Origin of the sequence: Blautia sp. NSJ-175 (genome assembly GCF_022867815.1) — a bacterium.
GTDB classification, from domain to species: Bacteria; Bacillota; Clostridia; order Lachnospirales; family Lachnospiraceae; genus Blautia; species Blautia celeris.
The window spans coordinates 1-56,184 of the sequence record NZ_JALIFQ010000003.1; the positions used below are offsets into that span (position 1 = coordinate 1).

Annotated in this window: 66 protein-coding genes (1 of these 66 only partly in view); 9 read left to right on the plus strand and 57 right to left on the minus strand. The window is 43.4% G+C overall.

Features of this window, described 5'->3' with window-relative positions:
- Positions 1-203: 203 nt before the first annotated feature.
- The 5 genes from MUB35_RS05500 to MUB35_RS05520 all read right to left on the minus strand — a co-directional run bounded on the left by MUB35_RS05500 (position 204) and on the right by MUB35_RS05520 (position 3,459).
- Positions 204-794, minus strand: coding sequence for a hypothetical protein (locus MUB35_RS05500; RefSeq protein WP_244805825.1), 591 nt, complete (start codon positions 792-794; stop codon positions 204-206).
- A 52-nt stretch (positions 795-846) separates the two neighbouring features.
- Positions 847-1,428, minus strand: a complete 582-nt coding sequence (locus tag MUB35_RS05505; protein WP_244805826.1) for a hypothetical protein — start codon at positions 1,426-1,428, stop codon at positions 847-849.
- Positions 1,429-2,495: 1,067 nt separating this feature from the next.
- Positions 2,496-2,987, minus strand: a complete 492-nt coding sequence (locus MUB35_RS05510; RefSeq protein ID WP_244805827.1) for a hypothetical protein — start codon at positions 2,985-2,987, stop codon at positions 2,496-2,498.
- 27 nt (positions 2,988-3,014) lie between these two features.
- Positions 3,015-3,233: a BOW99_gp33 family protein gene (locus MUB35_RS05515; RefSeq protein ID WP_244805828.1), complete on the minus strand. Its 219-nt coding sequence runs from the start codon at positions 3,231-3,233 to the stop codon at positions 3,015-3,017.
- 49 nt (positions 3,234-3,282) lie between these two features.
- Complete coding sequence (locus MUB35_RS05520; RefSeq protein ID WP_187370586.1) at positions 3,283-3,459, minus strand: hypothetical protein; 177 nt, start codon at positions 3,457-3,459, stop codon at positions 3,283-3,285.
- A 125-nt stretch (positions 3,460-3,584) separates the two neighbouring features.
- Between MUB35_RS05520 and MUB35_RS05525 the strand changes: the two genes are divergently transcribed.
- The gene (locus MUB35_RS05525; RefSeq protein ID WP_244805829.1) at positions 3,585-3,965 is read left to right on the plus strand and encodes a helix-turn-helix domain-containing protein; all 381 of its coding nucleotides are present in this window, start codon (positions 3,585-3,587) and stop codon (positions 3,963-3,965) included.
- Positions 3,966-4,472: 507 nt separating this feature from the next.
- Positions 4,473-5,927, plus strand: a complete 1,455-nt coding sequence (locus MUB35_RS05530; protein WP_244805830.1) for a recombinase family protein — start codon at positions 4,473-4,475, stop codon at positions 5,925-5,927.
- 78 nt (positions 5,928-6,005) lie between these two features.
- Here the strand turns inward: MUB35_RS05530 and MUB35_RS05535 are convergent, their stop codons facing one another.
- Together MUB35_RS05535 and MUB35_RS05540 are read right to left on the minus strand one after the other, a co-directional pair.
- Positions 6,006-7,682, minus strand: a complete 1,677-nt coding sequence (locus MUB35_RS05535; protein ID WP_244805831.1) for a recombinase family protein — start codon at positions 7,680-7,682, stop codon at positions 6,006-6,008.
- Positions 7,683-7,820: 138 nt separating this feature from the next.
- Positions 7,821-7,985, minus strand: coding sequence for a hypothetical protein (locus tag MUB35_RS05540; protein WP_008689701.1), 165 nt, complete (start codon positions 7,983-7,985; stop codon positions 7,821-7,823).
- A 200-nt stretch (positions 7,986-8,185) separates the two neighbouring features.
- On the opposite strand from MUB35_RS05540, the gene MUB35_RS05545 reads away from it, so the two are divergent.
- A complete protein-coding gene (locus MUB35_RS05545; RefSeq protein ID WP_008689703.1) occupies positions 8,186-10,507 on the plus strand; it encodes an ATP-binding protein in 2,322 nt (773 codons plus the stop codon).
- Between the two features lie 59 nt (positions 10,508-10,566).
- On the opposite strand, the gene MUB35_RS05550 is transcribed toward MUB35_RS05545, so the two are convergent.
- The 6 genes from MUB35_RS05550 to MUB35_RS05575 form a co-directional block, all read right to left on the minus strand.
- The gene (locus MUB35_RS05550; RefSeq protein ID WP_008689705.1) at positions 10,567-12,648 is read right to left on the minus strand and encodes a heavy metal translocating P-type ATPase; all 2,082 of its coding nucleotides are present in this window, start codon (positions 12,646-12,648) and stop codon (positions 10,567-10,569) included.
- A 7-nt stretch (positions 12,649-12,655) separates the two neighbouring features.
- Positions 12,656-12,958: a DUF6110 family protein gene (locus MUB35_RS05555; RefSeq protein ID WP_008689707.1), complete on the minus strand. Its 303-nt coding sequence runs from the start codon at positions 12,956-12,958 to the stop codon at positions 12,656-12,658.
- A 209-nt stretch (positions 12,959-13,167) separates the two neighbouring features.
- Positions 13,168-13,401: a transcriptional repressor gene (locus MUB35_RS05560; protein ID WP_008689709.1), complete on the minus strand. Its 234-nt coding sequence runs from the start codon at positions 13,399-13,401 to the stop codon at positions 13,168-13,170.
- Between the two features lie 31 nt (positions 13,402-13,432).
- Positions 13,433-13,810 carry a heavy-metal-associated domain-containing protein gene (locus MUB35_RS05565; RefSeq protein ID WP_008689711.1) on the minus strand — a complete coding sequence of 126 codons (378 nt, stop codon included), beginning with the start codon at positions 13,808-13,810 and terminating at the stop codon, positions 13,433-13,435.
- 82 nt (positions 13,811-13,892) lie between these two features.
- Positions 13,893-15,899, minus strand: coding sequence for a ferrous iron transporter B (gene feoB / locus MUB35_RS05570; RefSeq protein ID WP_008689712.1), 2,007 nt, complete (start codon positions 15,897-15,899; stop codon positions 13,893-13,895).
- Between the two features lie 101 nt (positions 15,900-16,000).
- Positions 16,001-16,213 carry a FeoA family protein gene (locus tag MUB35_RS05575; RefSeq protein ID WP_008689714.1) on the minus strand — a complete coding sequence of 71 codons (213 nt, stop codon included), beginning with the start codon at positions 16,211-16,213 and terminating at the stop codon, positions 16,001-16,003.
- Positions 16,214-16,450: 237 nt separating this feature from the next.
- On the opposite strand from MUB35_RS05575, the gene MUB35_RS05580 reads away from it, so the two are divergent.
- A complete protein-coding gene (locus MUB35_RS05580; protein ID WP_008689715.1) occupies positions 16,451-16,810 on the plus strand; it encodes a metal-dependent transcriptional regulator in 360 nt (119 codons plus the stop codon).
- 97 nt (positions 16,811-16,907) lie between these two features.
- Here the strand turns inward: MUB35_RS05580 and MUB35_RS05585 are convergent, their stop codons facing one another.
- The 5 genes from MUB35_RS05585 to MUB35_RS05605 form a co-directional block, all read right to left on the minus strand.
- Positions 16,908-17,102: a hypothetical protein gene (locus tag MUB35_RS05585; protein WP_008978798.1), complete on the minus strand. Its 195-nt coding sequence runs from the start codon at positions 17,100-17,102 to the stop codon at positions 16,908-16,910.
- The gene (locus tag MUB35_RS05590; RefSeq protein WP_008689717.1) at positions 17,099-17,710 is read right to left on the minus strand and encodes a class I SAM-dependent methyltransferase; all 612 of its coding nucleotides are present in this window, start codon (positions 17,708-17,710) and stop codon (positions 17,099-17,101) included. Before MUB35_RS05590 ends, MUB35_RS05585 begins: the two co-directional genes overlap by 4 nt.
- A gap of 61 nt (positions 17,711-17,771) precedes the next feature.
- Complete coding sequence (locus MUB35_RS05595) at positions 17,772-18,053, minus strand: DUF2325 domain-containing protein (protein ID WP_008689718.1); 282 nt, start codon at positions 18,051-18,053, stop codon at positions 17,772-17,774.
- A 157-nt stretch (positions 18,054-18,210) separates the two neighbouring features.
- Entirely contained in the window at positions 18,211-18,633 is a 423-nt protein-coding gene (locus MUB35_RS05600; RefSeq protein ID WP_008689719.1) for a flavodoxin, read from the minus strand.
- Positions 18,634-18,663: 30 nt separating this feature from the next.
- On the minus strand, positions 18,664-19,215 hold the full coding sequence (locus tag MUB35_RS05605; protein ID WP_008689720.1) for a DUF3793 family protein: 552 nt from the start codon (positions 19,213-19,215) through the stop codon (positions 18,664-18,666).
- A gap of 531 nt (positions 19,216-19,746) precedes the next feature.
- Here MUB35_RS05605 and MUB35_RS05610 point away from each other — a divergent pair.
- The 4 genes from MUB35_RS05610 (at position 19,747) to mobQ (ending at position 23,197) form a co-directional block, all read left to right on the plus strand.
- Complete coding sequence (locus MUB35_RS05610) at positions 19,747-20,250, plus strand: replication initiator protein A (protein WP_008689721.1); 504 nt, start codon at positions 19,747-19,749, stop codon at positions 20,248-20,250.
- A complete protein-coding gene (locus tag MUB35_RS05615) occupies positions 20,247-21,077 on the plus strand; it encodes an ATP-binding protein (protein WP_008689722.1) in 831 nt (276 codons plus the stop codon). Before MUB35_RS05610 ends, MUB35_RS05615 begins: the two co-directional genes overlap by 4 nt.
- Positions 21,078-21,117: 40 nt before the next feature.
- On the plus strand, positions 21,118-21,339 hold the full coding sequence (locus MUB35_RS05620; protein WP_008689723.1) for a hypothetical protein: 222 nt from the start codon (positions 21,118-21,120) through the stop codon (positions 21,337-21,339).
- Positions 21,340-21,487: 148 nt separating this feature from the next.
- Positions 21,488-23,197, plus strand: coding sequence for a MobQ family relaxase (gene mobQ / locus MUB35_RS05625; protein WP_009243499.1), 1,710 nt, complete (start codon positions 21,488-21,490; stop codon positions 23,195-23,197).
- 77 nt (positions 23,198-23,274) lie between these two features.
- Here the strand turns inward: mobQ and MUB35_RS05630 are convergent, their stop codons facing one another.
- The 8 genes from MUB35_RS05630 to MUB35_RS05675 form a co-directional block, all read right to left on the minus strand.
- Entirely contained in the window at positions 23,275-23,646 is a 372-nt protein-coding gene (locus MUB35_RS05630; protein WP_008689726.1) for a TnpV protein, read from the minus strand.
- 31 nt (positions 23,647-23,677) lie between these two features.
- On the minus strand, positions 23,678-25,345 hold the full coding sequence (gene rlmD, locus MUB35_RS05635) for a 23S rRNA (uracil(1939)-C(5))-methyltransferase RlmD (RefSeq protein ID WP_244805832.1): 1,668 nt from the start codon (positions 25,343-25,345) through the stop codon (positions 23,678-23,680).
- Between the two features lie 69 nt (positions 25,346-25,414).
- Positions 25,415-25,645: a DUF4366 domain-containing protein gene (locus tag MUB35_RS05640; RefSeq protein ID WP_018594181.1), complete on the minus strand. Its 231-nt coding sequence runs from the start codon at positions 25,643-25,645 to the stop codon at positions 25,415-25,417.
- Positions 25,646-26,076: 431 nt separating this feature from the next.
- Complete coding sequence (gene pcrA / locus MUB35_RS05645) at positions 26,077-28,290, minus strand: DNA helicase PcrA (protein WP_244805833.1); 2,214 nt, start codon at positions 28,288-28,290, stop codon at positions 26,077-26,079.
- Positions 28,291-28,799: 509 nt separating this feature from the next.
- Entirely contained in the window at positions 28,800-29,837 is a 1,038-nt protein-coding gene (locus tag MUB35_RS05660; protein ID WP_255785590.1) for an N-acetylmuramoyl-L-alanine amidase, read from the minus strand.
- Between the two features lie 54 nt (positions 29,838-29,891).
- On the minus strand, positions 29,892-30,113 hold the full coding sequence (locus tag MUB35_RS05665) for a holin (protein WP_244805834.1): 222 nt from the start codon (positions 30,111-30,113) through the stop codon (positions 29,892-29,894).
- Positions 30,114-30,115: 2 nt separating this feature from the next.
- Positions 30,116-30,373: a hypothetical protein gene (locus MUB35_RS05670; protein WP_178598929.1), complete on the minus strand. Its 258-nt coding sequence runs from the start codon at positions 30,371-30,373 to the stop codon at positions 30,116-30,118.
- A gap of 169 nt (positions 30,374-30,542) precedes the next feature.
- Positions 30,543-30,944, minus strand: a complete 402-nt coding sequence (locus MUB35_RS05675; RefSeq protein ID WP_244805835.1) for a hypothetical protein — start codon at positions 30,942-30,944, stop codon at positions 30,543-30,545.
- Positions 30,945-31,125: 181 nt separating this feature from the next.
- On the opposite strand from MUB35_RS05675, the gene MUB35_RS05680 reads away from it, so the two are divergent.
- Positions 31,126-31,374, plus strand: a complete 249-nt coding sequence (locus tag MUB35_RS05680) for a gp53-like domain-containing protein (protein WP_018595234.1) — start codon at positions 31,126-31,128, stop codon at positions 31,372-31,374.
- Between the two features lie 6 nt (positions 31,375-31,380).
- Here the strand turns inward: MUB35_RS05680 and MUB35_RS05685 are convergent, their stop codons facing one another.
- From MUB35_RS05685 to MUB35_RS05835, 31 genes are all read right to left on the minus strand, one after another.
- The gene (locus MUB35_RS05685) at positions 31,381-32,277 is read right to left on the minus strand and encodes a collagen-like protein (RefSeq protein WP_244805836.1); all 897 of its coding nucleotides are present in this window, start codon (positions 32,275-32,277) and stop codon (positions 31,381-31,383) included.
- 12 nt (positions 32,278-32,289) lie between these two features.
- A complete protein-coding gene (locus MUB35_RS05690) occupies positions 32,290-33,189 on the minus strand; it encodes a collagen-like protein (RefSeq protein ID WP_244805837.1) in 900 nt (299 codons plus the stop codon).
- 14 nt (positions 33,190-33,203) lie between these two features.
- Entirely contained in the window at positions 33,204-33,845 is a 642-nt protein-coding gene (locus MUB35_RS05695) for a hypothetical protein (RefSeq protein WP_244805838.1), read from the minus strand.
- On the minus strand, positions 33,842-34,249 hold the full coding sequence (locus MUB35_RS30600) for a hypothetical protein (protein ID WP_304657668.1): 408 nt from the start codon (positions 34,247-34,249) through the stop codon (positions 33,842-33,844). Before MUB35_RS30600 ends, MUB35_RS05695 begins: the two co-directional genes overlap by 4 nt.
- Positions 34,242-34,472 carry a hypothetical protein gene (locus tag MUB35_RS05705; protein ID WP_244805839.1) on the minus strand — a complete coding sequence of 77 codons (231 nt, stop codon included), beginning with the start codon at positions 34,470-34,472 and terminating at the stop codon, positions 34,242-34,244. Before MUB35_RS05705 ends, MUB35_RS30600 begins: the two co-directional genes overlap by 8 nt.
- Positions 34,417-34,557 (minus strand): hypothetical protein, encoded by a 141-nt coding sequence (locus tag MUB35_RS05710; RefSeq protein ID WP_244805840.1) that lies wholly within the window; start codon positions 34,555-34,557, stop codon positions 34,417-34,419. Before MUB35_RS05710 ends, MUB35_RS05705 begins: the two co-directional genes overlap by 56 nt.
- A gap of 13 nt (positions 34,558-34,570) precedes the next feature.
- Positions 34,571-37,171 (minus strand): phage tail protein, encoded by a 2,601-nt coding sequence (locus tag MUB35_RS05715; protein WP_244805841.1) that lies wholly within the window; start codon positions 37,169-37,171, stop codon positions 34,571-34,573.
- A complete protein-coding gene (locus tag MUB35_RS05720; protein WP_244805842.1) occupies positions 37,171-37,824 on the minus strand; it encodes a phage tail family protein in 654 nt (217 codons plus the stop codon). The genes MUB35_RS05715 and MUB35_RS05720 overlap by 1 nt, the downstream gene beginning before the upstream one ends.
- A gap of 56 nt (positions 37,825-37,880) precedes the next feature.
- A complete protein-coding gene (locus MUB35_RS05725; protein WP_244805843.1) occupies positions 37,881-40,298 on the minus strand; it encodes a phage tail tape measure protein in 2,418 nt (805 codons plus the stop codon).
- A 201-nt stretch (positions 40,299-40,499) separates the two neighbouring features.
- A complete protein-coding gene (locus MUB35_RS05730) occupies positions 40,500-41,099 on the minus strand; it encodes a Gp15 family bacteriophage protein (protein WP_244805844.1) in 600 nt (199 codons plus the stop codon).
- Positions 41,096-41,548 (minus strand): hypothetical protein, encoded by a 453-nt coding sequence (locus MUB35_RS05735; RefSeq protein WP_244805845.1) that lies wholly within the window; start codon positions 41,546-41,548, stop codon positions 41,096-41,098. Before MUB35_RS05735 ends, MUB35_RS05730 begins: the two co-directional genes overlap by 4 nt.
- Before the next feature lie 40 nt (positions 41,549-41,588).
- Positions 41,589-42,056 (minus strand): phage tail tube protein, encoded by a 468-nt coding sequence (locus tag MUB35_RS05740; protein WP_244805846.1) that lies wholly within the window; start codon positions 42,054-42,056, stop codon positions 41,589-41,591.
- Positions 42,057-42,074: 18 nt separating this feature from the next.
- A complete protein-coding gene (locus MUB35_RS05745; RefSeq protein ID WP_244805847.1) occupies positions 42,075-42,464 on the minus strand; it encodes a hypothetical protein in 390 nt (129 codons plus the stop codon).
- Entirely contained in the window at positions 42,461-42,868 is a 408-nt protein-coding gene (locus MUB35_RS05750) for a minor capsid protein (protein WP_244805848.1), read from the minus strand. Before MUB35_RS05750 ends, MUB35_RS05745 begins: the two co-directional genes overlap by 4 nt.
- Positions 42,861-43,211 carry a putative minor capsid protein gene (locus MUB35_RS05755; RefSeq protein ID WP_244805849.1) on the minus strand — a complete coding sequence of 117 codons (351 nt, stop codon included), beginning with the start codon at positions 43,209-43,211 and terminating at the stop codon, positions 42,861-42,863. Before MUB35_RS05755 ends, MUB35_RS05750 begins: the two co-directional genes overlap by 8 nt.
- A complete protein-coding gene (locus MUB35_RS05760) occupies positions 43,198-43,587 on the minus strand; it encodes a hypothetical protein (RefSeq protein WP_244805850.1) in 390 nt (129 codons plus the stop codon). Before MUB35_RS05760 ends, MUB35_RS05755 begins: the two co-directional genes overlap by 14 nt.
- A gap of 15 nt (positions 43,588-43,602) precedes the next feature.
- Positions 43,603-44,796 (minus strand): phage major capsid protein, encoded by a 1,194-nt coding sequence (locus MUB35_RS05765; RefSeq protein WP_244805851.1) that lies wholly within the window; start codon positions 44,794-44,796, stop codon positions 43,603-43,605.
- Positions 44,797-44,802: 6 nt separating this feature from the next.
- The gene (locus MUB35_RS05770) at positions 44,803-45,336 is read right to left on the minus strand and encodes a phage scaffolding protein (RefSeq protein ID WP_244805852.1); all 534 of its coding nucleotides are present in this window, start codon (positions 45,334-45,336) and stop codon (positions 44,803-44,805) included.
- 231 nt (positions 45,337-45,567) lie between these two features.
- Positions 45,568-45,783, minus strand: coding sequence for a hypothetical protein (locus MUB35_RS05775; RefSeq protein ID WP_244805853.1), 216 nt, complete (start codon positions 45,781-45,783; stop codon positions 45,568-45,570).
- Positions 45,780-47,471 carry a phage minor capsid protein gene (locus MUB35_RS05780; protein WP_244805854.1) on the minus strand — a complete coding sequence of 564 codons (1,692 nt, stop codon included), beginning with the start codon at positions 47,469-47,471 and terminating at the stop codon, positions 45,780-45,782. Before MUB35_RS05780 ends, MUB35_RS05775 begins: the two co-directional genes overlap by 4 nt.
- A gap of 9 nt (positions 47,472-47,480) precedes the next feature.
- Positions 47,481-48,998: a phage portal protein gene (locus MUB35_RS05785; RefSeq protein WP_244805855.1), complete on the minus strand. Its 1,518-nt coding sequence runs from the start codon at positions 48,996-48,998 to the stop codon at positions 47,481-47,483.
- A 9-nt stretch (positions 48,999-49,007) separates the two neighbouring features.
- A complete protein-coding gene (locus MUB35_RS05790) occupies positions 49,008-50,366 on the minus strand; it encodes a terminase large subunit domain-containing protein (protein ID WP_244805856.1) in 1,359 nt (452 codons plus the stop codon).
- Positions 50,326-51,117 carry a phage terminase small subunit gene (gene terS / locus MUB35_RS05795; protein WP_244805857.1) on the minus strand — a complete coding sequence of 264 codons (792 nt, stop codon included), beginning with the start codon at positions 51,115-51,117 and terminating at the stop codon, positions 50,326-50,328. Before terS ends, MUB35_RS05790 begins: the two co-directional genes overlap by 41 nt.
- A gap of 739 nt (positions 51,118-51,856) precedes the next feature.
- Positions 51,857-52,273: a sigma factor-like helix-turn-helix DNA-binding protein gene (locus tag MUB35_RS05800; RefSeq protein ID WP_244805858.1), complete on the minus strand. Its 417-nt coding sequence runs from the start codon at positions 52,271-52,273 to the stop codon at positions 51,857-51,859.
- A 6-nt stretch (positions 52,274-52,279) separates the two neighbouring features.
- The gene (locus tag MUB35_RS05805; protein WP_244805859.1) at positions 52,280-52,567 is read right to left on the minus strand and encodes a hypothetical protein; all 288 of its coding nucleotides are present in this window, start codon (positions 52,565-52,567) and stop codon (positions 52,280-52,282) included.
- On the minus strand, positions 52,561-52,755 hold the full coding sequence (locus MUB35_RS05810; RefSeq protein WP_244805860.1) for an NrdR family transcriptional regulator: 195 nt from the start codon (positions 52,753-52,755) through the stop codon (positions 52,561-52,563). The genes MUB35_RS05805 and MUB35_RS05810 overlap by 7 nt, the downstream gene beginning before the upstream one ends.
- Positions 52,752-52,913 carry a hypothetical protein gene (locus MUB35_RS05815; protein ID WP_244805861.1) on the minus strand — a complete coding sequence of 54 codons (162 nt, stop codon included), beginning with the start codon at positions 52,911-52,913 and terminating at the stop codon, positions 52,752-52,754. The genes MUB35_RS05810 and MUB35_RS05815 overlap by 4 nt, the downstream gene beginning before the upstream one ends.
- Positions 52,914-52,951: 38 nt before the next feature.
- On the minus strand, positions 52,952-53,857 hold the full coding sequence (locus MUB35_RS05820; protein WP_244805862.1) for a radical SAM protein: 906 nt from the start codon (positions 53,855-53,857) through the stop codon (positions 52,952-52,954).
- Positions 53,854-54,990 (minus strand): phosphoadenosine phosphosulfate reductase domain-containing protein, encoded by a 1,137-nt coding sequence (locus tag MUB35_RS05825; protein ID WP_244805863.1) that lies wholly within the window; start codon positions 54,988-54,990, stop codon positions 53,854-53,856. The genes MUB35_RS05820 and MUB35_RS05825 overlap by 4 nt, the downstream gene beginning before the upstream one ends.
- Positions 54,991-55,047: 57 nt before the next feature.
- The gene (locus tag MUB35_RS05830; protein ID WP_244805864.1) at positions 55,048-55,389 is read right to left on the minus strand and encodes a hypothetical protein; all 342 of its coding nucleotides are present in this window, start codon (positions 55,387-55,389) and stop codon (positions 55,048-55,050) included.
- Positions 55,386-56,184, minus strand: the 3' portion of a protein-coding gene (locus MUB35_RS05835; RefSeq protein WP_244805865.1) for a DEAD/DEAH box helicase. The gene runs 587 nt beyond the window's last position; the window shows 799 of its 1,386 coding nt (coding positions 588-1,386); its start codon lies beyond the right edge, outside the window; it ends in the stop codon at positions 55,386-55,388. Before MUB35_RS05835 ends, MUB35_RS05830 begins: the two co-directional genes overlap by 4 nt.

Below are 56,184 nucleotides of genomic sequence, written 5' to 3' on the forward strand. Positions count from 1 at the left end.
TCAATCTCTCACTACAGGCAGCCAATACTGTGACTGCTTTATAGTGATGCTTTCATAATTGTTGAAAACATTTGTTGTCAAGGTTCAGTTTTTTGCTACGTGTTTTATTTTCGTAGCAATGTGCGACTAACAATTGACATGGGCTCGGTCCCATATCGTATTTAAATATCATGTCTGTCTCTATTTCATAATGGTCCAGAACACTATGTTTTTTTTACGCCCAGATCCCATATGGAAATCTGCTGTTGCTTTCCCTCATCCATCCTGCGTTCTAGCTCTGGCTGCCGGTACATCATGATCTGCATATCCGTAAACTCACTGTCATACAGCTGCCTGATATTCTGGATCGCAGAGAAACGGTTATTGCTTAACGTGGAATGTGACATACGGAGTTCCGCCCTCACTACCTTCCAGGGCTTGTGTTCCACATATAAGGCTTTCAGCACCGCCCTCTGCCGATAGGGAAGTCCCTGGTAACAGATCCAGACCCGTTTCAGGGCTTCCTCCTCCTGCATGAGCTGGTATATATACATTTTAAGGAACTCTGCATACCGCTCCTCATTCTCTTCATACCGCTCAAGAAGATCCCCTAAATCCTTCTTCCTGCCTCCTCCAGATGTACCTGCAGTACCATAATTTTTCTTCATCTGCAGGCTCTCCAGAACGTCATCCGTCGTTGCCATGTTGCTGTGCAGGAAGCGGATCCGGTCGCGGACATCCTCCAGTAATGTCTCATAACCAGACAGGCAGCGTACAATATAATTCTCATCTATTTCCATTCGTTCCATCGTCATCACCTAACCTCCCGAAGCGGCACTGTTCCACAGGCGGGGAATATCCCCAGAATCAGCGGATGGAATGCCGCTTCTTTTTTTTCGCTGTTTCCCGGTGCTCCTCCTGCTTCTGTTCCGTTTTGATCGCATCCTCCGGTTCAAACTTATATTCAGCGATCGTTTTGGGGAATCTGTCCCTCGTAAAGACTGATATGTAAGTATCCTGATCTGGTAGTATCCGTGCCTGATAGACCATTTCATCATCCATATATTGCTCTATATCCCAGGATCCGTTATTACCACTTCGTATTTCCTTATCAGGAAATCCATATATCTCTGATAATATGTAATGGCAATTTCTTGATTTTTTATTATCCATATCTATCTTTTTGTCCTCTAACTTCAATTCCTGTTTCTTTTTTTTGCTTTGAGGTTCAGCTTTTTCAATTATGTATTTTATTTTTTTATTCACATTCTTCTGGTGGGCAATAAAATCTTCTGCTAATTCCTGGCTGGCAAAAGCACATTTTAATTCATACTTATCTGTACCACCCAATTTCATCTCATAGTCTCTGTATACTCTGAATGGCAATATGCCATTAATAACCTCTATCCCATCGTTTAATCCATTAGTATAAGCGTCTACTTTATCCATATTTATTTCTCCCTTCAAAAATATAGGTATATGGTTTTTCCCATTCTGTGCATTGTTTATTTGTCATCATTAAATATATTTTCCATTTTTCTTAAAATGTTGAATCACATATCCAATAATTATGATAAAAAATTTTATACACAATATAAGGACAGGCATGTATTAAATCCTTCATAGCTTCGCTTTTAATCACCTGATAATACTTGTGACTATTTTTCTGGTTTACTGCACCCGCAAATGTTTCTGCCTCTCCTATGTCTATAAAGATTGCAAGGTAACAAGATGTCCATTCCGGGGTATCTGTTACGATATATTTGAAAATCATGCTATTCTCATGCCCCTCCCTCAATACAGCAGATTATAGTAGTCCTTAAAATAATTTGAACAAAAGAAAGGCCAGTTGTATCACAATAATCAAGCAAATTATTAACACGATTGTCAGAGGTATCAATTCCTGTTTTTCTTTCGCTTGGAAGTAATCACAGGTATCCGCTCCCCAGTCAAACCGACATATATCTTTTTTTTGAACCTTGTACATTTTCCTTTTTTAAAGAATTTGCACCTTCCCATACTTTCTCCTTTCACGTGTTCTATTGCTACATGTACAAAATGACACAGATAAAGAACGAAAACACAAAAAACACCCCTCCCAACACTATAAGGCGGACCACGGATGGTTTGATATTTCCTTGATGCAATTTGGTATTTTTGCCCTTTTTTACTTTTCTATAACTACAATATGTATCGCCGCATTTCAATCGGCAGATGCACGATTTCTTGAAACGTTTGCATTTTCCATTTTTGTAATATCTGCAATTCAAAATATTCTCCTTCCTGCGTATCCAGCCATACGCTCTTTCAGTAAATTATGAATTAATGTCCGTTATTCATGATTCCTCTGGTTTGAAACCGTATATCCTTGACAATACACATTCTTTTTTATCTTTTTCCATCGGTACTCTCCTCATAAATATTCGATAAAATGACGATAATCCTTGACCAAACGCCTGCCATCATTTAAAATGATGTTGTCTATGCATGGGCCTGGCAGTGTTTATCTGTCGGGTTCATTTTATTTCTGCCTTTTCCGCTTCGATATACTGCATGAGCTGTTCCTGATCCTCTTTCTTCTCCTGCAGGAGCTCCTGGTTGACCCTCAGCACCCCATCCCAGCTCTCCGGCTCCACCCCGCCCCATTTACATTCTTCACAGTAATGCTCGTATGCCTTTTTCAGTCTGTCCGGTTCTTCTGTGAGCAGCTCTATATCGTGGTCATAGTTATAAACGTAGTATCTCCACGGCATCAGGAAATCTGTGGTGATACAGTAAGCCCTGTCATACCAGGTGTTGGCAAACCGCACTTCATCGCTGCCGTTCCTCTGCCAGCCGGTCAGATCTGCGACAAAAGACTGTATCAGCTCTCTTGCATTATGCAGGCCGGCACGCAGTGCCATACGTGTCAGACTGCTGTACTGCTTGTCTGTCAATTCCGGAATAATATCTTTTCTGGCACTCTTTGTAGCTAAATCCTGAATCATTTCATTAGCCTTTCTTTTCATGTTATGCCTCCTATTCTTGTTCTCACTTTAGGAAACCCTCTCAGCAGGTTCATTAACATTTTTTCCAGCCTGTTCCTGCTTTGTCAAAATACCATTTCGATACGCCTTACAAATGACATTGTACACAGGATGATATTTGGGAATCATAACTCCTTCGATACTATCTCTTACAGTGCCATCACTCATTACATGGGTAATTTTCGGTTTAATAGTCTTTTTTTCTGATTTAAGATTCTTTTTATTCACAAAATCGCCTCCTGACTGTAAATATCATGTCTATTTACTATGTGATACACTAGCCTGCTTTATCTCTCGTTTCTGGCGTCAATACAACAGAATCCATAGTTTTAAGAATGCCAAACATCATTCCGTATACCTGATTTTGACTTTCCTTATCCAAATATGGAGCCATGATTCTGATGTTTTCTAGCGTGTCATTTGTAAGTTTGATTTCCGGCTTCTGTAATCTCATATTGTCACCTCCTATGTTTTCTTTGTCTCTATTATAGTTGGCTTTTAAAACATTGTCAAGAACTTTTTGTTGACTTTGAAAACACTTTCTTATATAATGCATTGTAGAGGAGGTGAAGAATAATTATGGAAATTGGCGATAGATTAAATTATTTAAGAGAGAATCATTTAAAAATAAGCCAAGAGGAATTCGGTAAAAAGATTGGTGTAAGCAGATTTTCTATATCAAATTATGAATCTGGTAAAAGAAAACTTACAGAGCGTGTCATTACTGATATTTGTAGAGAATTTGATGTAAATGAAATTTGGCTCAGAACCGGAGAAGGTGGCGACGAGAACATTTTTAATAAGCTAAATGATGAGGACAGATTCTCAATCAACCTCGGCAAACTCAGTATAACCGAAAATGAATTTGCTAAAAGTATGCTTAACGCAATTGCAGAATCCTCACCAGAAAAGCTAAAATCTATAGAAGAATTTATGAAAAGTTGTCTAGGCATAAAATAGCTGGGGCCAGCCTAGTGGCTAGCCCCAGTTATTATTATGATTATCAAATAAATTCTCCTTAATGTCTTTTCTTCATCCACCTGATTTATCATTTCTTTTATAAGTTTTTAATCTCTTTTTTTTCCATATGTATGCCCCCTTGATACAAGCTACATTTTTAACTGCTTTCGATGAATCGGTTAAATTTACATTGATCCGGTACAGAACTGTTGTTCTACTTAATAGTATACTACAAATATATTACGCATTCAAGAACATATGTTCTTTTTAAGAATTTTGTAATGTCCGTAAATGTTTCAAATTTCTTGTTAATATCTGACACTTATAAAGTTTATTGATTTTATTCTCCTTTTGCATCTGATTATATTGAGAATTTTGTTACATAGTACTATACTAAAAATAACATTATGTCTATGCAAGATTATACATCCAAAAACAATTAGGTATGAATTCGTTAAAATAAAAATTGATAATGACAAAAATACTCACACGAAAAGGAATCTATTTATGAATCAAAAGAAAACAGTACCTATATCTGCTAAATTATTGGAATCCGCTGCAGATATATATATCCGTGTTTCCACCACTGAACAAGCACAGGAGGGTTATTCTGTTGAAGAACAGGAAAAAAGGCTCCAGCAATATTGTAAAGCTATGGATATTAAAGTACATAAAATCTATGTTGACGCTGCATATTCCGGTTCTACATTGGAACGTCCCGGAATACAAGAAGTTATCAGGGATGTTCGTGCTCATAAAGTCAAAAAAGTCATAGTCTGGAAGTTGGATCGGCTCTCTAGATCACAAAAAGATACGCTTATAATGCTAGAAGATGTCTTCCTGGAAAATAATTGTGATTTCGTATCAATGTTGGAATCCTTTGACACATCCACTCCATTCGGGCGAGCAATAGTTGGAATATTGGCCGCTTTCGCACAGTTAGAACGAGAAAACATTAAAGAGCGTACAAGCATGGGAAGGATTGCCCGAATCGCCAAAGGACATTACTCTGCTTCTCACCCTCCACTGGGTTACCATTTTATTCCTGGTAGTAATGATCTGGCAATCGAAGAATATGAATCAAATATTGTTCAAGAGATTTATACAAGATTTCTTTCTGGCGAAAGTTTAAATGGAATTGCAGAAAGCATGAAAAATAAGTATGGAGAAAGTCTCCGGACATGGAATAATACTTTTATCCGACGCATTCTTGAAAATCCTGTTTATATGGGTAAAGTACGACAGAACGACAAATTATATGATGGAATCCATGAACCCATAATATCAGAAACAGAATATTACATGGTTGCAGCTCTCCTTGAACATAATAGACAGATAAATAAGCAGAGCCGCAGATCAGAAAGCCTGTTGACCGGTCTTCTATATTGTGGTGACTGTGGCGCTAGAATGCAGCCCCGCAGGGTTGCCTCAGGATATAAATTGCATAGATATATCTGTTACTCTGTCAGTAGAACAAACAAAGCTATGATTCGTTCTAATAATTGTACCAATCGCTTACACCCTTTTACTTTGGAACAGTTAGATAATATGATTATCGAGGAAGTTCTGAGACTTGCTGTTGATAAAGAATATCTTCAATCTATACTTGAAAAAGATACTGCTCCAAAGGTGGATGAAACCGAACTGTTTCGTGAACGTCTGGTAGAGGTAAAAAAACAAATGGATAAACTCCTAAATTTATATCAAATTGGAGCCGTCGATATCTCAGATATTGCAGATCGGTTAGAATCATTAAAAGAAGAAAAGGAAGCCCTGCAGCATAATATAGATCGCAGTGCAGCTGAAACACCTTTACCTATCGAAAAAATCCAATCATATGTCCAACTATTTAAAGAAGCATTAGAATCCGGTGATAATGATACCGCAAGACAGATAATCAGGATGTTAATTGATAAAATTGTAGTCTTGAATGAAGACATTGAAATACACTGGAGTTTTTAGAGATTATGTCAGTGGAGAGCAGAAGGCCCTCCACTGATACAAGATTTGATAGTGTAATTATTGGACGCGAATCGAAACTTAATTTGGAAGCTCTAAAAGGCAGACAGTTTCAACTGTTGTTTCGTTGTCCCAACTAAGTTCCTGAATTTCTTCACCGTCAAAAAATACCGGAAACTTAAATTTTATATGCTTCAAAAATCTTCCGTTCGGCTGTTCATCCTCGTAAATATCAACTCTTTCAACAAAACTGTTCATAAATTCTTTTTTCTCCATATCGGTGAATTTATCATACAGTTTGTCAAAGTACAAAAGATATTGATACACTCCATCCTCAGAAATTTTCTGCTGACGGATATACTCTTTTCTGGATACTATATCATCGATCAGACTTTCCAGTCGTTCAATCTCATCATACAAACCATTTAACCGATCCTGCATATCCTGATACTTCCTGTCATACATTTTATCAGAAATATCCAGATTGTCCATCTGTTGTCCTAACCTATTTTTAGCTCCCAATACTTGCCGCAGCTGTTTTTTCAAGTTCTCATGCTCTGTTTCCAATTCTCCGGTATCTATCTTAGAATTGATTTTTGCACGTATAGCGGCTTCAAATTTCGGATTATTCACCAGCTTTTTAATAACTTCTGCTACCGCATCATTTACTTTTTCTTCGTTCCACTGCTTCCGGTAATCACATTTATGACCATTCACATAATACCTATGCTTGCAGGCATAATAAAAATAATCCTTATAAAATGTTCCGTCTTTTTTCTTCTTACGGTTTACATTTCCATACATTCCCTTTCCACAAATTGGACATTTAAGAATTCCGGACAAAATATGTTCATGCTCCAAACTATGGATTTTCTCATGCTTTACTCCATTTATATTTCGTTTCTGTTTTGCCAAGTTCCAATCATCTTCGGAAATAATGGCTTCGTGAATACCATCACTTAATATATAAGAATCCTGCTTTACAATACGGAATTCATTTCTCTTGCCTGGCACTCTTTCAGTTTTCCTTCTTCCAAATGCCAATTTACCACAATAAATAGGATTATCAAGGACACCCTTTATAAAAGAAGTAGCAAACGCATCCAACGTATTATTCTGTCTCTTTTTCTTCTTGTAGCCATGCTCATTCAGATAGGCTGCAATGCCATTTACTCCCATATTGGTATGAATATATTTATCAAAAATAATACGAATGATTTCTGCCTCATCTTCTGCAATTTCCAGTTCTCCATTTAACAGCTTATATCCGTACGGAGCAAATCCGCCGTTCCATTTGCCATCTCTCGCCTTTTGTCTGCGCCCCTCCATTGTCTGTACCAGAATATTTTCACGTTCAATTTCTGCTACCGCAGACAGAACAGAAATCATCAGCTTACCGCTGTCTTTAGAACTGTCTATACCATCTTCAACACAGATCAAATTTACTCCAAAATCCTGCATTCTCTGCAAAGAATTAAGTACATCTGCAGCATTTCTTCCAAAACGGGATAACTTATATACCAAGACAAACTCTACACGATCTTTACCTTCTTCAATATCCCGAAGCATTTGCATAAATTCCTGCCGTCCTTCAATACTTTTTCCTGACTTTCCCTCATCCGAATACTCTCCGACAATCACCATTTCCTGAAAATCTGCATATTTTCTCAATCTTTCTTTTTGTGCTTCCAAGCTGTATCCTTCTACCTGCATAGACGTAGATACCCTTGTGTATATATAACATCTTCGCTTTTTCATTTATATTCTCCATACCAAATTACAGTTTACTTTTTATTTGTCCCAACTATATTTTACCGTAGCTGCACATACTCGTCAATATAGGTAAAATGCACAAATATCACGCAAGAAAAAAGAGAGCCAACATCTATGCTCTCCCTAATCATTTCCCAATGTATTCTGTTGCTGCTCTTGCTGGCAGTTATCTTCTGCTTTGTCCTCCTTCGGTAATCCATTCAGTTCCTGAAGGAGCTCACTGCCATATTTTTCTATCATTCTGGCAAGAAAATCAACACATCGTTCAAATTCAACTGTGTGTGCCATAGCTCCTCCTTCCAAACCGATATTTCTTGTCACCACGCATTTTTCGGCGGTACTCTTTAGCTGATCTGGAATTTGTGCTATAATTTCTATTAGACCAACTCCGTTCAGCCTGATGTCAGTTTAATGGAATTTCATAAGAAACTCATTGAGCATAGATTGAGCGGAAATTGAGTATTTTACAGAACAGGAGGGGATTCTATTTGGAAAGATGTGATTTTGGTTCGATTATGACGATCATTCGCCGTTATATCAGCGAAGATAAAGGAATGAATCAAATAGATTTTACCTATCTGTTATTTGACACGTTTATGTGCAGCGATGAAGCCATAGACTTTGATTTTGACAATGGACAGGTCTGCCGTTGGATGACAGGACAGGCAAAAGTAAGTCCCCGGATCGTAACCTACTTTTTAGATAAAGAACATCAATTAGAATTGGCAGGAAACATTCAGCGACATATTATTCCTCTGATGTATGATTCTGCTATGGCAGCAAAAGAATTATATGAGTTAGTATTACAGGATACATCTATTTCAGAGCCAAAAAAACAGGAACTAATCTGTTCTTATTCTCCCGCTGATATAGACACCATACATATTTTCATAACAAGGGTTCTGTGTTTCGGAATGGAACGGAATTTTGTGAAACGTGACACACGAACCAAGAAATTATTAGCCGCCGGAAATCTTTCTCCTGTCTTAACAGATTTTGTAATGGGAAATGACGTTCCCCGTCCATGCAGGCATTTTTGTGGACGTTCTGAAGAAATCGAAGTGCTGCATTCTCTGTTGGAAAAAGAGCGTAAAGTATTTTTATCTGGAATTGCCGGAATCGGGAAAAGTGAACTGGCAAAGGCTTATGCCCTGCAGTATAAGAAAGAATATACCAATATCCTGTATCTCACCTACAGCGGTGATTTAAAACAGGATATTACAGACATGGATTTTGCGGATGATCTTCCGCAGGATTCTGATGAAGAACGCTTCCGAAAACACAACCGTTTTCTGCGTTCTCTCAAAGAAGATACTTTGATGATTGTAGATAATTTCAACGCCACTTCCATACAGGACAGTTTTCTTTCGGTCATACTCAAATACCGCTGTCAGATATTATTTACTACCAGAAGCCGTCTGGACGGACATTCCTGTATGCTGTTGGAAGAAATTTCCGATAAAACAACGCTTCTGCAACTTGCAGGAAAATTTTTCTCCGACACAGAAGAAAAATCTGATGTCATAGAACAGATCATAGAAGCTGTCCATGCCCATACGCTCGCTGTAGAACTGGCATCACGCTTACTGGAAACCGGAATATTGGAACCAGAAATGCTCTTAAAAAAATTGTTGGAAGAAAATGTCGCTCTTGATGCAACTGATAAAATCAATATTATAAAAGACGGGCAAAGCAGCAAAGAAACCTACTATGGACACATACATACTTTATTCTCTCTATATCAGCTTTCTGAAACTCAACAAGATGTAATGAGATGTCTGTGCCTGATTCCTTTAACCGGTATTCCGGCACGAAGATTTGCTGCATGGCTGAATTTACCGGATTTGAATGCCGTAAATGATTTAATTGAAATGGGATTTATTCAGCCAAAAACCGGAAGAACCATTGTACTGCATCCCATGATACAGGAAATCGCTGTTGCAGATATGCAGCCGTCTGTAAAAACCTGTTTCCCTTTACTGGAAAGTCTGCAAAACATCTGCCTTTTACACGGCAATGATATTTCCTACTACAGACTTGTTTTCCAAACCGTTGAAAACATTATTACAAAAACAACTAAAGATGATATTTCTGGTTATTTATTATTCTTAGAAGATGTTTTCCCATATATGGAAAAATACCACGAAGAAAATGGTATGCAAAGAATCCTGCGTGAACTATCTTCTTTGCTGGAAGACACTTCTATCGGAACCGTGTCTGACCGGGCATTATTACTGGACTATAAAGCTACCCTTGAAAGAAATATTGGAAAAGCCGTAAAGCTGGAAAAAGAAGCGATGTCTTTGCTTTCTCCTGTTACACCTGAAAACGCCCACCTCGTCGCAAATCTATATGGAAATCTGGGTGGACTATATCACCAGCAGGGAAATACCGAACTGGCAAAACAGGCTATGGAGCAGGGAATCAGCTTATTAGAACAATACCAGCTTCTCTATATGAATGACAGTATTGTTCAAATCTGCAACTATGCAGCTCTCCTTACAGATACCGGTGAAGCGTCTCGTGGATTATCCTCCTTACGCAAATGTGCCCGGCTGGTAAAAGAATACAATTCCGATCAGTGTCTGGACTATGCCATTATTCAGGAAGCTATGGGAACTGCCTATCTGGTACAGGCTGATATAGAACAGGCTACCTCCCATCTCAAAAAAGCTATGGCAATCTATGAAATAGTATGGGAATCTGAACCGGAAGCTATCGATAATAAATACCAACAAATACAAGAATTGTATATCAATGCTGGAATACAAATTGGACAACAATTATTGAGCTCTACTAAAAATGTCTGAATAGTCTACAAATCAAACTATTCAGACATTAAAACTTATAACAATATGAATATTTTATATTAATTAGTCGGCAATAAATTTCCCATACTCTTCAAACTGATAGCTAAAGTAGAAGTATTATGTAGTAACGCAGAGGTCGTTGGTTGAATAATTCCTGCCACTCCTAGTGCAATCAGCATTGCATTAATACCGACAATCCCCCTGTAATTCCCCTGAATACGGTGCATCATCGCATTAGACAAACGTTTCAGTACTACGATTTCCCGCAGATCCTCAGCAGCAATCGTAATGTCTGCGATCTCTCGCGCAAGTTCTGCTCCATCACTGATTGCAATTCCCGCATCTGCTGCTGAAAGCGCTGGCGAATCATTGATTCCGTCACCGATCATCACTACTTTTCTTCCTGCCGCTTTCTCTCTTTCAATGAATCCTGCCTTATCTTCCGGAAGTACTTCGGAATAATATTCATCCACTCCCACTCGTTTCGCAATAGATGCTGCAGTACGTTCACTGTCTCCCGTCATCATGACGATCTTGGAAACACCTTCTTCTTTCAAAAATCTTACCATCTCCCCGGCTTCTTCCCTGAGAGGATCTTCAATACAGATTACAGCAACTAATTCTCCGTCAATGGCAAGGAACAAATGAGAGTATTCTTCAGGAAGCGTATCAAATCGTTCCTGATATTCCGGACGTATCCGGCACTTTTCATCCTCAAACACAAAATGACTGCTCCCTATTATGGTCTTCTTTCCTTCTATATAGGAGGAAATACCATGGGCTACAATATACTCCACTTTTGAATGCATTTCTTCATGATACAGACTTCTTCTCTTTGCAGCATCCACGACAGCTTTTGCCATGGAATGTGGAAAGTGTTCTTCCAGACAGGCAGCAATCCGCAGAGCTTCCGGTTCAGGATAATCGCCAAACACAATGACTTCTTTTACAGTTGGTTTCGCCTTTGTCAGCGTACCGGTCTTATCAAATACGATGGTATCTGCCTCTGCCACAGCCTCCAGATACTTCCCACCCTTTACGGTAATTCCATTCTGTCCGGCTTCCCGTATTGCAGAAAGGACAGAAATCGGCATAGCCAGCTTCAATGCGCAGGAAAAATCCACCATAAGAACAGAAAGAGCTTTTGTCATATTGCGTGTGACAGCCCAGACAAGCCCTGTCCCCAGAAGCGTATATGGTACCAGACGGTCCGCCAGATGCTCTGCCTTGCTTTCCAGATTGGATTTCAACTTTTCTGAGTCTTCAATCATAGTCACAATCTTTTCAAACCGGGTAGCACCTGATACGGCCCTGACTATGATTTCCAACTCTCCTTCCTCCAAAACGGTTCCTGCATATACGGACTGACCCTCAGTTCTTCGTACCGGAAGAGATTCTCCGGTCAAAGATGCCTGGTTCACCATTCCTTCTCCGCAAGACACCTCTCCATCAAATGGGATTACATTGCCCATGTGTACGATCACTCTGTCACCCGGCAAAATATCGGATGCCGGAACAAGAATTTCCTGCTCCTCTCTTTTCAGCCATACTTTCTTTATGTTTAAAGACATGCTGCGTGCCAGATCTCCTACAGACTTTTTATGTGTCCATTCCTCCAGCAATTCTCCAATTCCCAGCAGAAACATGACAGAACCGGCAGTATTAAAGTCTCCTCGCAGCACGGACACGCCAATCGCTGTAGCATCTAATACCGGCACCTCTATCTTCCGTCTGGCCAGACATCGAATCCCTTTTCCGATATATTGGACCACTTTAAAAGTAAGCCATATTTTTCTCACCGAATTTGGCAAGAGCAATTTCCCTCCATAATGGAGCAATGTTTTTGCTATCAGCTTTTCCCTGTATGCGGAATTTAAAGCACGCCCTGAACTTGATAATACATTATCCGGAACATCTGCTTTCTCAAAATGAAACTTTTTTAATTTATGGATCAGTTCTTCTCTGTCCCCTGTATAATAGATCACAGCATCTGCGGTGCGCTCATATACTTTGACCTTTATAACACTTTTCTGTTTTTCAAGAGCCCAGCAAAGAACATCCGCCTCCGTACATGTCATTCGGTTTCGGATAACGTGGATACGGAGACGGCCCTGTACTTCATGCTTGATAAGAAATCTCATCTTTTACCTATTCGTTTTCTTCCTGTTCAGACGCACCATCCTCCTGAACATCATCTTCCTGCACCTGCATTGCCTCTTCCTGTGCACGCTTTTCATTGATCTGTTGTGCTTCTGCAAGGATATCCTCTGCGTTCTCCTGCACTGTTGTAGCAGTCTTCATAACACAGTCTTTTGCCCGCAGTACAGCCGCAGTGCAGTTTGTATATACTTTTTTTGCGTCCTTACTGGAAAGGAGCTTTACACCCGCAGTCCCAAATACGACTCCTCCTACAAAACATCCGATTTTTTTCAAAGTAGAATCACTAAACATCCTATGTACCTCCTGATTATTTGTGTTTATAGCCTGTATAGAATACCATCAAAAAGCAAAAGACGGACGCCCACGCCCAAAACCTATGTTGTTTCACAACCACATCACTTCCTTTTCTATAAGACTCTGTTTATTTTTTCATAGTAACAACTTTCATTTAAGATAGTCAATTCTAACAGTCCTTATTGATAAATTTTGTCATTTGCAGGCTACTTATATACGATTTCTCTGCTAAGCACCCCGATATTCTCCAATTCCTTTACCAGACGGTAAACGGTTGCCATCCCAATGCTCTGGTCAAGTTTCACCACCCGGGCATAAATTTCCTTGCAGCTGGAACACCTGTCTTCCAGGATAATATCTAAAATCATTTTACGCTGCTTTGTAATTCTGCAGCCATTTTCTTTCAGTTTTATAATAATACTTTCTTTTTCACCGTTCATACCCGCTTTCTCCCATATGAAATACCACGGTCTAGCTTTGAATAGACTCAACTAAAAACCCTGCTTTTTCTACTGCGCAGATCAGGATATCTTCCCCTATTTCACGATCAAGGGATATCTCAGCACAACTTTTATTAAGATCTACTCTGGCGGAGACTCCATCAATCCGATTCAAGCTATCTGTCACACTTTGTACACAATGTTCACAATGCATTCCTGTAATAAACATGGTTTTCTTTGCGATGACCGGACCCGTCAATTTCTTTTTTTTCTTTTTATTTTTGCTGCTGCAATTTCCTCCCGCTGGACATCCAACACATTTCACTCCGCTTCTTTTTGCCTTAATAAGATATGCAGCTGCACTCCCTACTAAGATTACAATAACAAGAACTGCTATCATATTTTCCATAGAGCATTTCACATCCTTTTCTAATAAAAATGGTGGACAAAGTACTTCTTCTCTGTCCACCGTCTGCTATAACTTTTATCCTTTATGATTTTACAGAATGCAGGCTGTATTCTGAAGCAAACTCTTTATCTGACTTACGGATTCTCCAGAGAATAATCAAAGCAAATACAATAACCGCGATAAGTCCCGGAATAAATGCGGTGCCAAAAGATCCTGTTGTGATCAATGTACCAATCTGATATACACCAAAAGCTACGGTATACCCCGTTGCAAGTTGGAGACAGATTCCTCCAAGCAGCCATTTTCCACTCTTCATTTCTGAATTCATCGCTCCAAGAGCTGCAAAACAAGGTGGTGTGTAAAGGTTAAACATCAAATAAGCAAGAGCTGCTACCTTTGTCAGTCCCATAACAGTTGCTACTTCATTCCCACTTCCAACCAACGCCAGTTCATCTGTATCTATTAAGTTTGTGATACCGTAAACTACTGCAAGCGTCCCAACTACGTTTTCTTTTGCGATAAAACCTGTCACTGCCGCTGCTGCAAGCTGCCACACTCCAAATCCAAGCGGTATGAACAAAATCGCAAACGGATGGGCAATGGATGCCAAAATAGATGTCCCTTCTGCACCTTCTTCTACAAGCTGGAACTGCCAGTTAAAGCTCTGCATGATCTGTACCACCGTATTGCATACCAGAATGATCGTTCCTGCTTTTACGATATATGCTTTTCCTCGCTCCAGCATAGAGCCGCATGCCCTTTTCAAGCTTGGAAACTTATATTCCGGAAGTTCAATAATAAAGAAAGATTTTCTGTATTTTTGTCCTGTAATCTTTTTCACAAGTAAAGCTCCAAGCAAAACTAAGAGAATACCCACCAGATACATAGTTGCTGAAACCCACCATGCGTCCGCAAAGAATGCACCTGCAAAAAGAGCAATCACTGGGATTTTAGCTCCACATGGCATAAATGGTGTAAGCATCGCTGTGGTACGACGTTCTCTTTCGTTACGGATTGTACGGCAAGCCATAACGCCCGGAATCGCACATCCTGTACCAATGACCATAGGAATGACAGATTTACCGGAAAGCCCTACTCTCTTAAAAATCGGATCCAGAACTACTGTAGCTCTTGCCATGTATCCACAATCTTCCAATAATGCAATTAAGAAGTACATGACCATAACAAGCGGAAGGAAACCGACAACTGCACCAACGCCACCGATGATACCATCTACAAGGAGTGCATACAGAAGCGGGTTTGCATTTTCCATCAGTCCGCCGACCCATCCCTGGAAAGTCTCGATCCATGCCACCAGCCAGTCTGCGATCCAGGTACCGAGCGTTGTCTGGGATATGTAGAACACAAGGAAGATAACTGCTGCGAAAATCGGTATACCGATAATCTTATGTGTGATGATACCGTCAATCTTATCCTGTACGTTTCTATCCTTTGTAAAAACTTTTCTCTTCTCTACCTGCTTTACAATTCCATTCACAAACTCAAAACGCTTTCTGTCAGCCGCTTCTACTGCCGTTTTATCTTTGAAATCAATATCCCCCTGCACATAAGGTGCTTTCTGACCTTTTCCTCTTAATGCAGCCGCAGCATTTACAGTCTCTTTGAGTCCTTCATGTCCGGAAGAAGTGGAAATCGTCTTGATTACCGGACAGCCCAGCTTTTCAGACAGAATCTTCTCGTCAATTTTTGTCTGTTTCTTATTAACGATATCGCTCTTATTCAGTGCGACAACTACTGGAATCCCAAGTTCCAGAAGCTGTGTGGTAAAAAACAGGCTTCTGCTCAGATTCGTAGCATCCACGATATTGATGATCACATCCGGATTCTCATTCTTGACGTATCCGCTGGTAATGCTTTCTTCCGATGTAAAAGGAGACATAGAATAAGCGCCCGGCAAATCTACCGCAACTAACTCCTCCGTCCCGTCATAATAACCTTTCTTGATCGGACTTTCTTTTCTTTCGACCGTAACGCCTGCCCAGTTCCCGACACGTTCATTCCTGCCGGTAAGTGCATTGTACATGGTCGTCTTTCCACTGTTGGGATTTCCTGCAAAAGCAATCCTCATAATTCTCCTCCTTTTCGACGTCTTTAATTATACGCATCTTATCTTTATTAGTATGCACTAACCTTTGTGCAAAAAAAATAGTGGAAACTACTATTTTTTTATTATATTGAAATGGCTTTCGCCAGATCAGTATCAATATTATAACGCCCATCCTTAATGGAAACTACACAGCCACCCTTCAGATGAGAAACCACTGTAATTGGTTCACCACTGTAACAGCCAAGAGAAAACAGAAAAGAGGTCAGTTCTTCATCATCTGTCAAAATTTCCTTAATGATATATTCTTCCCCTTCTTTGGCTTCTGTTAAATTCATATCCACTCGCTCCTTATAGTCATTTTTACAATTATACTTAAAATTTACTCACAGCTATTCGATGTTTTTTCTCATTTGACGTTGTTAGTATATTCTAATCCCGGTGAGTTGTCAATAATTATTTAATACTTTTTTATTTTTCTTTTATAAATATATCTGGCTGAATACCATGAATCATGATACAATAACTATACAATTTTTATAAAAGAATCCGAATGATATAGGAGGTGACAAGCTATGCACATAAATTCGTCTGGTGAAAACTATCTGGAAACTATTTTAATATTAAGCAAAAAACGTCCTGTTGTTCGTTCTGTGGACATCGCTACAGAATTAGACTTTAAAAAACCCAGCGTAAGTGTGGCTATGAAGAAACTGCGTACAAGCGGACATATAACGGTATCTCCGGAAGGATATATTAATTTAACTGAATCTGGAAAAGAAATAGCTACACAGATTTATGAACGCCATGTTCTTCTTTCTTCCTGGCTAGAACGTCTTGGTGTTGATCCGGATATTGCCGCACAAGATGCATGCAGGATAGAACATGTCATTAGTTCTGAAAGTTTTGAAGCCCTCAAAAAGCATATCAAATAACTCTCTTCTCACTATAAATTGAATGGCATTTTAAAACCGGGAATTTCATACTTTCCCGGTTTCTAAAATCTTTTCATTTTCCATATTTAGTATTGCATTATTGATTTTTATCGTGCTTCTTATATCGAATATGCCCAACAATACCTGCAGCAAAGAAGAGTATTGCGGCTAAAAGTTGCATGCTTACCACAAAATCAACCCCATCTTTTCTGAAACTGTCAAAAAAGTTAGTCAGCCATATTACTGCGCCTACAAACCACAATAAATACCATCGTTTTCTTTTGCTTTTCATAACTTTTTTACCACCACACAAATCCAACCTTTTTTTGTTTTATCTACTTTTACTCCTCTAAAACCGGCATCCTCCAAAGATTTTTCTATTTGCTCAGAATTGTAAATCTTCATCCCCTGTATTATCTTCGTCCACTTTTCATCCTTTGGATTTTCACCGTTTGATTCATTGCAGATCATAAACGTTCCGCCGATTTTCAAAATTTTATATACCTTCTTAAAAGCCTCACTAATATCCGGCCAGAAATATATTGTTTCAAATGCAGTAATTACATCGAAAGTTTCACCTCTGAAAGGGAGTTTCATGACATCCCCCTGCAGGATTTCACAACGCTTACTTTCTATCCCTGCTTTATTGATTTTTTTGCTTTTTTCTACACTGATTTCTGAATGATCAATGCCAACCACTCTGCCATACGGACTTTTTTCTAATAACTTTCTGACATTTGCCCCACCGCCACATCCAATATCCAGACATACATTATCGCTTTGAATTTCCATATGTGTAAATCCCCATTCAGCCATAGATGAATGACCAGTATTCATCATATGAACCATAATTTTGCCGCCGATTCCTTTTGGCTTACAAGTATTTTGAAAAAAAGACATAACCTATACCTCTATCAACTCACCAAAACAATATCTATTCTTAATATATAAAAAAATTTCGCTACATACAGATACTTCCAAGAATCTCCTGTAACGCATTTTTGCTACTTGAATGGCATCTCACTACATCCGCATTGCAGCGTTCCGCCTCCTCCACTGCACACCTGGCCATCTTATGGGAAACCGTATTCGTGAACAGTACAATCAAATCTGGATTCCCAATCTGTTTACTTAAAGTTGCAGACATCTGTGTAAAGACTTTCGCTTTACAATTAAAACTTTTACAAACTTTTTTGTACTGACAGACCATTCTATCATGCCCGCCTATAATAACAACACTCATACCCAACCTCCCATTTTTAATATATTCATAAAACGCTCCGATAGCAGATATCTACAAAATCATCCGTTCTTGATCATCGGTTGCGTTCTAAATCGTATTATGGGAACGCTGCTATTAACTGATTAAAATCTTTTCTCGCAGCATTCCCCAATATTTATTAATCCAGATTTTCACCCAACGCTTTGCAGGATTGAATCCCCTCATCATCGGGCATTTCATTGCAGATCACGCTTTCACAAATCAAGACAGCTCCCGCCTCTTTGCATCTTGTCTCCCAGTCTCTCATCCACTCTCCATCTCCCCAGCCATAAGAGCCAAACAGTGCAATTCTTTTTCCTGAAAGTTTTGATTCACAAGAAGCAAACATCGGTTCAAATTCCTCTTCTTCCAATACTTCTGCTCCCATTGCCGGGCATCCAAAAGCGATCGCATCATAAGAATCCATCATAGAAACATCAAATTCATCCGGAGTTAATAATACAACCTCTGCCCCCTTCTCCTTCGCGCCCTCCAGTACTGCCTTTGCCATGGCTTCTGTATTTCCTGTGCCACTCCAATAAACTACTGCAATTTTACTCATGATTTTTACCTTCCTTTCTGAAGTTTGTGATTATATAGTAATCGTAAGCTGTTCAACAGCCACGCCACTTTTCCATCTCCTGCAATAAATTTCTGTGCATTTTTTATATTTTTTAAACAGAATCCTCGCGGCCTGTTCATCCCCGTACACCTTCCAACACCCAGAACATTTGCTGCAGGCCGCCTTATTCTCAATAAATCCTTTTACATCCTCTGCCGGATACCCTAAGAATAAACCTATTTCATGCGGAAAGTCTGGGTCACTCTGCAGTTTTTGAATCAGTCTGCAGATGCACTGTGATAGATTCGTACAATCATATCCCTTACATTTCAATATGATCTGAGTTTTCTCATCAGAAAAATCTTCTTTTAACTTTTCTGGACGATAGACATAAACCAGCATCCGTTTGTCTGATATGCGAACCGGGATAATCCGGATCCCTTTCTGTGTCAGTTTTTGATTAAATTCACGTATTTCTTTTATAATCATCTTTTGTGAACTATAAGGGCATGAAAAAAGACTTCCCGTTTTCAGTCCTGCTAACGTAGGTGAACAATGGCATACTAACATTTCCTCTGACATTTTCTTTCACTTCTCCTTAAACATCTTTTCTGAAAATGAATCTACTCTACCCAGTAAGTTTTCTTTATCAATAGTTAGTTTTAACTAATTCATGTGAAAAAAATATGCACACCTTGCTTTCATTAAAAACATCAGATGTACGTTTCTATAATTTTATAAACCTATCCCATTATCTAAACATAAGCCGTTTTTTAATTAGCTTTAACTAACTTTAGTTTACTTTATTTTTTCACTGTTGTCAATCCATAAATAGATGTGATTAATAAATAATATTTACTAACCTGATTATACACCCGTTTTTTCGTTGTAACTATTCCTGTTTATATTTGAAAGTTCATTGTAACTCAATTCTCACTCAATCCCGGCTCAATGCCATTCCCCCTTCTTTTCAATAAACTAATCCTGTGCGAAACATCCGCACAAAAGATTATCGGAAAGGAGGATTTTTATGAAAACACAAAGAGGAAGTCCTGTTACAGATGAAAAATACTGCAATAGATAAGTGTTCGTCATCTGAGGGGAGGTGAGTGCATGACAACCTTTCTTACTGCAAACAGTACTCTACCGCCATATATGGCATTTCCCAGTTTTCTTCTGGACTGTGATTTCTCCGAAACCACAAAACTGCTCTATATGGTGCTTTTAAACCGGGCAAGATTATCACAAAAAAATGACGGCTGGATTGATAAAAAAGGTCATGTGTTCTCCTATTTCACCATTGAAGATATGGCAGCAACACTTCGCAAAAGCCAGACAACCATCAAAACATCTCTGAGTGCTTTGGAACAAGTAGACCTTATCTGTCGTGCTCGTCAGGGAACCGGGAATCCCAACCGGATTTATGTAAAAGTCCCGGCTGATTTTTCAACACAGACAGAAGAAAAACTGTCTGTTAGACAGTCAGAAAACCGTCCCTTTGACAGACAGAATTCTGTCCGCCAGACAGTCAGAAAACTGTCCCCTAATAATAAAGAGAAGAAAAATAATGATTCAGTAAAACGCCATTATGAATGTAAGGAGGATGAAAGCCTATGATAAAACCACAAAACCTACTGCCGAACCTTTCTCCCCGGCAGCCTTTAGAAGATGAATATATCAGCGAAACGGACGGTCTGATCTACTGTTCCAAGTGCCACACCCCACGGCAGAAAAAGATAGAATTTTTAGGAAAAATCATGTTTCCGATCATCCGCTGCCAATGCCAGCAGGAACAATATGAAAAAGAAGAAGCAAAACGAAAACACCAGGAATTTCTAGAACACATCTCCCGGCTGAAATCCAGCGGTCTGCAAGACCCGGCTTTAAGAGAATTCACTTTTGCTCACGATAACGGTATCAACCCGGAAATTGAAAAGGCAAAAAATTATGTTACTCACTGGGAGGAAATAAAATCCAAGGCCATGGGGCTGCTGCTCTGGGGTGATGTCGGCACTGGGAAATCCTTTTTTGCAGGCTGTGTTGCAAACGCTCTGCTAGATAAAGGGGTTCCCGTACTCATGACGAACTTCGCCAAAATCTTAAATTCTCTGACCGGAATATATCCGCAGGATCGGAATGAATTTATCAATAGTTTAAATCAGTACAGCCTGCTGATCATTGATGATTTGGGTGTGGAACGAAATTCCGAATTTGCTTTAGAACAGGTCTTCCATGTAATCGACAGCCGTTACCGCAGTATGAAACCTATGATCATTACAACAAATCTGACGTTGGAAGAATTAAAACATCCGGAAGATTTAGCACACAGCAGGATCTATGACCGGATTCTGGAGCGTTGTGTCCCACTAAAGATCAACAACCAGAATATCCGGGAACTGAACGCTGTAGCTAATATGTCAGAAGCCCGAAAACTACTTGCTTAAAAATCTGACCGGAAACGGTCATAGAAGAAAGGAGGCCAATATGACAGATAAAAAAACACAAACAGAAATCAGAAAAGAATTATTACAGGCAAGACACAGAGCAGAGGAAGCACAGGCACGGAACCGTGTGAAAGAGCGAAATGCCCGGACACGCAGGCTGATTCAGGAGGGTGCCGTTTTGGAGAGCATCTTCCCGGAATTCCAGACAATGGAGCCGTCGCAGATCAGACAGGAATTGTTAAACCGTTTCAAAAGAATCTGACACTAGTTGACACCAGCAATTTCTCATCCCGAAGGGCGCACTTACTCACCACCTGATAAATCAGGCAGTGGTATCCCCTTCGGGGCTCGTGCGCTCTGCCGAGGGCTTTATCCGCTGTTGCAGGCAACATCGAAAGGAGGTGCCAGATATGGCAATTTATCATATGCAAGCCAAAGTCGTCAGCCGCGGTTCCGGTCGGTCTGCTGTTGCTGCTTCTGCTTATATGAGCTGTAGCCGCATGTACAATGATTATGACGGCATCCAGCATGACTATACCAGAAAGCAGGGGCTGATCTATCAGGAGGTGATGCTTCCTCCAATGGCTCCATTGGAATGGAATGACCGGGAACAACTCTGGAATGCTGTGGAAGAAAACGAAAAGACCAAAGACAGCCGACTTGCAAGAGAATTTGTTGTCGCACTCCCCGTTGAGTTGGATAAAGACAGCAATATTTCTCTTCTTCAAGATTTTATTAAAAAAAATTTTGTAGATATGGGGATGTGTGCTGATTTTGCCATTCACGATACAGATGGTCACAATCCCCATGCACACATTCTTCTTACTGTCCGACCATTAAATGAAAATGGAACATGGCAGTATAAAACAGAAAAAGAATATCTCTGTATCAAAGATGGGGAAGAAAAAGGGTTTACTGCTTCTGAATTTAAAACTGCTCAGAAACAGGGATGGGAAAAGCAATATCGCTATAAAGTTGGGAAAAAGAAAGAATATCTGACTTCTTCTGTTGCACAGGAAAAAGGATATGAACGAATTGATAAACACCCCAAGAGCAGCCGATATGGCAGACAGAATCCTATTTCCCAACAATGGAACAGTGATGAACAACTTTGTATCTGGCGGGCAAACTGGGCAGATGCCGTAAATAAAATGCTTGCACGTAATCAGATAAATGCTACCATTGATCACCGCAGCTTTGCAGATCAGGGAATCACCGAACAGCCAACCATCCATGAAGGCTACATTGCCCAGAATATGGAAAAGAAAGGCATGATAGCAGACCGCTGTGAAATCAACCGTCAGATTCGTGCGGATAACAAAATGCTCCGAGAATTAAAAGCAAAGGTAGCAAAACTGGCTGAAGCTGTAGAAAAGTCTATTCCAATAATAGCTGAAACGTTAGAAGCGATCCGCAATCATATGATTTTTATACAGTATCATTTACTTCATAATGAGATGCAAAAAGAAGTGATCCATGACTGGATGAATCATTTCAATCCAATACTGAATAAATACAACACAGTTAAAAAGGAACTCAAAGCTAAAGTTACGGAACGGAAAGAACTGAATGTGCAAAAGGATAAAACCAGTATTTTGAATCCCATCCGGCATATAAAATTAAATCAGCAGCTTACCACTATTACCGAAGAAATCGAAGAACTGAAATCAAGGAAAGAGCAGCTAATCTTCCAGGCAGAATGCTCTACCAATAAAGATATGACGAATCTATCCAAGAAATATGACCAGATGAATAAAAATCTGGATATCCTGTATTCTCAGGACACCTCGCTCAAAAAGCAGCTTGAAAAAGACGCCGCCGCTTTCCGGGAAGAAAAATTTCGTCCTGAACCAGAACAGTATACAGAATTGCTGGACACCCGAATCCAGATACGTCCTGATTTTCGGGATAAGCTGATCGAACAGCTCAAAGGTACTTTTGGTAAGTATTATGACTATCACCGCCGTGATATTGCAGCCAATGAGGTAGATTATCTCAATGTGGAAGATCCTGATGTTTTTTCCCATCGTGCCTGGGAACTTGAATATCAGAGGAAACAGGAAATACGGCGAAATCAGCCTGCTCGAACTAAGAAAAGGTCGTATGATATGGAATTATAATTTGGTTCTTCTTTGCCCATTATAAACACAAGAGCTGAACAAATAGGATTTTTCGTCCTACCTGTTCAGCCCTTTGTTTACCTGTAAATCAATTCTTTCAACACAATCTCTTCTGCAGCATTCCGGACATTATTTACCGCTCTAACCCATTCCATCTGGTCACGAGCTTTCAATTCTTCCGTAATGCCCTGCTTCTCCATCATCTGACTCACCAGAATATCCATTTTCTCCTGTGTTTCATCGTCCACCGCATTCAGATGTTCTGTCAATCTGTCTTCCAACATATACAGTGAATACATTGCCGGACGATGCTCTTTCAGATATGTTTTCCGCAACATTCCGTATTTCCCATAATGCGGTTCTTCATCTGTACTGACAAGATTCGGATAGTAAATTCCGTCTGCGCCAAGTGTGTAGGTTCCACCCATTTTTTCAAATGTGCTTTTCATGTGTTATTCCTCCTTGAAATCAGCGATGTCCTTAGATCATCGCATAATATTTCAGGGCAGCCTTGATAGCATCTTCTTTCTCTTTCGGGCATTGTGGAACTCTTGCATTTTCTGATTTTGGAAGATTATAGTTTTCTCCCACTTCAATTCCACATTTGCGTTTTACCTGAGAAATATATAAACTTGAAACCTTCAAGCCAAATTCTTTCAGCACATAATCTTTGATTTCCTGATAGGTTGCTTTCAACTCGGCACTGGTGGCATCCAGCTCGTCCAGGTCTAAGTCGATCTCTATCGTGTCATCTGGTTTTTGTTGGGACAAAAGAACAACCGTCTCTACATGGACGGTGTTAGGGAACATGTCAACGCAACAGACACGTTTTACATGATATCCCCCCTTTGAAAATTCAAGGATATCCCGGGCCAGGCTAGTTGGCTTACAAGAAATGTATACAATTCTTTCACACCTAAATGAATCTCTTATCTTCGGCAGCGCCTTAGGATGAATCCCATCTCTCGGCGGGTCCAGCACGATGAAATCAGGCTTCTCCTCAATCTCATCAATCACCTTCAGCACATCCCCAGCAATGAACCGGCAGTTGTCAATTCCATTCAGCTCTGCATTCTCCTTCGCCGCCTGCACAGCCTCCTCCACGATTTCAACCCCGATCACCTTTTTCGCCACCGGCGAAAGTATCTGTGAAATGGTCCCTGTTCCGCTGTACAGATCAAACACGGTCATATCTTTCGTATCCCCGATATACTCCCTTGCCGTATTATACAGCACCTCTGCCCCATAAGAATTCGGCTGGAAGAAAGAAAACGGCGTCACTTTAAATTTAAGCCCCAGGATCTCCTCATAAAAATAATCCTTCCCATACAGTATCCTGGTCTCATCGCTCTGCACCATATCAGAGAGCGCGTCATTGATAATATGGAGAAATCCCACTATCTCCCCCTCCAAAGGCAGCGCCAGCAGTTCTTCCTTCAGCGGTTCCAGATCATGTTCCTCCTGGCTTGTAGTTACCAGATTCACCAGAATCTCCCCAGTTGTATTGGCCCTTCTCAAAAGCAGGTGGCGCAGATATCCCACATGCTGCATCTTCTTATAATAACTCACATTCCTGCTCCGGAAATACTCGCCCACACACTGCAGAATCTTCGTCATATCCTCGTGCACCAGCTTACAGTCATAAGCATTCAGCACATCATAGGTACTTCCCTTCTTATGCAGTCCCAGCGCCAGAGGGCCGTCCTTGTATTCATCACCGAAGGAAAACTCCATTTTATTTCTGTAAGCAAACTCCATGGGACTTCCCTTAATCCCTTCAAACATATAATCCGGGCTGCCGTCCTCATCCACCTGACCGGCATTTACAATCACCTTGTCCAGCAGATTTTTAACCTGCTCTGCCTTCATATTAAGCTGGTCTTCATACTCCATGGTCTGATACATACAGCCGCCGCAGGCCGGGAAAATGCTGCAGACAGGTTCGCGTTTCTCCAGCGGAGATTTTTCCAGCACCTCCAGAAGTCGTCCTTCCAGACGGTCTCCCCTCTTTTTATTTATCAAAAACCGCACCTTCTGGCCCGGAATGCCATTCTTTACGGTAACGGTCCTGCCGTCTATGATGATACGTCCCTTGTTGGGGAAGTCTACTTTTTCAATGATTCCTTCGTAAATTTCTCCTTTTTTCAAAACTGTTCCTCCTGATATTGTTTAACAGAAAAAGAAGCTCCGGTTTCCCGAAGCTCCCTATTACTCTTTTTATTTGTCTTCATCCTCGTCATCGTCTTCAAAATAATCATCGAAGTCATCGTCGAAGTCCTCTTCAAAATCTTCCAGATAATCCGGAGTGAAGAAACGGTATACTGCATATGCTATTCCGGCAACAGCAGCTACTGCTCCGATGATAGCCAGAATCCATAAGACGGTATTCTTATTTTTTTCTTCTTCTTTCTTCTGTAATGCTGTGATTAAATCCTCAATACGATTCATAGCCTGCACCATCCTCTCTTACTTATGACATCCTGCACTGCTGCCCCGACTCTCCGGAGTTGCTGCCGGCTGTCTGTCAGTCTTTGCCGAATGTACTGCAAATTCCTTTATTATAGTTTCCTGTAAAAAAACTTTCATTCGGCTTGTTTTTAATATTATATCACGATAGGCAAAATTTTACTATCCTTTATTCAATATTTTCATATTGATTTATCCCGAGTTACTGTTCACACGCCACTGTCCCGCGAGGTGTTTTCAGGCTGAAGGCATGAAAATCCCGAGACAGCCAGCGCGATATGGAGCAGAATGCTCCATATCTGTGCATCACGAAGCGTGTTGCTGGGCACGCAGTGAACAGTAATTATCCCGGTACCGGTCACAGAGTGAGCAGTAACTTTATTTCTATTCAGCTTCTGCAGATTTCTCAAATCTTATTCCACTTTTTTCAGTTTTGCAAATGACGCAAACATTTTCTTAGTCCCTGACTTGTCGAAATCCACGGTCACTTCATAGTCACGGCCGCCTTCCACGATATTTTTCACAACACCCACACCAAATTTGATATGCTTCACCGTGTCACCCACATTGTAAGACAGTCCCGCTGATTTTTTCACCTCAAACTGCTTTGGTATGAATGCAGGCTGCTTAAACGCCTGTTTCATCTGCTTCATCGTATTGGGAAGCGGAATCTCCTTGATCTTCTGCTCTTTAAAGTCTCTTCCCAGGTCCACCAGTTCCCTTGGAATCTCCCGGATAAAACGGGAGGGCTTATTGTACTGTGTCTCACCGCGTATCATTCTTTGCTGCGCACAGGTCAGCGTCAGATCCTTCATGGCCCTTGTGATACCCACATAACAAAGCCTGCGCTCCTCCTCCAGCTCTGCCGGGTCATCTGCCGTGATGGTCATATAACTCGGGAAAATACCATCCTCCATGCCGGCCAGATATACATAAGGAAATTCCAGACCCTTCGCACTGTGCAGCGTCATAAGAAGCACCTGGTTTCCATCCCCGTCCACTGTGTCAATATCGGCGATCAGGGCAACCTCTTCCAAGAATCCGCTGAGTGTGGAATCTTCATTTTCCTCCTCATAGGAAACAATCTTTGTGATCAACTCATCGATATTTTCAATCCTTGCGTCTGCTTCCTCTGTGCCCTCAGCCTTTAACTCCATCACATATCCTGTCTCCTCAATAATATCATTGAGCAGCTCTGACGGCGAAAAATACTCCGTCTTACTTCTGAGGCTCTGGACAAATGTGACAAAGGGTTCGATTTTGGCTGCTGCCCTTCCAAGGGTAGGAATATTCTCTGCTTCTTTCAAAGCATCGTAAAAGCTCATGTCGTGCTCAGAGGCGTAATCCTGCACCTTTGCAAGAGTGGTTGCCCCGATTCCGCGTTTCGGCACATTGATGATACGGCGCACAGCCAGATCATCTCTGGCGTTGTCCACAGTCTTCAGGTAAGCCAGCAGGTCCTTGATCTCCTTTCTGGCATAGAAGTTGACGCCTCCCACCAGTTTGTACGGAATATTTGCCATAAGGAATTTTTCCTCGAAAAGACGTGACTGGGCATTGGTCCTGTACAAAATGGCACAGTCTTTATACTGGCAGTCTGCTTCCCGCACTTTCCTGCTGATATCTCCCGCAATGAATTCGGCCTCCTCATATGCATTCATAAACTGCCTGTAATGCACCAGGGAACCTTCCTCATTGTCTGTCCACAGGGATTTCTCTTTTCTTCCTATATTATTATGTATCACCTCATTGGCAGAATTGAGGATATTCTGGGTAGAACGGTAATTCTGTTCCAGTTTGATTACCTTAGCGTCAGAAAATACCTTCTCAAATCCAAGGATATTTCCGATATTTGCCCCCCTGAATTTATAGATAGACTGGTCATCATCGCCCACCACGCACAGATTCTTATATTTACTTGCCAGAAGGCTTACAAATTTAAACTGTGCCGTATTGGTATCCTGATACTCATCCACCATAATATAACGGAAACGCTCCTGGTAATAGTCCAGCACATCCGGACATGCCTGGAACAGCTCCACTGTCTTCACGATCAGATCGTCAAAATCAAGTGCGTTGTTTTTTCTCAGCTCTTTCTGGTATTCCTTGTATGCCTGGGCAATCTTTTTCTTGCTGAAATCAGACATATTGTTCAGCTCATATTCCTCCGGCGTCACCAGTTCATCCTTTGCCGAAGAAATGGCGGAAAGTATGGCCCTCTCCTTATGTACCTTCGTATCGATCTGCAGACGTTTGCAGATATCCTTCATCAGACTTTTCTGGTCATCTGTATCATAAATGGTAAAATTGTGGTCAAATCCCAGCCTGTCTATATATCTTCGCAAAATACGCACACAGCTTGAATGGAAGGTGGAGACCCAGATACTCTCAGAGCCGAATCCCACGATTTTATCCACACGCTCGCGCATCTCACCTGCCGCCTTATTGGTAAATGTGATAGCCATGATATTCCACGGATTCACACCCTTTTCCTCGATCAGATAGGCGATCCTGTGGGTCAGCACTCTGGTCTTTCCTGAGCCCGCTCCGGCCAGGATCAGCACCGGCCCCTCTGTGTGAAGGACTGCTTCCTTCTGCTGCGGATTCAAAGTGTCATATATACTCATAAATGTACCTCCATAAATCAACAATAGAAAGCACATTTTGTACTTTCTATCTCCATGTATCAAAACACCTGTTCCTACAATATAACACAGCTCCCCGGGGCAGGCAAGCGTTTGCCGGGGATTTCTGCTGTTTTCGGAAAAATCCATTTACAAATAGTTTTAAAAACTATATTTTCTCTCAAAAATGTACCAACCATGCGGGTTTCAAGCGTTACAAAATGTCCAAAAACCGAAAAAGGGGACAAAAAGGGGACAAGAAAGGAAAAATGAATTAAAAAAGCATCTCTAAATAAAGCGTAATTGGCCGGTATTGTAATGGTATCGGTCATTATTTTTATTTTATACTTGCAAACAACCACATAACATGTTATGATAATCATGCACATATACGCTGTGCAAAAATATAGTCCTGGGGACCGGCTACGGCTGGTCCTCTTTTATTTGCCCCGGCTCATCACCGGGGCTATAATTATGCTGCAGACTCGACGTCGAGCCGGATCACAACACTACTATTTAAGTGCTCCTGAGCTATCTGTATAGCACATCTTACCGGACTTATCTACATAGTAGACCTTACCACCCGTTCGCACCAGATCATCCGCAACCATAGCACCGTTGGCTTTGAGATAATACCATTTTCCATTATCCTGCAGCCAGCCTGTCTGCATCCATCCATTGCCGTCAAAATGGAACCATACTCCGCCGATTTTCTCCCAGGCGTTTTTAGTATAGCCGCCATCTGAATGGCGATACCACCAGCGTCCATCACGTACCTGTATCCAGTTATTCTTTTTAAGGTATGCGTCCACGGCTGCCTGTGTCTTCTCTCCGGCACATCCGTCCGCAGTAACACCTACAAGGCGCTGTACCCGGATAGTCTGCGTCTCTGTATCCGGCCCGAAATCTCCGTCTACTTTTATGCCGCTGCCGAACGTGTTTAACGTCTTCTGCCATTTGGTGACTGCCGCCCCTATGTCACCTCTGGACAGCCAGTTTTTAACATTTCCTACAGGAGTGCTGCCAGACATTGCACTACCTGTAATCCCGGCTACAATAGCACTTGCCATTTTCTCCACGGTATACCTTCCTGCGTCTCCGGCATTATCGCAAAAACAACACTCAACCAGCAGGGCCGGGCTTGATGTGCGCCGCAGCACATAGAGGCTAGAATTAGTCTTCACCCCGCCACCTCTCTTGATATACCCTAACTCACCAATCCTGTCAGCAATCCTCTGGGCGTATGGTTCCGCCGCCGTGCCCCAGTTATAAACAAATACTTCTGTTCCCTGCGCCTGTCCATTAAAGCAATTAAAATGGATAGACACGTCCAGATCCACGGCGTGAGCATTGCATTTTGCCACGATTGCGGCCAGGTTTCCGCTTACACTGCCGGAATCCTCATCTGTACAATCATATACTGTATGCCCTGCCGCGCGGAGCTTACTGATTACCAAGTCCTTTACTTTCCGGTCTTCCGCGGTCTCTGAAAATACCCCCGAAGCTCCTGGAACCTTATAATTATGCCCCGCATGTACGTTAATTCTCATAATTCATTCCTTTCTGCTGGCGTAACTACCAGCGCAAATAAAAAGAGGGCGATATTACTCTCCCTCTATTTTCGACTCAACCTCTGGCAAACCAGCAATACTGGTCAGCATGGACAATACCCCTGCCAATATAGCGGCAGATAGTACATATTTCCAATCCACCTGTCCCATTGCTGCGGCGGTACCAATACCAGCAATTGCAGCCTGGGCTATGGTCTTAACTGCTCTGATACCTGCCTTTTTCACCCAGTTCATCCAATACTCTTTATTCCTCATAGTCACCCTTCTTTCTTCTCCAATATGGTGATCCGTGTCTCGTGGTCATTCAGTTTATTATCCTGTTCCTCGTTGTGCACCCATATCCGCTCATGGGATTTGTGGTTCTTTTCCGTCAGCTCGTCCATTCCCTCATCCAGCATATTAAGTCTGTCGATCAGTCGGGTTATGGATGTGTTCAGCTTTATGATCGGTGTGCCGATGGAGATTGCAAAAGCAGTCAGGGCCACAATAACACCAAATACTTCCCATTCTGTCACATGTATATTCCTCCTCACTCAAAGATTGAAATACAACTATTAGCCAGCAAGGAGATTCTCCTTCTCTTCCTGGCTGATCCAGCCTTTCGCGGCAGCCTTTTCTACTACTTCTGCATTTCCGGTCTTTTTATATAACCTCGCAATTGTCTCAAACATTTCGCGCACCTCCTTACGCAAGCCCCAGACTTTCAAGCACCAGGGTGTCAACAGTTTCCTCCAAAGCAGCTATACGGGCCTCTGTTTCATCCGGTTTCTGCAGCTCCACAAGGATAGCAACTCCTTTGACAGGCACCGGATTTCCTTCCGCATCCTGTGTATGGTTCACAACAGCATCCATCTGCTTTTCAATCCTCTGGATTTTTGTAAATCCGGAATAGATTTTAAACACCTCTTCATTATAATCAATCACCTGGATCCTGCTTGTATTGGCAGCATCTGACAGCAGCGTCTCATACTCCATGATATTTTTATTCCCCGGGACTAATCCCAGAGTGAGTGAATCACCTGACACCTGGATACCATCTGCGATAATCTCCAGCTCCTGTCCATTATTTAATCTAATTTTACCCATATCTTTCACCTTTCCTTTTTTTGATTTTCTGCATTAAAATAGACCGCTCATCACGGTCTGGCTCTGATTTTCATATAAATCACCTGCTTTCGTAGAAAAAAATCCTCGTCACAACACGCCTGGATGGGTGTATTCTGGTAAAAATTCTTCGTTTCTTTAGCTAAACTCCGCTTTAGGTGGAATGGCGATTCAGACGGGAAGAGTTACTATAACCCCGAAGCCAAATGAACCCACTATGAAAAAGGTAACTTTCCCGAAACCCTTTAAAAGTCAGCCCGGCGTAGTGATGACTGTTATTTCATCCGTACCAGGCACAAATGTTTTGGGAATTGGTACAAGTAATAATACAAAAGATGGGTTTGAAGCATATGTTACAAGGATAAATGATACAGAGACAATTATGGTGTGGGTTGCAATAGGGCCAATGTAAAATAGGCTATTTTGCTGGTCCTATTGCTACCCACATTACTGTACTGGTTGCAGTTCCACTACGTGTAAGATAAATGTTGCATCCACTTTTTGTTACATCAGACGCAGATGTCCCGGTTATGGTTGTCCCCGGTACTGAACTGGCAGGACAAGTAATAACAACCGGTGCTGACGCAAACTCACGGCTAAACTCTACTGCTTTTGCAGTTGGTGTGTTTGCTTTTGGCGTAATATCCACTCTTCCGGTAAGAATTTGAAATCCTCCCAAAGCGGAGTTTAGCGCAGTAACTGTATCCTGCACATTACTTTTTGTACCATCGGCTTTTGTAAAATCAACATTTGCGGCAGTAGTTTTGGGCTTAACCTCATTTTGAAGGTACGTCAAAAAATCAGAAAATAACATTTTCTTCCCTGTACCAGAGGATTCTTCCAGCAATAAAGCATCCGTACTGGCCGGAGTTACTTTACTTGCCAGATCAATCACACGGCTAAATGCAAGATACTTTGTATCCTTCAGCCATTTAGATATCTTACCTACTAAAGTTCCTATTGTTTCACCCGTTGTTAGATTTAGCCTGGATGACGCGTCCGTAAAAGATACAGGAACCGTAGCATCTACCTTTCCCGCTGGTCCCTGCGGCCCCTGCGGGCCTGTAGCACCGGTCGCACCTTTTGCTCCCTGCGGACCGGTTGCTCCTGTGGCTCCAGTCGCACCGCGTGATGGTTTTCCGGTATCTGTACTGCCCAAATACCAGTTTCCATTGCTCCCTATCGTGGGTGTCGTTCCGTCTGCACCCTTTGGTCCGGCCGGGCCTTGAGCTCCAGTGGCTCCGGTTGCACCCTTCGGCCCTGCGGGTCCCTGAGGTCCAACCACAGAGCCTAAATCTGTTTCAATCAATGCCATGTTTCCGCCTCCTTACTGGAATATTGCATACAGATGTCCACTCCGGATCTCAAAGGTCGGAGTCTTGCCGTCTGCACCCGCTGGTCCCTGCGGCCCCTGAGGCCCTGTGGCTCCGGTTGCACCCTTTGCTCCAGTCGCTCCGGTATCTCCTTTCGGTCCCTGCGGGCCTGTAGCTCCCGTATCTCCCTTTGCCCCTTTTAATGCAGCCAACTGGGCAGATGTAAAGTCCGCATAGGTGAAAGCGTCTCCTTTATCACCCTTATCACCTTTTGCTCCCTGCGGGCCTGTTGCGCCTGTCGCACCTTTTGCTCCCTGTGGTCCTGTCATACCAGTTGCACCAGACAAGTCTGTGATATAGGTGTATGCCGATGAGCCTTTTACATACAATTTCGCATTATCTGCATCATTGACGTTTCCGGTGTCGATCATGACAAACTGGCCAACCTTCACACCGTCAGATGCATAGCCGCTGTTCATGGCACTGATACTGGCATAGGTCTTTGCAATAGTAAATGCTTCGCCGGCAGGTCCCTGCGGTCCCGTGGCGCCTGTAGCTCCTTTTGGTCCTGTGGCACCGGTTGCTCCGGTGTCTCCCTTCGGCCCTTGCGCTCCGGTTGCTCCAGTATCTCCTTTCGGACCCTGTGCACCAGTCGCGCCTTTGATATTACCTGTCTTCGCCCAGGCTCCTGATGCCCTTTTATAGACATCAAAATTTGCAGTATTGAGGAAGAAGTCCCCGTCTTTCCCCTGGGTTGTAGGAGCCACCGTACCAAACAGCCATGTTGCACCGTCTGCACCTTTTGGTCCGGTTGCACCCGTATCACCCTTCGGACCTGTAGGGCCTGTTTCACCTTGTTTACCCTGCGGTCCCTGTGGTCCTACAATACTGCCTAAATCAACTTCTCTTGCCATGTCTTATCTCTCCTTTACTTTTGATATATTGCATACAAGTGGCCATCCCTGATCTCAAATTCTGGTGTTTCACCTGCCGGTCCCCGGATATCCTCTAAAATGATGAGGCTGTTCCAATCATTACTGTCCGTATATCTCCATTCAATAGCTGTCCCCGTATTCCGCATTTCGATCTCCCGCTCTCGGATGGGCAGTCTTACTTTTGTACCGGTTGGCTTATCGCCGGACATCAATTGCAGGACATCCTCTTGCAGTGACAGGTCATCCGCCTTGTTTTCCAGCTCCTTCAATATCTGGCCGATGGTGTCCCTGTTACCATTCGGCCTGTTAAAAGGCTCCGGGCGCTGCCGTCTCTTTACTGGCAGGTCAACTGTCTTTACTGTCTCTCCGTGCATTTCATCACATACATACACATATGCGACGATATCGCCCCCGTCTTCCAGCAGATCATCCGGTATCTCCACGGATGTTCCACCGTCTTCTATTCCGTGCCCAATCTGTATCAAGGCTATATCCTGATACTTTGATGCAAAATGGATCTCGATGGGATCCGGTAGATGCAGGCCGTAAAGGCGGAGTTCCTGTCCATAATCCCACTGTGTCAGCCCATAGGCTTTAACATAGTCTTCCCATTCTTTAAATACAGCTCTTATCATCCTCCCGCCTCCTGAACATTATGTGTCATAATAAGATGCCCGGCCTCATTGATGTGCATGGAGAAGGTCCCGATGGGGAGCTGTGTCACCACACCGTCCTTTCCTGCTGGCCCCTGGGGGCCTTGTGGACCAGCAGGACCTTGTGGGCCAGTGTCTCCCTTTTCCCCTTTTGGCCCAATCGGACCAGCAGAGCCGGTGGCGCCTTTGGGACCTGCAGGACCAGTATCACCCTTTGCGCCCTTGAACTCGCCGCTGTTGGCACGCTTTACAACATCCGCAGCATCTGTCTGGGCTTTTGACGCCTCACTGTTCACCTTTTCAGCCAGGGATATCATGCTTCCCCTTACTTCCTCTCCATAGACTGCATCCTCAAACGCCTGTATCTCTTTGCTGATATCAGCCATCTGCCTCACTCTCCTTGCAATCCTTTTCCCAGTCAGCCCTATCCTGTTCATATTCCTTTTGTGCGACCTGGCTTATTCCTATCAGGTATTCGCCCAGCAGCATCTCCAGCAAAAAAGGCGGCAGCCCTGATTCCGCCACCACCCTTGCAAGTGATCCTTTAAACGCTTCAATCCTTACGGTCACTGGTCTTTGTCTTTGTGGTTCCTGCATCTTTTCTGCCATATAATGCTCCTTTCATATTAACTGCCACTACTTCTTTGTTTTCAGCCATAGGGGATTCTTCCCCTTCCACGATCTTGATCTCCATTCATACCTCCTCATCAAGGGCCAGCTAAAACAACTCCGTTCTCTACATCGACACTGCTATATGACCAGCCTATTGTTCCATCGCCGTTATCCCATATATCAGTGATGATCGGGATATTTCCTGACCACCCCTTGTATCCTCCAGCCTGCAGGTTTTCTACTTTCAGGTTTTTTATAGTGAAATTATGCATATCAAGACTGCACCCTGCATGTAATGTATCCGCCGCATAAGTGCCTACACTTTTTGATGCATACAGCCATTTACTTGTATATACACCCGCTGTCGAACTCTCCATCCAGGCCCAGCACATATATGCAGCCTGGTATTCCAAGTCAAATACAAGTCCTCTTTTGGAAGGGTCAGATTTCCAGTTATTTGTACCAATCTTTCCAATCTCATAGCCGTCACGCCAGAAGTGGTTTCCATTCTGGTCAAATGCCGCCCTTTTTTTGCTGGCTGTTACACCATAATCATAAATAGCGATCTCGCCAGCAGAGATCTGGACATACTTGCTGCTGTCATTAAATGCTGTAATAACTTTGTTATAATGCTGGATGACGTAGCTCCCGAATTCATTTTTGGTGACCTTACTCTCAATACTATTACTCAGGATAGTTATCTGTGCCTCATTATAATCCTCGTAACTCCCCAGCAATTCTACATCCTTGATATACACAGGTACGCCTGACACGTAATCATAAAGATACAGGTACTTTGTACCATCCGTAGTAAGGTCATATTCAAATTCAAACTGTGTCCAGGTTCCTGATTTGATATCTCCAGCCGTTGTGTACTTTGACACAGAGTTGTAGCTGCAGCGCACCCTGGCCCTGGGTGCTGTTCCGGCATCTCCAGCGGCTTTGAAGCGCACCTTGAATTTGCCAGCCTTCATCTTTGTAAAGGTTTGTCTCAGACTCGCGGTTGTGGATGCGCCTGAAAACTTTACACACTTTCCCAGAGGTGCAGCATCTGCCAGTGTTATGACTGCAGCATCGGATACGGTCCATCCGTCCAGATCATCTGCAAGATCACCATTCACAACATAATCATGCATGACATAACTCAGCTTTTCGTTGACAGACAGGGTTATCTTATCCTCTAATGCCTTGATCGCTGTTGTTGTATAGCTCTCTGCATATTCTTTTGCGCCAGTTTCAGCATTTTCAATTTCCTTTTGTACAGACTGTCGGTACTCTGTTGACAGTGCCTCCGCCTGTACAGTACCTGCTTTGATAAATTCACCTGCCAGCACCCCGTCTATGGTCCACGCATTTTTGTACGGCCCGGAAAATCCCTCACGGGAAAAGCCGATACCGTTCATATTTATCTGCATGATGTTTGTTGCATCTTCTTTTTGCGGAGCATTCATATACAGATCCCGCAGCCACCTGCCGTCTTCGTCAAATTCTGTAACTTTGTATCCACCGTTGCTTCCTGTCATCATCTGTGTAGCGTTATCTATAGCTGACTGTAAAAAGGAGCTGGTCTGATGTACCTTCTCAAATTCGTTTTTCGTCTGAGAGTTCTGTGCCTGATTCTGCCGGACATAATCCTTTCTGGCCGTAGTTCCAAGCTGCATCCTGTCCTCTTCCGGTGCCTGCAGATGCAACTCCCGGCTATAAACTGGAAAATACCGGTCCATGCCAAAGGGTTCAGCCACGGCATGTATGCTGTCCCCCAGTTCCCAGGATTCAAAATCCGCATTCAGGATAGACGCATCAACTGCTGTGATATCCAGCGTCATGGTCTCATACTGGTTGTCTGTCAGCCATTTTTCAGCTTTCGCCTTTAGGTTGGCCGGTATAAAAACATCATCCCAGTCAACGACCCTGTATATCCATCCATAAATATCCACAGCTTTTTGGATATACACATAATCTTTCCCGCTGTTTACAGATGTGATGTCTGTATAAGCGTCCAGTCCTTCTATTGGGCTTTCATCAAGCTTTCCACCACGCGGGATGCAGGCAGTAACGATATTCTCCCCTGACACGTTTTCGACGTAATCAATGAGATTCGCACCGAACTGTACCGGTTGCTCACAGATCTTCCCATAATCCTGCAACGTCACAAGGTCAAGATATCTCTTTCCACCTGTCTTACGGATGCGCAGGTATCCGTCCAGCTTATCACACAATTTTTCCCGGATGCAGTCCAGAGTGGTCTCCTGGTTTGTATACCGGTACAGACTGTCATTGCTGTCATGCACCGTCACGATGCCCACATAAAAGCGTTTCTTCTCCTCGACCTGGCTGTTATGGATATTGAGCCATGTCTCCAGCATCTGCCGGGGGGACAAGTCATGATAAACGGCCTGAGGCTGTACACTGTCAAACAAAAAAGCAAGTTCACCGACTGCGTAAACCTGCTTTATCTTATCTATATCCTTGTCAACGCTGCGTACCTCACCATAAAAAATCTCTTTATCATCCTTCGTCACCTGCAGCATAGATATCCTTGTCTGGATGTTCTCGTATTCCGGATTATCTTCCGGCAGGGAAAAGGTAAAGGTTCCGGAATCATTCACAGTCTGGCTCAGTATACTGTCCGCAATGACGGCCTCCTCGTCCCCCGGGTAATAAAGGATGCGCCCATCAAGATAGACTTTGTACATCACAGATACCTCCCTCTATAGTCAATGGTCAGTTCCCCTGTGCCGGTAAAATTCAGAGTGACATCTGTTTTTCCTACCCGGATCTCTGGGATACGGTTCCGCCCGACGGTGAGAGGGTAGGACTTGCCGCCAAATGTAGCCTTCAGATTACTTGCTGTCTTCACCTGGAAGATAGGAGCTGTGCTGATGCCACCCCCTGCTATTTTGACAGTTTTATTGCTTGATGTGATCTTGATATCTTTCAACACCCGGATCACCCCGGAATGGAAGTTGAACGGGTCCCACAGCCAGTCTTCCGCACTGGTTGTCACATCATATTTAAAAGGTTCCGCAGAACCTGTCAGGACAAACTGGGACAGCACCGGATCGCTCTTTGTACTGTCCAGGTTGAGGCGCACCATGTAGTAATAATCCGGCTGGTCATCCAGTATCATTTTCATTTTCTGACCATGTATGGCTGCAGCAATCTCTGAATATCTTGCAAGCCAGCTTTGCCCAGAACCGTCAACAAGGTCGAAGATTATTTCTATTCCCTCACGCCTACCATAATAAACAGTCCCGTCAACCTCTGTCAGGTCCAGGACACCATGCGCTCCTGCCACATCGACAGTTTTTTCCTTCGGCTCCGGCATTGGTATATGATAACTTAACAACTTTAGTCCCCAATCCCGTGCGGTATGCCAAGTATCAAATGTTATGCCTGTGCTCATCATGTCCTCCTTTCGTTGATTTTTCCCATTTCCTCACTGACAACGGGAGCAATGATTTTTCCTACAGGTTTCTTGTCCAGATACACACCCATGCCCTTCATTGCTCTGGCGGTTTCCTGGCCTATGCGTTCATAATCTATTTCTGTCTGTGGCTGTGCCGGCGCAACAGATCGCTGATTCTGTAATGCAAACATGCCCTGTAATCCTCCTAACTGCCTGTACATGGCATTTTCCTGCTTTGTTAGGACCGCCTCGCCTTCATCCAGGTATGCCGGGAAATAATCGGCTGGGACATAATCCATACCAACCTTCAAGCGGGGCAGAGTAGGCAGTGAAAAGGTCCCTCCGCCTACAAATGGCACCCATTCCGGTATTTCAAAATATCCTATGCTATCCGCAAGGCTGTTCCATCCGTCCACTATCGCATTCAAAGGAGCTTTGAAAAAGTCCACAATTCCATCAATTATATTATGAAATATGTCCACTATATTTTGCCAAGCGCCTTCCCAGTTTCCAGCAAACACATTTCTCACAAAATCTACTATACTGCCCAGGATATCCGTTATTCTTTTTATTTCTCTTTCTACAAGTGACACAATCCCACCAAATATGGTTTCAAATACTTTCATAAGAGTTTCAAGTATTGGGATCAAAAAATCAGTTATTGTATCTATGATAGGCTGTAATGCTTCTACTAATGGTACAAGAGCTTGATTGATCAGATCCACAATGGGTCCCATCAGGTCCAAAAATAAACCTATAATAGGTTCCAATAACTGAATCACTGTCTGAAAAATTGGCAATAGTGCATTTACAAGCTCAATCAGTGGTGGAAGAGCCGCACTGATTATTTCAATCAAAGGTGGAATCAGTGCCTGGAACAACTCAACCAAAATCGGAAGTATCGCTTCGATAAATTCACCCAAAAGTGGCGCAACCTGGGAAAATAAATCCAAAATGACTGGCAGGATTTCTTCAATAAGCTGCATAAGGGGTTCGCCCAAAGCCGTTATTGTTTCTAAAAGTACAGGCAAGATATCCTGGATGATTGGCATAAGCTGTTCAGCAAACCCCGCGATCATCTCTATCAGCGGTGGCAAACTTTCCTCAATCAGCGGCAGCACATCCTTGATAAGGTCAGAAAGCAATGGGATAAGTTGTTCACCCAACGGTATAAGCAGGACTTCAATAGCTCGTTTCAATCCCTCAAACATGGACCCAAGGTCATCATACTTTACTGCTTTGATACCCTCCATTGCATCCGCCGTATCATATGCGCCGTCCTGTATGTCAGCCAAGGCAGTAACTGCATCAGGTCCCAAATCCTCCCACATAGTTCCAAACAGGTCGACACCTGCTGTATTCTGTGCGAGCGGGTCTTCTATTCCCGCTAAAGCGTCAATCGTCTGCTTGAAGGCTTCCTTTGCGCTATCACCGCCTGCCGCGAATTTAGCGGCCATCTCATCGGCATTCAGGCCAATTGTCTCAAATCCTTCTTTTGTGGTATCAGAGCCATCAATCACACGGATAGACATTTCTTTTACGGCGTCACCAATCTTGTCTAGGTTAAAGGCACCGCTGTCAGCACCTTTTTGGAATATCTTAAACATGTCATCGGCATCCATGCCAACTTTGGCGAACTGCACAGAATACTCATTGATACTGTCAATAAATTCTCCTGAAAAATCAAGTCCATTCTGGGCACCGGCTGCGATCATATTCATGGCATCCGTTCCGTCCATGCCGAATTGTTCCATCATGGTGTTCGCAGCTCTTACAGATTCTTGGATGTCAAGTCCGAAGGTGTCCCGCAAAGCAAATGCGGATTCCGTAAACTCCTGCAGACCGGCAGGGTCCCAGTCATCTACTACCGGTCCGATCTGCTGTCTGATCTGCGACATGGCGTCTGCAACATCTTCAAAGCTATCGCCATAATTGTTGGTATAGACATCCTCCATGAGCTTTTTGTAGCGCTCTGTATACTCTGTCCCAACGCCTGTACTCGCCACGAACTGGTTCATGGCCTTATCAAAATCATTGGCCGTATTTACAGCAGCTACGCCTACACCTACAACGGTGGTACCTGCGGCAAGCATCCCTGTGCCAATGGCTTTAGCCGCGCCCCCGGCAATACTCTTTAGCTTTTCACCATGTCCTTTAGCAGTCTCCTCGCGCTTTTTGCTGGATTCCTCATCTGACTTTTCCTGCTCCTCATTCTGCTGCTTATGGTGCTGAGTAACGTCTTCTTTGACTTTCTTTTTTGTTTCGGCTGTCTCCTTCTCAGCCTGCTCAGATTTTGCTGCCGTCTCTTCTGTGGATTTCTCGACCTTTTTCTCGGCGCTTTTAAGGTCTCCCTCCAAATCGCTGTCATCTGCCCGAAGGGTATATACAACCTCACCGTCACCTTTACCCGCCATGCTCTCACCTGCCTTATATCTCCAGACAGGCACAAAGGCACAGCGTCTTGTTATAGTCTTAGTTCAAATTGTTTCCTGCAGGACGAATTCTTGCATTTTAAAAAGACGCCCCTGCAGACAGCGCCCTTCTCATAAAACGGATATTGTTCATGTCCACAATAGGGACATACGACTTTTTTCATCTTTTCTGTTGGTTTCTCTTTATCCATTCCTCACCGCCTGTGCTTCCAATGCTGAGAACAGAGCATCAAGCCCCTGCTGTCCACCGCCACCGCGAACCGGCAGAGCATAATAGGATTTCAGTTCTTGTATTTCCTGTATCTGCTTCTGGTTGTGGCCGTCGTAGCGCGGCACCTCCATACTGCGGATCTTCATGATCTCTCGGATTTTTGTATGTTCGGAAAGTCCCTGGAAGAGAGCGATAAACTTCTTCCAATGAAGCCGTCCTTGTACATCTATCAGATCAATCCCATAATCAAGCATAAAACTTGCATAGATATATTCTGCATCCTCTTCAAAATCAAAGACAGGCAACTGCTGTTTAACAGGCGGTCTCTGCTTTGTATTGACACAATTCTTATAGATGTCATTCAGCAGCTCCGTCCTTGTCTGCGGTGTGATCTTTTCTGGTTTAGCTACACCAAACATTTTCAGAGCCTGATCAAGCTTGATCACATCCGGAAGCTCCTCACGATATAACCGCTGTACATCCAGGACAATATCAAATGCGGCGTTTATACAATATTTACGCCTGCCAATCCGCACTATATCCTCAATCGGTTCTGTTAAAAATCCCATCATTTCACCTTCTTTAAAAAGGCTCTCCTTTGTTTCCGGTTGTATGACTGTAGGATTGACTGCTGATTCTCCTGTTTGATTTTTATACACTGTGGTATTACCACCTGTGTGATAAAAGGAGTTACCTCTCTGCACATCTCTATATATCGGTTATTGTAAAACTGTACGATTGTTTCGGTATCCTCCGGTCCAAATACGGCCTCAAACAGATTCACAACCGCTGTTCCCAGCCTTTCATAACAATCCGCATCCACTTCCCCTGATTCAGACTGACGTTTTATTTCTGTGGTCTCAGCTAGGGTCTTTGTAAGTTCAGCATATTTCCGGTTTATCTTCCCCACCATGTCATCCGCATCCAGGGATACATGCAGGGTGTGAGCTATTGTTCCATCTTCATTCATAAGTTCAAAATCTTCGACAAACTGCTTTCTTCGCTTTGCCTGATAAGCCATTTTTATTCCTCCAATCAAAAAAGGAGCCGTTAAGCCCCTCTTACGCCCCAGTACCAATTGTTGGTCTGCCGTTACCGTGGATTGTTACAGTCAGCGCATTCACCGCTCCAGAATCACCATAAGCAGGTGTGATATTAGCCAATGTTACCGGCCAGATAATCACTTTGTCACCTTTCTGTAGTTTCAAATGGGTTTTACGGGCTGCGCCCAGTCCATACATTACTTTATCAGACAAAATATATGTACATGCTTCATCGTCCGGTTTTACATCCCCCGTAAGAGTAAGTGTCATCTGTGCACCGGTCACTTCTGTAGTGCCCCATCCTTTATCTTTCCAATAAGTTGCCTGATATAACACCTCGTTCAAAGCCTGAGCCATGTTCTTTGTTAAGTTACCCAAATCTGCCCATGTCGCCGTCTCCGCTTCCGGTGCAGTGTTTATATGGGCCGTGGTTTCCCAGTTCATCTCTGGGGTTATTGTGTTTTTCGGTAATGTTGGTTCTGCCATTTCTATCACCTATCCTTTCTAATAACATAACTTGCAATTCAAAATGCAGGAATAGTGCCAGGTTCCGTCCTCATCCCTGCCAATTTTTGATGGTTCTTTTGCAATAGTGGTGTCCAGCCATGAAAAAGTATGACCCTGTGGATAATTCCGCAGCCGTTGGAAATAATTGCAGATATCAGATAACTGCTCTATGCACCTCTGTTGGCTTATATGCCGGCACAAAAAAAGCACAGGTACGGTTTTGACCGTGCACTTGTTGTAATACATGGTTTCCGTAAATCCTTCTCCCACCTCTGCATATAGACTATTTCTGGCTGACAGCTCATCCAGCGATATCTTACTATCCAGCCTACAGTTATCCTCTGCAGCACTCGCAAGACACTCTAAAAACTCAATCTGTGTTGTCATCTCTTTGCCAGCTCCTTTACTGCATTCTGGTAAACCTGCTTCCACTGAGCTCCATACACATCCTTGGCGTATTTTGCCCATTCCATATGTGCCAATGCGGACGTAAAAGACAGCTTTTTAGGTCCATATGTCCGATTTGTAGGATTTCCGTACATGACTTCTCCGTGCCAAAGATACTGTGCGTATGGTTCATCCCAGTGCATTTCGAATTTCAGGTCACGGGCACGGTCATCACTGTTGTTAATGCCGCTATCCTGCAAAAAATGCTGGTCTACAGGTACATGCTGCGTAGTATCTTTCAAAGCCTGCTGTCCCATAAGGGTGAGTCCATCATTGCTGACTGCCCGAAGCTTTGTAAGTGTACCAGCACGGTTAAAAGTCACCCTGGATACAATTTTAGGCATATGCTATCAACCCCAGTTCATAATGGTGCAACCGCTCCCCGTCATAGAGAGGTTCCACAAGCTTCACCTGGTACTTCTGGCCGTTAAAAACAACCATATCATCCACGGCAAAAGCAAACCTCTGTGGCCGGCTGTTCCTGCAGTCATAAAAGAGTGTTGCCGCAAGCTGGATCTCTGCACTGTTCTTATCCCGGACAATCTTACTGGACGGCTCTATACGGACATGTGATAAAAGATATTGTGCTTCCTTCTCCACGGTCCCCCATCTATCTGTTTCCGCAACCTTTGACAGCGTGATACTGTGTATCAACAGCTTTTTGGGTATCGCTTTAATAGCAACCACCTCCTCGATACAAAAGCCCTGTTGGGGCTAGGATACGCAGCGCACGTGGTGCATAAATAGATTGTTGTGTGCTGTTGCCTGCACCGGATGCCTTGGAGTAATTAAACTTACCAAGGCCGGCGCTCTGCAGGTCTGACCCATTGTCCATATCACTACCGCCGTTGGAGTCCAGGTACTCGATCTGGGCGCATATAGCCTTCATGATACGTTCCTTGATATCTGTTCCGTATGCGTCCATCCGCGCATCACATATCCGGTACATGCACATCTCTTCTACCAGTTCTGCGGCCCGTTCTAAAAGAGACGGGAAGTCGGCATCGTCAACCGGCTCCCCGTGGAAATCTTGCTCATAGTAATCCTGTGTTACATACGGCATCTTGACCGCCTCCTATCATTTAGCAGGAATAAGCGTTGCATCTTTTGTCACGGCAGCGCTATCTACAATCACGCTCTCATTAACCTGGATGTACCCGTTCTTTTTAATCTTTACAGGATACATTCCCGGCCGGAGATTAAACACAGCCTGTCCTGCGGCATTGGTTTTCAGTCTTGAACCGTTCACATCTACGATAGCATCTTTGATAGCTACAGGGGATTCTGTATTATCTTTTACTGTAAACGTAACGACCTGTGTTGCAACCGGAGTCGTCGGCTCCAGGTACGCGAACGGGCATCCCAGACGGTCAGAATCAAGTCGGGTGGCCGGATTCGGCAGCGCCCAGCCCATGCGGAACACAACGCGCAGAGCGATCATATCCTGCTGAGCCAGGTTGTACACAATCTCTTTTGTCACAGGATCCTGAATGACTCCCTGGTCCAGAATCTTTACAGTGACATCCTGACGGATAGCGAATACTGCCTGCTTAAAATCACCCGCAACCAACTGGGCAATATCCGGATAAAATCCACCATTTTCAGGGAAATGCATGGGTGCACCATCAAGTGCATACGGGGTACTGCCCTGCATGTCTGTCTTGAAGATTGGCCTTCCGACTTCATCTCTCAGGCCCCTCAGTTTTGCTTTCATATGCAGACCAGAAAGTACACCGCTTACCCCATATCCATACTGTTCAACTTTGGCAAATACCCCATTTTCCCCCAGCAGGATATCATAATAATTGGAATCTGCGCTCACCGGTACATTATTCCCAGCCTGTCTGGCAAGCGTGATGATGTCATTCTGCCATTCACGCGGCCTATTGTCTCCAAAAATAACAGCGGCATCTACTTTCTGGCCGATGGCCTCATTTACCCTCGGTGTGATCTCTCCCATGATGTCAAATTCTGCATCATCCGATACAGCTTCCGGGATAGGCACGATAACGGCCAGTTCTCCGGCTGTCAGCCACACATTATCCCACGCCTGCCTGGTTGTCTGTTTCATACCAGTATCACCATCCACCCAATAAGCGGTGGGAAGAAAATCCAGAACCCTGATCCTGGTCTGTTTGCTGGTCATATTCGGCAACTTCTTTGCCTGACTCATAAATATGGACTGCTTCGGTGCCTCCTGGAAGATTGTCTGAACTACCTGTTCACGGATGATCGCCTCTGCGTCCTGTCTGTTTGTAATATTAACTGCCATAATTGTTTACTCCTTTCCAAATAAGCTTCTTAAAGCTTCGTTTGCCTGCGTTTTTTTATCATCTACTGCTGGGTTTGGTCCCGCTGTGACTGAAACCATCTTAGGAAGCGGTTTTGCCGGCTGAAAAAGATAATCATTTTCTTTCTTTACCACTTCCAGCGCCTTCTGGATATCATCTTTCTGGTTCTTGCTGGTTTTTAAACTATCCTGGTCAAGCAATGCCATCACTGCCTTTGCATTTCTTGCACCTGCCGATGTGATAGCCTCTTTCAGGGCATCTTCAAAATCCCTATCGGCAAGTTTCTGCTGTATCTCCGTGTCTTTTGCTGCCAGATCTTCTGTGAGTTTTGTGATTTTCCCCTGCAGTTCCTGTATATCCACACCTTCGAAGCTCTTTAAGGTCTGCTGTGCCTCTCCTAACTGCCGCTTGTATTCATCCCTGTCGGCCTTCAGGTTTTCTATGTCAGTCCCGTTGGCAACCATAATTTTGTCTACAACTTCTTTTTCTAAACCCAGTCCTTCTAAAAATTTTCTCTGCATTTCTTCTCCTCTCTCCATACGCTTTTTACGGGGTCGCTCCCACTGGTCCCGTAGTTTTACGACATCGGACGGTCATAATTTAAACACAAAAATAAGACGCTTCACCCCGCGCCTCAAAGGGAGATAATTGGATCACCTCCTAAGTACGTTTAAAATGTTTCAAGTTTATTCCTCCTCTCCCCGGTTGCGCCGGCGCAATAAAAATACCACCGGCCAATTAGTCAGTGGTATTTATTCCTCGTTATTATAGAAAATATCATCGTAAATCTTCTGTGCTTTTTGTCCCCATTCATTTAAGTCATAATCTTCATCAAACCCCTGATAGACAATCAATTCATCCAATGGATCCAGTATATCATTTACTTTTTCTGATTGGATCAATGCATCAGCATTTTTAAAATTTTCTTTCAAAAACTTTATTTCGTGCTCTCTCAACTTAACCATCATTTATCACTCCTCGGTTCTGTTTGAATCAATTCTTCCGTATCTGGGTTATAAGAAATAGAACACTTGCCTCCAACAATCCTTTGGCTTTTCCTTCCCATGTTGTCAAGTTTAACTGGAAGGACGGTACCGTACCTCACAGTATCCTCTATATCTGATAAATAAACACCCTTTCGTTTCCCTTTTGCCGGAATGTCATCTGCCGCTTGCTGACCTATCATCCTATCTACAAAATGGGCTGTGATTCCAGATATTTTCTGTCCATCTGGCAGCGTCATACGCGTAAGTGACTTTTCTGCGGTAATATAATTTTCTTTAAACTGATCATACCCAACAAGAGGAGAAATACTACCTTTTTTGACTGCTTTCACATATCCATTATATATCCGGCTTTCTTTACTATCATTGTACTTCAAATCATAAAAGCCTGCAAGGGTTTTGGGCCCGCTTTCCGCTCCAATTGATTTTGCCCATTTTTTATAATGGCTCTGTGCCTTTCCAACTGATTTTGCACTCACACGCTTATCAAAACCAACAACCTGTTCTCTGTCTTTCCGTCTATGCAACTGTTCATTTTTATCAACATAAGCTTTCAACTTCGCCTCTTTGGATTTCAATTTAACAGCTGCATCCTCAAAAGCATCTTCCGCTCCAATCTCATCATACAGCATGCATTCCCGTTTTTGCTTACGGACATCCCGTTCAAAGGCACGCTGCACCTGAGTCTCTTTATACAATTTATCATTTGCGTCCATGTCCTCAGTAGGAAAATACCGGCGAATACTTACACCCTCCATGTATGGGAAGATATGGTGTCCACAGTTGATTCCCAGCAGGCCGTCCGGCTCCCCGTAGCTGGATGTATTCCAATGCGGGTACTTTTTGGATTTGTTGGACCGGTCAAATATTTTGCCCTGGTCCCTGGCGCATTTTGGACGAGCGCCGGAATGGCTGTCCACCTCTACCAGATCAAGCCCATAATCATCTGCCCGTGCCATCTGTACCTCTGCAGCCATCGTATTACTGGTAGACCGCATAGCCATATTGACGTAAGCTTCCGGAGTCCACTCTCGCCCCCGCTTATCAACAAAAGCAGGTATACCCTTGTCATTAAACTCTTTGATACACTTTGTAAGGGCCTGCTGACGGGATTCTGCCCCGATCACTGCAGAGGTTGCATGTTTGTTTAGGATATCAAGCTTCTGCTGTTTATCGGCTATTTCATCAGCCGTTGACACTATATTGCCTACCAGTTTCTTATAGGCATCTCTGGCTTTATACAGCATAGTTGTATTACAAAGGTTCAACGTATCTTTCGCCTGCCCTCGCATGGTAGTCAATACCTGTTTTACATTTCTGCTTTTTTTTGCAGGTACTGCCTCACCTACCAGACCACGCTGTACAAGCTGCTTCATTCCAGGTTCTACTTCTCCCAGCACTTTCTCCGCCATCTCATTGAGCATACGTTCCATTGCAGTTTGAGAGAGGCCAGTGGATTTTGCTATAATCTTGATATTTTCCTGATTCAGTTTCCCGATCTCAGCCAGCTTCCGCATCAGCCATTCATCCGATGCAATCGGCTGATCATAATCTTTGCAATGACGGACGATATTTGCCATAAGCTGGTCCTCCAGGTCCTGAAATGTGCCTGTAGGGATATCTGCAGCCCTTTGACTTTCCAATGGGGTCATGCCATCACCTTACTTCTTATCAGCCGGACCAGTTTTTTCATGGCCCTGACTATCATCGGTTTTCTTCTTTTTTTCCTCTTCAACTTCTTCGGTGTCACCATTCTCCGGTTCTGATTCATTCAAATCTCCTTCTGTCCAGTCCACATCCTGCCCGGTGATCTGACTGTCCTCTGCCATCCGCCTTATCTCTTCTCTGGCCTCTTCCTCTGTACATTTGTTCACTTCCATGATTGCCGTGATACGAGAACGTAGGTCTGCCTGGGTGAGTTTGATATTTTTGTCAATTATTGCGTCTGTATCCCTGACAATGGAATCGTCCCACACATAGGTGGCTGTATAACTGCCAGAGGGCGCCAGGTTATAAACGGTACAGTAAAAATCAATAGCATAGAGCAGGTCATCCAGTGCTTTCTGCAATTCTGCCTGTGTGTCAGATACAAATTGATATGATCGTTGCTTGCTGGTTTTTATTTCCTCCGCTGTCTTATCAACATTATTCGGATCTGACAGGGTACCATATGCCAGGTTGCAGGCAAACTCGATCAGTCTTAGCTGGTTATTCAGGCCATTGAAATAAGACTGGTCCCGAATATCCGGGGAATAAGGTTCCAACAGCGGTTTATCTGTAGCGCCCACATTATAATCAAATGCCCGATACAACCTCTCTTTTCCTTCTGGTGCTTCAAACTCCTGTGTTTGAGGGTTCAGCCGTAAAAGGCTCTGCGCCATATGCACGGCTGCTTCTTTTGCATCATATTCCCAGTTTATCTGACTGTATCTCCGATCAGCCTCTCTTATCAGATGAGGCGCCCTTGAAAATACGGATACTCCCAACGGACTGTCTGAATCCTCTGCGTTGGCAAGAGGCACCTTAAAATATCCAAATGGCAGTCTGTCCACACCAGAAAAAGAAATAGATGGGACCAGCTCTGCCCATCTATCCACTATACCTATATTGATCTCGCTCCCAAGTGTAAAATCATTGGTGCTCAGAAATGCCCTGTTAGTAATTGTTAGCACCTGATTCTGTAGTGCATGAATCTCAAGACGGGAATATATCTTACTTCCACGTCTAAACTGCTCAAGAAAAACACACTGGCTGATTTTTCCGGAGCTGTCGAAGCTGATAGGAAAAAAACAGTCTGCCTGGATAATCTGCACGTCAATACCGTTCAAAGAAGGATATGGTTTGAATATCAATCCCCCTTTCGCGCACCCGTACTCGGTATAGATCCGAAGGCTGCCCAATACTTTTTGGTACACCTTATCTATATACTCAGCCCGTGCACTGCCTTTGCATTCTGTTTTTAACTCCAATGTTGTGAGCCTTGCAATCTCTCCTGCAATGGTCGCAGGTAATCCCATCACGTCCACGTTTTTACTCTTCCAAGGCGGGTGATTCTCATACATCCTGGACCAGAGTTCTATCTTACTTGCCATTTCTGATGACATACAGAAATCTATACTGGTCTCAGATGATTCATTCAAGACCTTTTGTACCATCATCATCATTTTTGAATATCTCATATCACACCTCTATCCATATCTGATCAGCTTACTTATATACTTCTCAAATGTATATTCAAAGCTGTCCAAACTATCAATATCACTGGTCCCATCATCCAGCCGTTCATTTTTGGTCAGATTTTTCGGGTTCCACACCGCTGTACAGAGAGCATTCACAAGACTCTCGCACTCTTTCGCCATATAATAAAAACGCCCTTGTGCCATCAATATGGCAGTGGCGTCAATTCTATCGTTTATAGCAGTTTTAAGGGCATTATCAACTCTTATCCAACCAAGCCCATGTTTCCTGAGGCTACTTCTTATGCCCGCTATGAGCGTCTGGGCTTCACTGTCCGCATTCACTACAGTTATAAATCCATATCGGCTCAATATTTTCTGGCAGAAATTACAGAATCTGTTTCCGAGGTCTTCCGGGTCTATTTCCTCCTTGCTGCAGTCAATCCACTCCGAGGCTAAAACAACCACTTTCTGGAATCCTCTTGTGATAGCCATAGCCGTGAAGGAATGACCGGAACCATTTCCACCAAAATCGATACCCAGGATGATCTCTGCAATATCTTTCGGTTTCTCGTCCAGGCGGAAGGCATATTGTTTTGTACTGGTATCATCCGCAAACCGGCGATATATCAGGCCATTTGCCACCACCCTCTGCCCCAGGATATCTCTCAGATACCAGATACTCTTTTTATCATACCTGCTTTCTGTTTCCCGCAGACGCTCCGGAGTGATGTTGATGTTGTCATATATCGTACAGTGCATGTAATTGTACCCGCCGATAAATTCCCCTGCGTCTGACTGTTCCTTGTATTTATCAATGTATTCTGTGTAAATACTGGCATTCGGGTTGTCTGGGTTTAAGTCCCAAAATACTTTCAGGCGTTTTGCTGCCAACTGCCGGTTAAAAGCCTCCTTGATCGTATTGTCATGATGCAGGTTTATCTCTGTGGCTATCCACATCCCATAAGAGTTACCACGGATTTTTTTAAAGCTATCCGCTTTTGCAGCACCTGCAAAAATGACAATCTTTTGACGGTTTCCTGTTGCCGGGCCTTTGACAAAAAGAGCTTCATTGTCCTTGTATTTTCCCCAGTGGCATTGTCCCCGGAATATCCATTCAAGCCCCATACCGTTGCAATCACCGATATTAAGTTTCGCATTAGCTACTGTGGATCCAGTGGCAAGGTGAATGCGGTCCGGTGCAGTTTTGAGTTCATGGGCAAAAGCAAAGACATTATCCACTGTCTTTCCAGCCCTTACAGCTCCTTCCGCAACATTGTAAAGGCTTTTCTCACACTGTCTGATATATTCCTTATGCTTTTCAGAAAAGTTAAACTGTATTGTTTTCTTTCTCTTGGCTTCCCTCACCATAAATCTCTTCCTCGATGTCTTCCAGGTCTTCAACCTCCATGTTGTTCCCGGTTATCTTCTCTGTCTGGGCTTTTATAAGCTCCAGATGCGCGTCATCGTACCCAAACTTGTGTAATGCCTCTATGGCACGCTGGCGTCTGGCCTGTACTCTGGTAAGGGCATCCTCAACTGCCTGTATCTGCCCAAGGATACCCGTAAATTCCCGCAAGTCTGTGATCTTGCCTTTTTCAAATCCTGCAGTGTATTTTGTCACTGTCATGCCCGGCAGAACTTTTGTTGAGATGACGCCTGGCTCGTCATCTTCTTCCACCGGTGTGCATTCTTCCAATTCGCGCAGGCTATCTATGCGTTTCAGCATCCGGCGTTCACGAACAGTCAGAAGCTGTATCTCCTGCAGTAAGAGCTGTTCTTTGTCAGGCTGTACCATACCGATAAGCCGCATCTCTTCTGGCTCCAGGGCATCAAAAAAGAGAGTCTCAAACTCTCCTGTCTTGACTGCATTTTTGTTTTGCTTTGGCGCAGATCCGCCTTTGTTTCCCTCCGCATTTCTGTTTCCAGGTTGGCCTCCGCGCTTTTTCGCAACGTTGCGTTTAGACTTTTGCAACGTTGCGTTGTCCCATTTGTATCTATTCTTCCAGCTCCTGATTGTTCCTTCCGGAATTTTCATGAGTTCGGATATTTCAATCAGCTTCTTGCCTGACAGAAACAATTCTTTTGCCTGTTCTGCCCTGGCATCAGGTGCTCTTGCCAAGCCTCACCACCTCTCAATCGTGTTTGTTTTCTGATTATACAAAAGCGCCCAGCCAGTTATCTGACCAGACGCTCTCCATTGCTTACCCCAGGGGATAATCCTGGAGGCCACGGCATCACATAGTGCACATTATGCTGTCGTACTCCCTGCCTCTCCGGTGATCCGGTGGCAGATAAGCTATAGTACAGGCCGGGGTCGAACCGACATCAACGTTGTGCTACCATTACACCACTGTACTGCCAGTCATTTTATTCAACGACCATTTCTTTATCCCAGACCTGGGATATGCAGCTTATAGTGTATGCACTGCTGACTTACCCCGGACACCAGGGAATCTTGTTCTCTCTATAAACTGCTTGCACTTCCAGAGCACTACCCGTAATTGCCGGACTACTGCAATCACCGGCCAGTCTCATCTATTACGGATAAAGTTTTTTACAGCTTTATAGCATTGCAGGACTTCAAGCTGTACAGAAAATTTTCGGCAGCCTCGGAATTCTTGACGTCAATCTACTCCATTACGGAACCGCACTGCCTATACGCCTTACTGCGCAGTGCCTGACGTCCCGGCATCCACGCTATGTTTCCCACTAATGGGGCAAACCTGCTGGATTACCTGGGACCGGCAAATCAGCCGCGGAGCTGTGACACCCCGCAGCCGGATAACAAAGAGGAGGATATTGTCTTTTTGTTACACTCGTTCTATTTTAATTATAGCATACTCTATGTGTTAATTGTGTTAATCTTTCAAATATTCGCTGATTTTTTGCGAAATGCGTCCCCTACTATATCCTATAGTGTCAGCAACCTCTGATTGCTTCATTCCCTGCAAAAAATACATCTCAAATATTTCCTTGGTCTCCCCTGGTGGAATCGAGCCTATAAAATCCTCTATTTCCATCATCTTTAATTCTATTTTATTTCTTTGCATCTGCTTTTTGATAATATCCCATTTGATTTTATCGGCTTCTTTAGGCTCATACATTTCCACACTGATACGCCTTTGGGTATACGGGAATTCATTGTCAGACGACTGTACTTTACCCTTAATTACTGGGAGCGCGTCCCTTCGCTCTTTAAGTTTGCTTATCTGCTTGTTGATCAACTGTGCCTCACGCTTCCATAATTTATACTTTTCAAGCGTTTTCTTATCCATATGCTATCACCTCCTGTCTAAAATCTGAAGGAACTCATTATACTGATAGCTCTCACAGGCTCCTGTTTTATGTCGTAGGAGAATGTGGTGCTCATACAGGTTAACGACCTGCATCCGGCGGCTTACCTTTACGGTCCTCCGTCCCTCGTCCTTAATATCTATAATGATATGTACAACCTCTCCCCGGCGTACCCCGTACCGCTTTTCCCTCGCCCTTATGTTTTCCTCCCGCCTGATCGCGGGCAATGCCTGCTCGTAGGTAGGGTCCGGGCAGCCTGATCCGTTTCTTACCATCTATCTTTCTCCTTTCCAAGTATTCTAATACTGTCATTCCGTGCTTTTACATCCTCCCAAAAAGTCTCTGTTGTTTTAAACCTGTATCCGCAAGCAGGACACTGTCTCCTCCTCATTACCATATGCCCGCTTATGCTCTCTTCGCTGTCTGTTACCTGCGTTTTGCCGCCGCATTTCTTGCACTTCATGATTCGCCTTTCTCCTCAGTATAGATACGGCGTTCCCAGGCTGTTATTGCCTCTTCTTCCGTTTTCTTTCTCCCTGTCTTTGCCCCGCAGTTAGGGCATATGATCTGTTCTGCTTTTTCATCAGCCGGAACTCTTCTTCCTTTTTTGGCTCGTGGCATATGCCGCACATTCTGGTCATAGCATCATCCTTCCATCACTATCTATAATCCTCAAACCTTTTGACAGCCGCAAATGCGAATCTGGAATTTACCCACCTCTGCAAGCGCACCAGGTCGTCACCTCGGCACTTTTTATATTTGTCGTATATCATAATGTATGGGCTATACCCCAGGTCCCTAAGTGTGTATACACGGTCAAGGTCCTGCTCCAGTGTGGTATTGTACCCGGTGAGTACATACACGGACATTTTCCGGTGATCCCATCCTGTGATATCTTTAAAATCCCTAAATTTCGGCATTATTTTGCCCTTGTCACTATAATTATCCCAAGCAAAGTGTACCTGCTTAATTTTCATACGCTTTAGCATTTCAGCTTTTCCCTCGGTCATTAGTCGTATATCTAGGCCCTGCGAGAAATCAACCCATGCTTGGCTGTCTATAAGTTGCCCGAACAGCTCATGCCAATCCTTGCAGGCCGTTATATTGGGGTCAAGAAGGATTATATTTTTCTGTCCTTTCCAGAACTCCGATAGGTCTGCCACCTTGCGGCTGATCCGTCCCTCTTTGTCCCCAACAATGCAGAAACCGCACCCCCGAGGGCATCCCCTTGTCAGGAATCCATACGCTGTATCCTTGGTGTATTGCGGATACAAAGTGTAATCGGGGTAAATATGTTCAATTTCTTTCGGCAGCTCCGCACCCCCGTCTGGGTAATAGTACCCAGTACCACCCCGCATGATCTCCTTTGCATTAACCGGATGGGTATAGTCTGGTGAAAACGAAAACACTTTACTCATATATACCCTGTCCGGTGGTCTTTGCCACGCTGTAAGAGGGTCGTACCATTCCACTTGATCTCCATTCTGTTTATGCCATGTAGATAATTTCATGAGTGGCAGATTTGGGAAATTATGCCCATCTACATCTATTAGTCCTATTTTCATGGCAGCACCTCCGGGAAGTCAAATATGCTTATCTGGCCGCCTCTCTTTTCCTCAGCCTGTTTCATCTTCTTGAAGTCGTTATATCTTTGTCTGTACTTGTAGCTATCCCCAAAGATATTCCATGCAGCCTTAACAATATTCGGTTCGTATGGTCTTATCTTTTCCAGATCCTCTACTGCTGTTGCTGAAATACTACATCCGCAACACCCAGTACGCTTCAGTCCATACACCTCATAAGCATCTGAATACTTGAGTCCGTACCGCTCTTTATACCACGCCTTATCTGCATCAGATACATAATACAGTGGCTTTAACCGGAACTGCCCGCTGCTTGTTTCCGAGAAACACATCGTTCCGTTTGCATCTTCAGACTTTGGCACGGAGCGCATACCACCCTCGTCCCGGCGTTCTCCCGTAATAATCATCTCATATTCCGCCTGTACCTTGTGTGCGACTTGTTTTTTGCAGTAGTCGCAGCATTTTGCACTAATCTTGAAATCACAAGGATTCTCAACCATAAACTCATACAAATATTTTGAAGAGTTAATCACGAGCTGTATATTCGGTCTTGGCTCCCCATCCCGGTTACAGCAACATATAAAATTGATTCCTTGCTCTGATTTTGGATACCGCTCCCGCAACTCCGCTCTCTTTGCTGCTTTATCCTCCGCATTGTCGTATTCTTCTTTGATGGAAAACGGAAGTTCTTTTCTCTGTACCGTTTCCATTGCACTTGATACTATTTTTGAGATAAACGGAATGCCATATTCTCTTGTGGACTGCACAATGTTTTTCTTTGGCCTGTATTCCGTTATTTCAACACCATACTTGTCTGCAACATCCCTTACATGCTCTTTTATTGCCTTCATTTCAAGTCCGGTATTAAAAAAACAGTATTTGACTTCAGGCAGACCGAACGCTTTTCTTGTGCGTTCTATTAAGTCGAGCATGATATCGCTATCGCTTCCACCGGAATACGAGCATATTGCATTCGGATGTTCCTTCAATCTCCTTGCAATGATTGACTGTATTGCCTGAAATTTTCCCGGCGCATCAAAGTCAGCATATGCTGGACGATCTGTGTATACTCTTGAATGGTATACTTCCTTGCTATTTTTCTTTGTTTGTCTCATTTTTCTAAGAAGCCCGGTATACCTTTTCGCGCGAGGCTGGCTCCTTTCTCAGATTTATTATTTTGTTTTTTTAATCATATCCAAATAATCCTCAAATGCTTCCAAGAAGATAACATCCAAATTATCCGGAAGCATAGTCTCTTTATACTGCTCCTTTATCGTATCCAGGAATTCCTTCGGGTCCTCCGCATATACACTGTTTGACATGATATCCGCCAGGGTACGCACCCGCTTCATGTATTCCGCACGGAGCTGGCACTGCTTCTCCTTCAGCTCTGCACACAGCCTGTCATAGGATTTCTTATATTTCGTCTGCAGGAGTTCAACAGGTATCTGGGATTCATTTTTCTTCCTGATCCCCTGTAGTCTCATTACTTCTTTTAAAAGTTCATCTGTCATAAGATACACCCCGCTTTCCGATAACTTGTACGACGCCGTTTCCACTGGTTTTCACAAAATCCAATCTCATCCACATAGTCATAACAAACCGGCTGTCCCTTGCCTTCAAAAGTCCTGGCGATTCGTCCGATGCTCTGTGTCACCACCGCATAATCCTTTTTCGGTGTTGTAAGATATAAGCGGTCAAGCCTCGGGATGTCCAGCCCCTCTTTTGCCAGGCTGAAGGAAGCAAACAGATACCGTATCCTGCCCGAACGCATATCCTCTATGGCCTGGATCCTTTTGGCCTTTGCCGACTTGCTTGTCATCTTACCGTCGATCATGGCGGTCAGCTCCCAGAGTTCTGCCGGTAGCATGGTGCGCAGCTGCTGCAGGTGCTGCAGTCGGTCAGACAATATCAGGTTGTGATGCCCCCGGTTTGCCACCAGGTCTCCTACGATCATCTGGTTCCTTTCCAGACTTTCGGTCAAGTAAGGGATCAGTTTACTGTATACCAGTGTTCCATCCGTATCCAGGCAGCACCTGTTTATTTCTATCCCGGTGTCACGCCGCAAAACCTGTACTTGCATCGTCTTTTCTGCCACAGCCTTATCCGGTACCTGGTACCGTACCTCCCCAAGAACAGCAAATGTGCTTTTTATCAGCCCATCAGCACGGTGTACCGTGGCACTCAGGCCATATTTATATCTTGATGCCAGACTGCTGATCACCCGGTAAAACATCTTCGCGCTTGCCGGCGTACCGGATACCCTGTGGCATTCATCCACGATCACCACATCCCAAGTGTATTTATAT

Excerpts from the sequence above, each read along its gene's own strand:
- MUB35_RS05500 (WP_244805825.1), bottom strand. The coding sequence starts at position 794 with ATGACGATGGAACGAATGGAAATAGATGAGAATTATATTGTACGCTGC.
- MUB35_RS05505 (WP_244805826.1), bottom strand. The coding sequence starts at position 1,428 with ATGGATAAAGTAGACGCTTATACTAATGGATTAAACGATGGGATAGAG.
- MUB35_RS05510 (WP_244805827.1), bottom strand. The coding sequence starts at position 2,987 with ATGAAAAGAAAGGCTAATGAAATGATTCAGGATTTAGCTACAAAGAGT.
- MUB35_RS05520 (WP_187370586.1), bottom strand. The coding sequence starts at position 3,459 with ATGAGATTACAGAAGCCGGAAATCAAACTTACAAATGACACGCTAGAA.
- MUB35_RS05525 (WP_244805829.1), top strand. The coding sequence starts at position 3,585 with ATGGAAATTGGCGATAGATTAAATTATTTAAGAGAGAATCATTTAAAA.
- MUB35_RS05530 (WP_244805830.1), top strand. The coding sequence starts at position 4,473 with ATGAATCAAAAGAAAACAGTACCTATATCTGCTAAATTATTGGAATCC.
- MUB35_RS05535 (WP_244805831.1), bottom strand. The coding sequence starts at position 7,682 with ATGAAAAAGCGAAGATGTTATATATACACAAGGGTATCTACGTCTATG.
- MUB35_RS05540 (WP_008689701.1), bottom strand. The coding sequence starts at position 7,985 with ATGGCACACACAGTTGAATTTGAACGATGTGTTGATTTTCTTGCCAGA.
- MUB35_RS05550 (WP_008689705.1), bottom strand. The coding sequence starts at position 12,648 with ATGAGATTTCTTATCAAGCATGAAGTACAGGGCCGTCTCCGTATCCAC.
- MUB35_RS05555 (WP_008689707.1), bottom strand. The coding sequence starts at position 12,958 with ATGTTTAGTGATTCTACTTTGAAAAAAATCGGATGTTTTGTAGGAGGA.
- MUB35_RS05560 (WP_008689709.1), bottom strand. The coding sequence starts at position 13,401 with ATGAACGGTGAAAAAGAAAGTATTATTATAAAACTGAAAGAAAATGGC.
- MUB35_RS05565 (WP_008689711.1), bottom strand. The coding sequence starts at position 13,810 with ATGGAAAATATGATAGCAGTTCTTGTTATTGTAATCTTAGTAGGGAGT.
- feoB (WP_008689712.1), bottom strand. The coding sequence starts at position 15,899 with ATGAGGATTGCTTTTGCAGGAAATCCCAACAGTGGAAAGACGACCATG.
- MUB35_RS05575 (WP_008689714.1), bottom strand. The coding sequence starts at position 16,213 with ATGAATTTAACAGAAGCCAAAGAAGGGGAAGAATATATCATTAAGGAA.
- MUB35_RS05580 (WP_008689715.1), top strand. The coding sequence starts at position 16,451 with ATGCACATAAATTCGTCTGGTGAAAACTATCTGGAAACTATTTTAATA.
- MUB35_RS05585 (WP_008978798.1), bottom strand. The coding sequence starts at position 17,102 with ATGAAAAGCAAAAGAAAACGATGGTATTTATTGTGGTTTGTAGGCGCA.
- MUB35_RS05590 (WP_008689717.1), bottom strand. The coding sequence starts at position 17,710 with ATGTCTTTTTTTCAAAATACTTGTAAGCCAAAAGGAATCGGCGGCAAA.
- MUB35_RS05595 (WP_008689718.1), bottom strand. The coding sequence starts at position 18,053 with ATGAGTGTTGTTATTATAGGCGGGCATGATAGAATGGTCTGTCAGTAC.
- MUB35_RS05600 (WP_008689719.1), bottom strand. The coding sequence starts at position 18,633 with ATGAGTAAAATTGCAGTAGTTTATTGGAGTGGCACAGGAAATACAGAA.
- MUB35_RS05605 (WP_008689720.1), bottom strand. The coding sequence starts at position 19,215 with ATGTCAGAGGAAATGTTAGTATGCCATTGTTCACCTACGTTAGCAGGA.
- MUB35_RS05610 (WP_008689721.1), top strand. The coding sequence starts at position 19,747 with ATGACAACCTTTCTTACTGCAAACAGTACTCTACCGCCATATATGGCA.
- MUB35_RS05615 (WP_008689722.1), top strand. The coding sequence starts at position 20,247 with ATGATAAAACCACAAAACCTACTGCCGAACCTTTCTCCCCGGCAGCCT.
- MUB35_RS05620 (WP_008689723.1), top strand. The coding sequence starts at position 21,118 with ATGACAGATAAAAAAACACAAACAGAAATCAGAAAAGAATTATTACAG.
- mobQ (WP_009243499.1), top strand. The coding sequence starts at position 21,488 with ATGGCAATTTATCATATGCAAGCCAAAGTCGTCAGCCGCGGTTCCGGT.
- MUB35_RS05630 (WP_008689726.1), bottom strand. The coding sequence starts at position 23,646 with ATGAAAAGCACATTTGAAAAAATGGGTGGAACCTACACACTTGGCGCA.
- MUB35_RS05640 (WP_018594181.1), bottom strand. The coding sequence starts at position 25,645 with ATGAATCGTATTGAGGATTTAATCACAGCATTACAGAAGAAAGAAGAA.
- pcrA (WP_244805833.1), bottom strand. The coding sequence starts at position 28,290 with ATGAGTATATATGACACTTTGAATCCGCAGCAGAAGGAAGCAGTCCTT.
- MUB35_RS05660 (WP_255785590.1), bottom strand. The coding sequence starts at position 29,837 with ATGAGAATTAACGTACATGCGGGGCATAATTATAAGGTTCCAGGAGCT.
- MUB35_RS05665 (WP_244805834.1), bottom strand. The coding sequence starts at position 30,113 with ATGAGGAATAAAGAGTATTGGATGAACTGGGTGAAAAAGGCAGGTATC.
- MUB35_RS05675 (WP_244805835.1), bottom strand. The coding sequence starts at position 30,944 with ATGGGTAAAATTAGATTAAATAATGGACAGGAGCTGGAGATTATCGCA.
- MUB35_RS05680 (WP_018595234.1), top strand. The coding sequence starts at position 31,126 with ATGGCGATTCAGACGGGAAGAGTTACTATAACCCCGAAGCCAAATGAA.
- MUB35_RS05685 (WP_244805836.1), bottom strand. The coding sequence starts at position 32,277 with ATGGCATTGATTGAAACAGATTTAGGCTCTGTGGTTGGACCTCAGGGA.
- MUB35_RS05690 (WP_244805837.1), bottom strand. The coding sequence starts at position 33,189 with ATGGCAAGAGAAGTTGATTTAGGCAGTATTGTAGGACCACAGGGACCG.
- MUB35_RS05695 (WP_244805838.1), bottom strand. The coding sequence starts at position 33,845 with ATGATAAGAGCTGTATTTAAAGAATGGGAAGACTATGTTAAAGCCTAT.
- MUB35_RS30600 (WP_304657668.1), bottom strand. The coding sequence starts at position 34,249 with ATGGCTGATATCAGCAAAGAGATACAGGCGTTTGAGGATGCAGTCTAT.
- MUB35_RS05705 (WP_244805839.1), bottom strand. The coding sequence starts at position 34,472 with ATGGCAGAAAAGATGCAGGAACCACAAAGACAAAGACCAGTGACCGTA.
- MUB35_RS05710 (WP_244805840.1), bottom strand. The coding sequence starts at position 34,557 with ATGGAGATCAAGATCGTGGAAGGGGAAGAATCCCCTATGGCTGAAAAC.
- MUB35_RS05715 (WP_244805841.1), bottom strand. The coding sequence starts at position 37,171 with ATGTACAAAGTCTATCTTGATGGGCGCATCCTTTATTACCCGGGGGAC.
- MUB35_RS05725 (WP_244805843.1), bottom strand. The coding sequence starts at position 40,298 with ATGGCGGGTAAAGGTGACGGTGAGGTTGTATATACCCTTCGGGCAGAT.
- MUB35_RS05730 (WP_244805844.1), bottom strand. The coding sequence starts at position 41,099 with ATGATGGGATTTTTAACAGAACCGATTGAGGATATAGTGCGGATTGGC.
- MUB35_RS05735 (WP_244805845.1), bottom strand. The coding sequence starts at position 41,548 with ATGGCTTATCAGGCAAAGCGAAGAAAGCAGTTTGTCGAAGATTTTGAA.
- MUB35_RS05740 (WP_244805846.1), bottom strand. The coding sequence starts at position 42,056 with ATGGCAGAACCAACATTACCGAAAAACACAATAACCCCAGAGATGAAC.
- MUB35_RS05745 (WP_244805847.1), bottom strand. The coding sequence starts at position 42,464 with ATGACAACACAGATTGAGTTTTTAGAGTGTCTTGCGAGTGCTGCAGAG.
- MUB35_RS05750 (WP_244805848.1), bottom strand. The coding sequence starts at position 42,868 with ATGCCTAAAATTGTATCCAGGGTGACTTTTAACCGTGCTGGTACACTT.
- MUB35_RS05760 (WP_244805850.1), bottom strand. The coding sequence starts at position 43,587 with ATGCCGTATGTAACACAGGATTACTATGAGCAAGATTTCCACGGGGAG.
- MUB35_RS05765 (WP_244805851.1), bottom strand. The coding sequence starts at position 44,796 with ATGGCAGTTAATATTACAAACAGACAGGACGCAGAGGCGATCATCCGT.
- MUB35_RS05770 (WP_244805852.1), bottom strand. The coding sequence starts at position 45,336 with ATGCAGAGAAAATTTTTAGAAGGACTGGGTTTAGAAAAAGAAGTTGTA.
- MUB35_RS05775 (WP_244805853.1), bottom strand. The coding sequence starts at position 45,783 with ATGATGGTTAAGTTGAGAGAGCACGAAATAAAGTTTTTGAAAGAAAAT.
- MUB35_RS05780 (WP_244805854.1), bottom strand. The coding sequence starts at position 47,471 with ATGACCCCATTGGAAAGTCAAAGGGCTGCAGATATCCCTACAGGCACA.
- MUB35_RS05785 (WP_244805855.1), bottom strand. The coding sequence starts at position 48,998 with ATGAGATATTCAAAAATGATGATGATGGTACAAAAGGTCTTGAATGAA.
- MUB35_RS05790 (WP_244805856.1), bottom strand. The coding sequence starts at position 50,366 with ATGGTGAGGGAAGCCAAGAGAAAGAAAACAATACAGTTTAACTTTTCT.
- MUB35_RS05800 (WP_244805858.1), bottom strand. The coding sequence starts at position 52,273 with ATGGATAAGAAAACGCTTGAAAAGTATAAATTATGGAAGCGTGAGGCA.
- MUB35_RS05805 (WP_244805859.1), bottom strand. The coding sequence starts at position 52,567 with ATGGTAAGAAACGGATCAGGCTGCCCGGACCCTACCTACGAGCAGGCA.
- MUB35_RS05810 (WP_244805860.1), bottom strand. The coding sequence starts at position 52,755 with ATGAAGTGCAAGAAATGCGGCGGCAAAACGCAGGTAACAGACAGCGAA.
- MUB35_RS05815 (WP_244805861.1), bottom strand. The coding sequence starts at position 52,913 with ATGCCACGAGCCAAAAAAGGAAGAAGAGTTCCGGCTGATGAAAAAGCA.
- MUB35_RS05820 (WP_244805862.1), bottom strand. The coding sequence starts at position 53,857 with ATGAAAATAGGACTAATAGATGTAGATGGGCATAATTTCCCAAATCTG.
- MUB35_RS05825 (WP_244805863.1), bottom strand. The coding sequence starts at position 54,990 with ATGAGACAAACAAAGAAAAATAGCAAGGAAGTATACCATTCAAGAGTA.
- MUB35_RS05830 (WP_244805864.1), bottom strand. The coding sequence starts at position 55,389 with ATGACAGATGAACTTTTAAAAGAAGTAATGAGACTACAGGGGATCAGG.